Here is a 57,671-nt window from a genome sequence, read left to right as displayed (position 1 = left end):
CCTTCTTATCCCAACCAGGAATTATCCCAACCAGGAAAAGAAGGCTTTTGTAATACGTCGTCAAATTTATTTAGAACTATTGCGAGCTGTATACAGCAAATTTGCGGATGATAGGGTTAGCCACAGATTCCGTAAGCCGCAACCGGATTTTATCTGCATTTACGGGTGTCAAGACATCGATTTTCTTGTGGCCGATTGCGCTGCCATGAACGAGCTCCTTCCATTCTCCATCCGCATGGACTTCAAGAACATATTGGCGCACTCGTTCCCCGTACGCTATATCTTCCATCAGCACCACGTGATCAATCAACGCGGCTTCGACCAACTCCAGTTCCAGCAGTTCACCGCTGCCCCCCGTCTCAGCCAGAGGATGGCTGAATCTACGTCTGATCTCCTCTCCGAGCTCCAGCAGACGCTTCGCATCTATCTCGGGGAGCAGCCCGCGATCGTCCGGAGAGACGTTAAGCAGAAGGGTCGCGCCATGCCCCACTGAACGGTAATAAATATCCATCAATTGCTCTAAGGTCAATAAAGAGCTCTCATCATTCGGATGCCAGAACCAGTGATCCTTGCGGATCGGCACATCGCATTCCGCCGGCACCCAATCCGGAGTCTCCGGCAGCCACTGCAAGGAAGCTTCACTGAACATGCTTCCTTTCGCTGTTTTTGCCGTATTCCAGCACGGGTAAGGGGCCAGTCCATCCTCATTACCAACCCAGCGTATCGTCGGAGCGCCCATATTGAAGATCATCGCCTCTGGCTGGTGCTGCTTGACAAGGCCGATAATCCGCCGCCAGTCATATTCACGGCCTTCGGAGCCAGCGCCATCGAACCAGATTTCCACCAGGGGCCCGTAACCCGTTAGCAATTCCTCTAATTGACGACAATAGAAGTCGTCGTATTTCTGTGGATCTGAATAACATGGCTCATGTCTGTCCCAAGGAGAGACATAGATGCCAAAGCCGACACCTTCCTCACGGCAGGCGTTCGCACATTCTCTTACAACGTCGCCTTGTCCATTTTTCCGCGGGCTGGAAGCGACGGAATAATCGGTTGTCGAGGTTGGCCAGAGGCAGAACCCGTCATGATGCTTCGCCGTCAATACAAAATAGCGAAATCCCGCCTCTTTTGCCGTTCTAACCCACTGCCGTGCATCCAGTTCCGTTGGATTGAACAGAGCAGGTGAATCATTGCCTTCTCCCCATTCTTGATCGCAGAACGTATTCATTCCAAAATGACAAAACAAGCCCAGCTCCTTATCCTGCCAGGCCAGCTGCTCCGGAGTTGGCAGAGCCATAACATAATCCGTTGGCTGCTTCTTCAATTCATTATTCATAGTTATTTACTCCTTTATAAAATTACTGTTTATTAAGTACGATCAGGTAGGTATGTCCAGGCTCCGCAGCAAATGTATATCGATAACCCTGCTCAAAGTGTAAGCTTGCCATCGTTACAGGAACATGCTTAGCATCGTATATGGCGAGCCGCTCTTTACTATACAAAGTACAGTCCCTTGTGCTTGTTGAATAAATCTCTGCGGCTTCCAGTTCCCCGGCCTGCCAGCGGATATTAATGACAAAGCCGCCTCTGGCCCGCAAGCCTGCAACTGACCCGCTTGACCAGGCCGCAGGAAGTGCCGGCAGCAGTCGGATCTCACCGCCATGGGATTGCAGCAGCATCTCTTGAATAGCTGCAGCCCCACCAAAGTTAGCATCGATCTGGAACGGAGGATGATCGCCAAACAGATTCGGGTGCACTGCCTTGACCAACAGCTCGCGCAGGCTGCCATGCGCTTTGTCCCCATCGCCAAGCCTGGCCCAGAAGTTAGCGATCCACGCCTGGCTCCAGCCCGTGTGTCCCCCTCCATGCTGCAGCCGCCGTTCCAGCGTCCTTCTGGCGGCGGCCCCCAGCTCAGGCATTTTATAGGGAACAATCTGTTCCCCCGGATGCAGAGCAAATAAATGAGAAATATGACGATGGCCCGGTTCATGTTCTTCATAGTCGACGGCCCATTCCATAATCTGACCATGACGTCCCACTTTAGGCTTTGGCAGCTTTGCCCGGGCTCCTGTCCATCGCTCAATCCATTCCTCATCCAGCCCCAAAATTTCCGCCGCTTCAATACAAGCAGTAAATACCGCATAAATGATCTGCGAGTCCATAGATGGGCCGGAGCATAGCGCACCTGCCTGTCCCGTCTCGTTCACATAGCTATTCTCTGGTGAGAGCGAGGGGGATGTAACCAAATAGCCATTCTCATCAAAAACCAGAAAATCAAGAAAGAACAGCGACGCTTCCTTCAACACCGGATAAGCCCGTTCACGCAAAAAGGCTTCTGTCAAATTATACCGATAATGCTCCCATAAATGCAGCGCCAGCCAGGCCCCGCCCGTCGGCCAAAAGATCGCGGGCGTCCAGGCGCCAAACAAGCCGCTTTCCGCCCAGATATTCGAGCTGGAGTGAGCTGTGAAGCCCCTTGCCCCATATAAGGTTGCCGCTGTCTTTCGTCCATTAATGACCAGTCGATCGATAAAATCGAATAACGGCTCATGACATTCTGGCAGATTACCTGTCTCGGCGATCCAATAATTCATTTGCAGGTTAATGTTCAGATGATAATCGCTCTCCCACGGCGGAGTGAAGCTATCATTCCAGATCCCTTGCAAATTCGCAGGCAAGCTGCCCGGTCTGGAGCTTGATATGAGCAAATAGCGGCCATATTGGTAGAATAGCGCTTCAAGCTGTGGGTCCTCGCCTCCTTGCCGATAAAACTGCAGCCGTTCAGAAGTGGAACGATAAGTTTCTGCATCATCACGGCTCGTACCTAACGGTTCTACAATCACTTCGGCTTCTCCTGCTGGATCCTCCGAATAAACTTCAAGGCTAACACGCTCAAACAACATACGGTAATCGGCCCTGTGCGAATCAAGTAATGTTCTGTACGTGAATGCCCTTGCTGCTTCCAGCTGACAGAGCGCTTCCTGGCGCGGATTCTCACAGCGGAACGTGGTCTGAGCCGTGAGTAAGAGCGTTACTTCATCAGCGGACCGGATGTCCAGGTAATTACCGATTACCCGGCACTCCCCGCCTGTGGTTTGAGCGCTTAATACCGCTGCGTACTTAACCCCATCAGACCCACAAATTCCCTCCATAATTAAGGTATTCTCATTCTCCCGCAGCAAGTCTCCATCAAAAGGACGCCGACTTAAGCGTGCGGTTAAGCTTACAGCACCTGGCTCTGATGCCGTGATGCGAACGACGATTACCTGATGAACGGCACTGGCAAAGACTTCCCGATGATAGCGGACTCCATCCGCTGCATAATTAATCGAAGCGACCCCTGTACTCAGATCCAATCTCCTGCAGTAATCCTCCGCTTCCGACTTGACGTTAGTGAACTGAAGCAGCAAATCTCCCAGCGGCTGATAAGGACCAAAATATTGCGGAACATTCGTGAAATGAAGAAGCATCTCCTTCTCAGCCTGTTGAACCTCGCCTCTGCGCAACAGATCTCGAATCTCATCCAGCTTCATTTTGCCCTGTGGATGGTCGCATTGCTTGGGTCCCCCGTACCAGACAGAATCTTCATTCAGACCGATCCGCTCGGAGGACACTCCGCCAAATATCATCGCTCCCAGCCTGCCGTTACCGACTGGAAATGACTCCGTCCAGATCCGGGCAGGCTGCTTCTCTATAAGCTCGTTCATCAAATTCGTCATCGTTCTACCCCTATCTACTCCCAAATAATCTGCATATTCCCGTTTAAATAGATAACAAGGGCCGTCTCTCATGTTCAAAAGATCATTGAGACGGCCCTTGCAAGTCAAATGTTAATCATCAAACCTTCACTATCTAACCAAACTCGTATTATTCAACGTAGCCTTTTTCGTTAATGTACTTGGTAGCTTCATCTACCATCCACTTCAGTACATCATCCAATGACTCATTGCTAAGCATAAACTTGCTGAAGCCATCATCGATAACTTTAGTAATTTCCGCATTAGCTTTGGTCATTTTCGCACCAGCGTCAAGGAACTTGATGTCATCGCTGAACAAAGAATATTTCAGGGAATCCATATCATACATGTCTTCATGACCAGCAACCAGCTTGGTCAGCAGCTCTTCGTTGTTCGCTTTCTTGTAGCCGGAGAATTCTTGTCTGCTTGGTGAATCTGCTGTGGTCATGAATCTCATCAGCTTATAAGATTCTTCTTTATGCTTGGAAGTAGCACCCATTACAATTTGCGAACCACTTGTGAAGTATTTGCCTTCATAACCTTTAGGCTCAGCTCCTGCAGGAGGTACTGGTACCGGTGCAAACGCCGTCTTGAAGTTATGTGGATATTGCTCTGTGTTGCCTGGATCAGCAATCGTAAAGTTACCAGTCAGGATCATAGCCGCTTCTTCGTTGAAGAACTCGGTGCGATAGTTCAGCTTCGCTGCGAGAATGTCAGAATAAGGCTTAGCTGTCTTATCTACCGTCTCCATGTCTTTACGCAATTGGAAGAAATATTTATACGATGGGTCAGACAGGATCGTCGTACCGTCATCATATACGAATGGGTCCTTCATCATCGTCTGAGCAGGAGCATTCATGTAGAGCTCCCAAGTATGGAAGTAAGTACCGTAACGTTTATCAACGCCTTCGCCTTTGGTCAGTTTCTTCGCGTATTCACGGAAGTCATCCCAAGTCCAGCCGTATTTAGGAACTTCAAGACCCGCTTCGTCCAAGGCATCCTTGTTCATCATGATGTAGTTGATGCTCTTGGTGTATTGCATGCCATAGTACTTGCCGTCAACCTTGGCATTAACCCAGTATTCATCTTCAGGTTTAACGCCTTCTTTTTCATAGAACTCATTCAAAGGTGCGAACGCTCCGCGGCCTGCCCGTTCAATAGCAGAACCCAAGCTTGCCAATTGTACAACGTCAATCGATTCTCCAGAGGAGATCAGGAAGTCGAGCTTCTTCTCCATCTCTACAGAATCACCAGGTACAAGAACGACATGCTCAACCTTGATATCCGGATTCTGTTCCATGAATTCTTTCAGCATTGCATCAGTTCCGGCTGCTTGTGCATCGTTATCCCAGTTGTAATACTTGATCGTCACCTGTTTGTCGGATTTAGTACTACCGGAATTATTTGCGCCCGATGCTGCATTTCCGTTGCCAGATTTTCCGCATCCGCTTAACATCAAGCTGATGGCAAGAACTGTACCGAGAATGATTGAAAAACTTTTTTTACTCTTGTGTTTCATCTTGTTCCCCCCGCACTGAAGATTTTTTAGTGTAGTGCTTGTACAAGTCCCATTATAGGCGGTTGCCTCAAAGGCCAAGTGCAAAATTTTGATGTTATAGGATTACATTTTTGACTTTTCGACAGCGCTTTCTTTATGGATAAGGCTGATCTCTGATCAGCCTTTAACGCCACCCAGCGCAATCCCGTTAATAACCTGTTTCTGCAGAGCGATGAACACGATCAGCAGTGGAATAATTGCCGATACAGCTGCTGTCATCATAATCGCGTAGTTATTGGTGAAGTCATCACGGAACAGGGTCATTCCGAGTGGAATGGTATATAGATCCTTGTCCAGCAAGAAGATGAGCGGATTCTGATAGTCATTCCAGGTCCAGATGAACTTGATAATCGCTACCGTTGCCAACACCGGCTTACAGAGCGGCACCATAATAGAGGTGAAGATTTTTACATGGCCAGCGCCATCGATTCTTGCTGCTTCAATAAACTCATCACTGACGCCAATCATAAATTGCCGCAACAGGAATGTAAAGTAGATCGAGAACATGCTCATAAATATAATCGCTGCATGTGTGTTATAGAGCCCGAACCAGCGAATCAGCAAGAAGCGCGGAATCAATGTCGCTTGATCAGGAATGATCATGAAGGACAAAAGTCCCAGGAATACAATATTCCGTCCTTTAAAATTGATCTTCGTCAACGCGTAAGCCGACATCGACGAGATAATTAACGTAATAAGAGTGGTAATAATAGCGATCTTGAATGAGTTGAAATAAAATTCATAGAAGGGAACCTTCCCCATCCAGACGGTCTTGAAGTTATACGCTACATTGATCTTCTCGGGAATCCATTGAATCGGAAAGCGCATGACATCTTTCTCATACTTAAATGCTGCCGATACCATCCAGACGAGAGGTATTAGAAATACGACGGACAGAGCACCCATGAAGAGGGTGATTATCGCTTTTGACAAGTTTTTTCGAATTAGCTGCATTTGATACTCCCCCTAGTCTTCATTTCTCATTTTCCAGGTCAGTGCTGTAATGATGCCGATAATGGCGAACAGCAGCCAGGAAATGGTGGAAGCGTAGCCCATGTTATGATATTTGAAGCCTTCCTCGTAAATGCGGTATACCAGCACCATGGAAGAGTTGTTTGGACCCCCTTCGGTCAGATACGCGATGACGTCGAACACTTTGAACGAGCCGATCAGCATCGTAATCAATAGGAAGAAGGTTGTTGGACGCAGCATCGGTACCGTGATGGCGAAAAATTTCTTCAAAGGCCCTGCTCCGTCGATATCCGCGGCTTCATATATTTCATTGGAGATGTTCGTTAGACCCGCCATGTAGATAATAATGGTGTAACCGAGACTCGCCCAAGAACTGATAATAGCGATCGACAATAAGGATGTCTTCGGATCAACCAGCCATTTAGGCGGATTGGAAATGCCGATATCCATCAGGAACTGGTTAATCGGACCCAAAGATGGATGGAACAATGCACTCCATACCGCCGCTACCGCGATAATCGACGATATGTAAGGAATAAAGAATGCTACCTTGAAATAATCCTTGAAGAAAACGCTGTTATGAATGAGCACTGCCAGCACCAAAGCGATTGCGATCGGTATAGGCACGGTCAGTATCATGTAGATAAGATTGTTCTTAACAGCCTGGATAATCGTCGGATCATGGAACATTTTTACATAGTTATCGAACCCGGTAAATTCAATGCCCTTCACCCCGGATAATAGATCCCATTTCGATAGGCTCAAATATAGGGAAAATCCAAGTGCGAATACATTAAGGAACAGCATGCCTACAATTTCAGGCGTTAGGAAAAGCCAACCGATCAATGCTTCCTTGCGCTGCGGAGTCCAAAATTTCTTGCGTGGTTCTCTCTGGATGTCCGGCACGGGTTGTTTGACTGCCTCCACGTTGTATCACCTCAACAATTAATAAGTTATCCTTATAGTAATATATTCGTAGGCAACTAGAAGGAGTGATTATGACCAGGAGTGTGCACGATTTTGACTTCTAGCGAACGCCGAACTTATGGCAATACAAGTCTTTTTAAAATGCAAAAAAGCGCAGCAAATTGTTGAACAATTTACCACGCTTATTCTGCTCCCTATGATTATTTGCGCGCCGTATGCTTGGCTTTATATTCGCTTGGCGTTGTGCCTACGTATTTCTTAAATACTTTGGAGAAATAGGTTCTGTCCGAATACCCCAGGCCGATCGCCATCGATTCCAGGTTTTGATTGGACATCTTCAGCATCTTAGTCGCCAGCTTCATCTTGTACTGATGCACATAATCGGTAAAAGTCAGCCCCGTCATCCGTTTGAAATAACGGGAGAAGTAGCTCGGATTCAAGTATAGATAACGCGCCATGTCGATCGAAGTGATATTATCCGCCAGATGCTGCTCAATATATTGCTGAATGACCTGCAGCTTCGGCTCCTGAGTCGTATTGCTCCCCTGCTTGTCCCTGCTCTCCGTAATCTGGACGAGCTTGCGCTCAATCAGCTCCATGGAATCGCTTAGTGTGCGAGATAAGGCTAAATATTTGAACAGATCCTCTTCAAACTTCAAGTTAGAGAACATCAGTTCAATCCCCCGCAGCATAAAAGAAAGCTCCTTCGCAAAATCACCCGGTTCGATCATCGATTCCCGGGCATTTCTGGCGATCTCCAGCAGAATGCTGTGGATACCGTCCAGATCTTGCTTGATGACCGCCTGCTCCAGCTGCGATACACAGCTATTCAGGAAACCTTGCGGGGCCTGCTGGAAGATCGGGACAGCGCTCTGGGAAAGATCAGCAATCGTGTAATCGGCCGTTTCATAAAATTCCAATTTACCTTGCAATATTTGCTGATAGGCTGGCCCGACGGAATCCAGCTCCATTTTATCTGTTACCGATACAATGCTGGGCTGAATTTTAAGATAGTTTACACACTTGGAACGCAGCTGCTGCAGGAAATTGCTAAAATGCTGTGTCGCATTCTGAGCCAGATTTATGCGGAAATTGTACAAAATCGCGATGTGGTCTTTTTCCAGAATCGGTGTAATTCCTTCAAAGGATTCGGACAGCTCCAGCGCAATATTGTATATCGCGTACAAAATGAGCTGATATTCATTCTGCTTGTATCGTTTATCAAAGCTGGAAAATTGTACATTCACGACACCCAGCATGAACCACGGATAATTCCAGGAGACTCCGATTTGCGAAGCATACGCCATCGTCATCTCGGACGGTGCCCGGTCAATGACCCTCTTCAGTAAATCCTGACGGAATAGCTGGCTGTTGTAATTAGAAGTCTTCCAGCGAACCAGACCGCTTCTGGACTTCAGAATCGTGACGGATTTCTCCAAGCTCTTCTGCAGCTGCTCCGCAGTCAGTTGATCCTTGATCAGATAGTCATCCGCTTTCAGCTTGATTGCCTGCTGGGCATAGTTGAAATCTTCATGACAGGTCAGGAAGATCACCCGCACATCCGGCTTGATCGAGGTAAAGCTGTCGGCCAGCTCAATTCCGTTCTTCTGCGGCAGCCCTATATCTGTAATTACGATATCCGGCTGAACCTCTTCAAACATATGCATGGCCTTCACGCTTGAATAGGTCGTCCCGACAATTTGCAGATTGTTCGCTTCCCAGTCGATCATCTGCTGCAGCACTTTAAGCATGGGAACATCATCATCGATAAGCATGACTCTATACATTATTCATTCCCCCCAGATAGAAAAACATGGTGTATCCCCAGAGGCAAATACAGAGAAACCGAAGTACCTCCCTGCTGGAGGTTGCTGATCGTCATTGCAGCTTCTTCTCCAAAGGTCAATCTCAATCTCTGAACGACATTGATCAATCCGACTCTCTGATAAGAACCGTCCTCTTCGTCATTGAACATGAGTCTGCGGTTAAGCCTTCCTAACGTCTCTTCTTCTATACCGCTTCCATTATCCTCAATCTCAATCCTAATTCCGCCTGCGACTTGCCTCGAGATAACTCGAATCGTTGGCGACGGATGATCCACAAATCCATGCACGATCGCATTCTCGACCAGCGGCTGTAGAATAAGCTTGGGTACGATCAGTTCTTTCGTCTTCGGCTCCAGATCAATCTCAAGCTTCAACGGGATCTCACTGCGTATCTTCATAATGTCTACATAGTGAGCGAGCAGCTTGCATTCTTCCTCCAGAGTCGTCGGTTCGTTCACTTTCAGATAAGCGCGCAGAAGGCTCATAAGGGAATCAATAATTCCGCTATGCAGCTTGTCCTGCTGTAGGATGAGACTGCATTTGATTGAATTCAGCGTATTGATCAGAAAATGAGGGCGAATCTGCATAAACAGCGCTTCCAATTCCATGACCCGCTTCTGCTCCTGCTCCTGCTCGATATCGTGAATCAGCTGCTGCAGTTGATCCAGCATGGTGTTCAGCGTACGGCCCAGTTCGGCGATATCATCCCTGCCTTTAATATCCAGCCGCACATCCAGATTGCCAAGACCAAATTGACGAACAACCCGCTGCAGCTTGTGGATCGGACTATGCAGCCGCTTGGCGATCACCATGGAGGTCATCAGGAAGACAAGGAACAGCAGAATAACGACGATCAATCCTGTGTAGAACGTACGTGAAATTTGACCGGACCATTCTTTCTCCGATGCCTCATAGACAAGCTTCCAGCTTGACTTAGAGATGTCGCGGAACGTTCGTACATTGTGGCCGGATTCCGTATTCTCTTCTAGAGACAATTCCGGATTTCCGGAAATCAATTCGCCCGAAGAATCAAATACAGCGACCTTGCCAAACTCCACAGGACTTAATAACTTGCTAAAATAGGATTCCGCAATCGAGACGAGCAGAACGGATACATACTGCTTCTCCCGACTGTCGTAGATAACCCTGGCAATATAGTAGCTTCTGTTGCCAAGACCACTGTCAGCCATACCAAGCCACTGCAGCTTCTCAGGTTCATTCAGATCCACTCGCTTCATCAACTGGGTCACACTGGCATTCATCCCCGTCAAGTTCTCCGTTCCGGAAGAAATAACAAAATGCTGACGGTTCACAAGATACATGCGAATATTGTTGTTCAGCGGCTTTGTGTTGATTAGATTGAACAAATCCTGAATTTGTGTAAACAGTACATAATCATTGTAATTATTGATTCGCTTCGTATCGGCAAAAGACTTTAAATTGGCTCGTACATTGGCATCGTTTACAATAAAATGGGATGCGAACGTGACATCATCAACTGTCTTGTTCATCTCGTCGGTCATTACATTCAGAAAATTCTCATTGCTGAGCTGAAGCTTCTCGACCATCGAACCGCGAATTAACAGAAATGAGACGGTCGAGACGACAATCAATGGGATGAAGATAAGTACCAGGAATGACAGCTGAATTCGTCTATAGTATGTTAATTTGAACATGCACTCCCGCGCCTCTCTCTGTAGGTAGTTCAATTGAACTCTCATCTCTATTTTATCAGTTCGTCATCCCTTAGGCATTCATTAATTTATAACCGTAATTTGCCTTTTGTCCGTTGAGCCCGCAATAAGCACGATCTCTCCAAAAATCTGTACGCCATCCACTACATAGGAATCGTAATGACCTGTTGGCACCTTATGACTGATCACCAGGATATGCTCAGTTCCTAATTCAGGATGGACAATCCGACATGCCTCAGCCTGGGCATCCTCGACCTGTTCACCAGTATGACGGAATACCGGGATCTTATTCACTTGCGGGGCTGCCAACTCACCAGGACGCAGCGGGTAGAGCAATTGCATCATGGTGGTCAATCCGCTACCACTCCGTGAATAAGTCAGCTGAGGGCTAGACTCCAGCAAATTATACTCACGAGAAATAACGCTCTCGGAGACTTCGGCATGTAATCCTTCACTCTGGATCGGGATGATGAGCAGGTTCGCTTCTCCGTCATTTTGCGTACGACAGATTCGTGAGTTCTCCTCTAATCCGATTGCACCCGACCCGAAATGGAAATGCTGCTTGTACTGATGTTCTCCCTTACTTTGGAAGCGGTCAACGAGCAGCCAGTAATGCGGCTTGATAAAAATAATTCTCCGATTCACGAGCACCGGATCGTCCAAGCGCAAATATCCATCATGGCTGCCTTCTACATAGTCGTAATCAGGACGACTGATCCATTTGCTGCCCAACGGGCTGGCAATGCGATCAAACATCCAGGTGTCAGCAATTTCTGTAAATCCGCTGTCATCCACCGTTGTCGTGTTATGGGCTGCGCTTTCTTTTAATGCCTGCCGGACCGGTGTATGGTCACTGTAATTGTATCTGCCGAGATCCGTTAGAAATTCCTTCCCGTAAGCGTGCAGGTCAATATGCAGCATATCCGCATGTCCGTGTCCGCCGCCTTGTGGCCCGCAGTGGAAGTACATATACAAATCCTGCTCGTTCCAGCCTGAACGCATTACATAATGCCCGGAGTGGATAAAAGCATGAGATCTTTCCGCAGGCTCCACAGAACTCAAGCTCTCATAGTTTCTAATGGCTTCCATTCCCAGCAGCCACGCACTATCATAGTCCATCTGCTGATCAGCGCCGAAACGTAAAGTTCCATCCTTGAATAGCGCCGCCGCGTACGTCAATAAGGAACGAACATCATTATCATCGCTGTCGCCGAACATAGGCTGCCTATGACCGGGATTAGCCCAATACAAGGAAGCCATAGCCATCTCGTGTACTTTGCCGCGGAAATCCTCGTCCAGCTTAATCCCATGCTGCTCGGCTAAATATAGACAATCGAGATAGCAGCACATCACCTCATGATGATAGGTTGGCGATTGCTCCCAATGAATTCCGTCTGCCATCACCTGAATGCGTGCCGTCTCTCCAAGGCGCTCTTCGGCCAGGCTGCGCCACTGCTCGGAACCTTTCAGCTCCGGGAAGGTTAAGGCAATCGGGAACAATCCGTTCGTCTCCAGCACCCCCCAGTTGCTGATTCGCTTCCAGCCTGTAAAGGCCTCCGCCAAATACCGGGCATGCTCGGATAAGGAGATCAGCACTTTCGCCAGCAAGACCGGCGTGAACAGCGGGGAATCCCACACATAACGCAGCGTCTTAATCCAGTTGCTGCCGCGCAGACCTGCTTCAATCGTACGCCAGTTGAGCGTATCGCGGGTAGGCTCGCTCGGCACCGGATTGCGATCGATCCAATCCTCAAGCAGGCGGCATAATGCCGCCGCATATTTATCCTCTCCGGTCATGGCGTAGGCCTGACCGAGAGCGATCCAGTAGCGATGCCGATTCAGCATATATGCCCATTCCGGATCGACATCCGGAATGCAGTTCCAATCCATGGCTCCATCAAACGTAACCGGAACCTGCGTCCGTTCCATATCCCACGGGAATTGGAATAGAAATGTCTGGTTGACGACTTCATCGGCCGTCTTCATCACCATCGCCACTTCATCCGCCCAGTTCTCTTTGACATAATCGGTAATCTGAGCAGTCTCCTCACAGGACCTTCGGTTTCCTGGCAGATGACGCTCCAGATAATAACGATGCAAGGCTTGCAGCGCCTCTTCATAGTGATCCTGCTTAACCGCTGCAGCTACATCCGCTAATTCAGGCTTCTCCAGCTGCAGCAGCGAAAAGACCGAATAAACTTTGTCCTGATGACTGGCTTCCGTACCGTTAACGTTCATACCAATACCCCTTTATTCCTTTTTCCAGACGCATTAAGGCTTCAAGATAGTAGTAATCGCCCCAGATCATATAATCATCCGGCGACAGTCCGCCACGTACATAATAAGAACCGCGCTTCAGCAGTCCTTCCGCTTCCTCCCCTATCGTGGAGTAATTCTCTACCAGGGAGGTCAAGGAATCGGTCAAGGCTTGCTTGAAGTACTCCCGATCCGGATCCTGCTCATCCAGATGCTCCAACAGCTCCTGCAGACCCGCCGCTACGATAGCGGAAGCTGAGCTGTCACGGTAGGTGTCTTTGTCTATCGGCGCATTAAAGTCCCAATAAGCTACATGATCCTCAGGCAAATGGGAGAGGAAATAGCGCGCCATTCTTCTTGAAGTCTCCAGGAATATAGGATCGCCTGTGTAACGATAAGCTAGGGCAAATCCGTATACCCCCCATGCCTGGCCGCGTGTCCAGGTTGAACCGTTTGTATAGCCTTGATGCGTAGCTCCGCCGATCGGTTCGCCCGTGCTAGGATCGAAGAAGAAAGTATGATAGGAGCTATCGTCTCCACGCACAATATAACGTCTCGTCTTCTCAGCCTGCGTAATCGCGACCTCGCGATACTTCGGATCGCCGGTCTGCTGCTCTGCCCAGAACAGCAGCGGCAGGTTCAACAGGCAATCAATGATAATCCTTCCGGCCTCTTTGGGATCGCCCTCGCGTCCCCACGCCTGGATGTAGCCGCCTCCGGCTGGCCGCCAACGCTTCAAGAGGTGATCCGCTGCCTCCAGGGTCAATTGGCGAGCGCTTTCATCCTTTTCAATAATCCATTGCGCCTTCGAGGATAGGGAATACAAAAAGCCGATGTCATGATGATCCAGCACGATCTTCGCATCAAAGCGGCGGCGGAAATCTTTTACCGTCTCGATCGCCTTCTCGCGGAAGGCCTCATCTCCCGTATACTCATAGCACAGCCACAGCATCCCGCTCCAGAATCCGTTCGTCCAATCCTCATTGTCATTCAGCTGATAGACGCCGTCCGTACTAATATGCGGGAATCTCGTTCCGAACCGCTCCATATTTGCCCTAACCTTACTTACCGCATCTTCAATCGCCTTGTTCCACATCGTACTTGCTCCTTTCGAGTCATGTTGTCTTAAGCCTATAATAAGAAGTCCAGTGCCTTCCTAGTAGGGGCTATTTTTGACCTTATGTGAACAATTTTGACTTTTGATCGAAAACAGACCATTGATAACTGAAAAAAGGAGCCCCATACCGTGAAATCCCCCGTTATTCTTCGAATCTATCATATAACACGGTCCGTGCCGGGCCTTGCTTTTTATGTACGAGATGGTGTTAATCTTTTTACTTTTTCTGTTTTAAAAAAAGTATTTAAACAAGTTATAAAGATGGGCAAAGTTAAATGGGATGATCCAGAGGACAACGCTACGGGAATACAAAATTGCGTAATCGTACTTATCAAGTGGTCAAAAGGTAAAAAGGAGCGTCTCCAAGTCGGGAAATCGACATTAGAAATGGCCCCTTTAATAGATACAATTATAAAAAAACTGCCGACAAAGACTTTGCCGACAGTCTGAGCTGCTAATATTTATGTTGGCAAATTGTCGCCAGTAATTATCAATTCCGCCGAGACTGTATTCCGGGAGCTGCCGCCAATTTGAATGACAACCCGGCAAGGCTCTGCCGCGAACCTCATCTCCCGATTCCAGATTCCCAGTTCCTCCAGGCCTATGCTGAAGGTGACCGTCCGCTGCTCATCTGGAGGTAATTCGATCTTGCGAAAAGCTTTCAGCTCGGCTATTCGCCGGGTAATCCCCGATTCGCGGGCCTGAATATACAACTGAACTGTTTCGGCTCCGTCTCGTTCTCCTGCATTTTTAACTGTTGCCGTCGCCGTAATCCGCCTGCCTGCTTCCAAGGCAGCTGTGGAAACTTCATTCTCTGACAAGATGACCTGCCCATATTCAAAAGTCGTATAGCTTAATCCGTAACCAAAAGGGTACAGCGCAGCGGAAGGCATGTCAACATAAACACGCGGTCGGCCCGGATCCTTCTGGTTATAGTAAACCGGAAGCTGCGCAGCGGAACGTGGCAGCGAAACCGGCAGCTTGCCGCTAGGGTTCACCTGCCCGAACAGAATTTCAGCGATCGCCTGGCCGCCCTCCATGCCGGGATACCACCCGCAAAGCACTGCATTGCTGATTTGGACGATGTCGGTCAGAGCATGCGGCCGCCCCTGGATGATCACCGTAACTACAGGCGTTCCGGTTGCAGCGACCGCCTCAGCCAGCTGCAGCTGAATGCCGCCAAGCGAAAGGTCCGCCAGATCCACGCCTTCCCCGCAGTCCATTTCGGATGGGCTGCCTTCCGAGACGATCGCCGCACCATTGCTGTCGAAATTGCCGCCGAATTGGCGTGCGCTGCTGCCACCAATTACGAGCACCGCAACATCCGCCCCTTTGGCAGCTTCCACCGCTTCATTCAGCCCTGCCATCGATTCATCGCGAATGCCGCAGCCCCAGGCGTGAACGACCTCTACGCCTTCCGGGGCGCACATGCGGATGCCCTGCAGCACCGTGGTCCCGGTTCCATTACGTTGAACGCTGGTATAATCGCCTAGCTGGTTATACAAGCGGTCCGCATTAGGGCCGATTATCGCGATCCGCCGCAGCTCTCCTGCTTTGCCGAAGGGCAGCAAATTCCCTTCATTCTTCAGCAATACCGCCGATTCGCGCGCGACCTGTAAATTAATCTGCTGGAACTCCGGCCGGCCGACAACGGAAATCGCACGCAGCTTCTCAGTATAGGGATGATCAAAAAGGCCAAGTCGGAACTTAAGCAGCAGTACGCGGCTAACCGCTTGGTCTATCTGGACTTCCGACACCAGCCCCTGCTTTACTGCCCTTTCTAACATTGAGAACGAGTTATCCCAGAGGCTTAAATCCACTCCGGAGGATAAAGCCAGTGCAGCGGCCGATTCATGACTTCCAGTTAGCGCCAGCAACCGGTCGATTGCGCAGCCGTCGGCCATCACGATCCCATCGAACTTCCATTCCTCGCGAAGAATACCAGTGAGCAGCGCCTGATTGGCGTGACAAGGAATCCCGTCAATTTCGTTATACGCTGCCATAAATCCGGCTGCCCCGGCTTCCATTCCTGCTTTGGCTGCCGGCAGATGAATTTCGCGCAGCTCACGCTGCCCGATCGCAGCCGGCCCCGCATTTCGCCCTCCCTGCCCCGCACCCTGGGCACATAAATGCTTCAGTACTACAGCAACCTTATTCGGAGAAGCCAGCTCACCCGGCTCGGCTCCTTGCATCCCGCGAACAGCTGCTTCCGCGAAGCGTGCAGCCAAATGGGGGTCTTCACTGAAGCATTCCTCGGAACGTCCCCAACGGGGGTCCTGTAAAATGTCCAGTGCTGACACGAGGCCGATATGGGCTCCTCGACTTCTTATTTCCGCAGCCACATACGCGTAAGCCTGCTGCATCAGCGCCGGGTTCCAGGTCGAGCCTACGGCTAAGTTAACCGACAGAAGCGTCCCATCCAGCGCCTGATGTCCGTGCGGACATTCCTCTGATAATAAGACCGGAATGCCCAATCGCGTATTTTCTATTACGTAACGCTGCACCATGTTCGCGGCTTCAGCGCTTTCTGCCACTGTGATTCCGTTTTCATAATTGACGCCCGACCAAGGATCGCTGCGGAACAATCCATACAATGCCCCCATCCCGGCTCCAAAGGCAACCTCCTGCTTAAAAGCTTCCGTCAGCGAAATTCCATCGCCGTTTCGAACATAGGCATTCCATCCGTACATCCGTTGATTCAGCTGTCCAACCTTCTCCTGAAGATTCATCCGGGAGAGCAAGTCCTGCACCCGCTCCTCTATTGGAACGGAGGACATCTTGTACTTTTCCATTACCTGATTCCCCCTGCCATACACTGATATTGCCTCATTCGTCCTCATGTGTAGTCATAACCAGCTTACTTGCCTGCATCCTTGCTGGCACTAAGCCCGCGATATTCTTTCGGCGTCATGCCCGTATACGATTTGAACACAGACACGAAATACTTATATTCCTTGTAGCCTACCTTATCCGCAATTTCGAATACCTTATCGTGGGTTGTGGCCAGCAGCTCTTTGGCTTGATCAATCTTGGCCTCATTCATGTATTCTGTAAAACCTTTTCCTGTGCTTTGCTTAAAAATATAACTGAAATAGCTCGGCGTGATCTTCAGCCAGGAAGCCACCTCGGAAGCCTTCAAATCCGATTGATAATGATCGTTCATATACTTCTTCGCCTTCTCGATGATCCAGTAGGATTTATCGATTCCCTGCTTGTCGATCAGCAGTAATAATTGCTGAATCTCTTTTAGCACCAAAGCCTCTAGCCCAGTATAAGAGTTGTAAACGTTCAAATTCGGAGTCTCGTTATGCCCGTAGTCCAAATCGGTCATTCCGCTTTTGCGAAGCCGTTGGCGCAGCAGAGCAAAGAGCTCTTCGTAAATTTTGACGATATCCGGCAGCAGGAATCCTTCTTTTCGAAAAAATTGAAACATCGATGCCACCAGTTCCTTCACTTCATCCTGATCCTGCTTAAACAGCGCCGATACCAGTTGCTGTACCCTCTCCGCAATATCAAAATCCGGCAGTATCCGATTCATCCCGATACTATCCCGATACTCCGGAAGCAGAACAGGAAGTCCTTCCGAAACATGATATGACAGGAGTTCGGTAGCTTCAGCACAATAAGCCGAAGTGTCAGCCAGATCATCATAGGGAAGAGAAGCCCCGCCATATAGGACGATATCCTTCTCTGCAGACAGGATTGCTGAGGCCAGTAATTCATCCCAGGTCTTGCGATCCAGCCTGATATTCGACACAGCTAACGTGATTAACAAGTTTTCGTGATAAAAAACAGATACCGAACGCAGCCCGGAGTGATGCAGGTAGCCTTGAATCATGCTCATCCATCTATCCTGAATCTCTTTATATTGAACAGGCGGTATTGTACTATATCGTTCGTAGAAGTTGTCCAGCTGAGTGGCGAGAATACGGAACTGCACGCCATGCAGCGACGTCGGCACTTCTTTACTGTACGAAATCCCGTGACGGGCCATATCGAGCAGCCACAGCTTGGCCTCCTGAGGGACTCCTTCCTGTTCCCGCTTACGAATACTGGTTACAACCTTGCTTACTACCGCAGTCAACTCTTCGATTTCGACCGGCTTAAGCAAATAATCGCTGACGCCAAGCCTGATTGCCTGACGAGCATATTCAAAATCCTCATAGCCGCTGATCATAATGACTTGCACCCTCGGAAATTGCTGTTTCAACTGCTCTGCTAAATGCAAGCCGTCCATATCTTCCATCCGAATATCAGAAAGGAGGAAATCAACATCATGCTCCTGAACCATCTGAAGCGCTTCTTTCCCGTCATATGCCTCGCCTACGACCTCTACGCCAAGCTCGTCCCAATTGATTGTGCAGCGAAGACCCTCGCAAATGACAGGCTCGTCGTCCACAATCAGCATCCTTATCCGTCTGTCGCTAGACACCATATTATTGCTCATACTGCTCACCGCCAAGTTTGTCGGCCGTTTCGCGGGGAAGCCTGACCCGTACCCACATGCCTTCGGCCGAATTATTTACAATTTCCAAACCGTAGTCTGATCCGAAGAATATTGATATTCTCTCGTGTATGTTATTCATGGCTCCCTCCCTGCCTCCAGGTTTTCCTCCATTTTGCAGCGAGCTTCGAATCTCATTTTCCCTTGCAGGCTCCATTCCTTTGCCATTATCGATCACATCGATCCAAATTTCATCCTCAGCCGAGTAGCATCTTACCTTAATATCGCCAAATTCTTTATTACGATCAAAGCCATGCTTAATAAAATTCTCTACCAATGGCTGTATCGTAGCCTTTAGCGTTACTGCGTCCTCAATATCCGCCTCTGAATAAAGACAATATTTCAGCTTGTTTCCGAGACGACGCTGCTGCAAATACAAATAGGATTGTGCAAATTCCAGCTCCTTGCGCAGTGTTGTCTGATAGCTGCCATTGTTCACGCTAGAGCGGAAAAACTTCGAGAGCATCTCAATCAACTGGCTTGATTTTGACGCCTTCTCCAGGCGCGCTGTCCAGCGGATCATATCCAAGGTGTTATATAGAAAGTGGGGATCCATCTGGTTCTGCATCAGCTTCAACTCGGATTCCCGCTCCCGGAGCTCTAGCTTATATTTATGATCGATCAATTGCTTGATCGTGAAGACCATTTCGTTAAACTTGTGATTCAGCTCAGAAATTTCATCTCGTGAATTCACCGGTACCCGGGCATTGAAATCCCCGTGCATCACGCGATTAGTTTCCTTCTTCAAGCGAAGGATCGGCAGGATAATCGTGTAATGGAACCCGATAAGCGCTGTCAACCCAAGCAGTAAAATTGCGGCCAATATAACTACCATGATTACTTTAACGGAACGGAATTCCTCCGCCACAGTTGCCTCCGGAATCATAGCGATGACTTTCCAGCCTGTGTTCTCAATTCCCTTGTACAACGTCAAATAGCGCTCGTCCTCTATGGAACACGTGATGAAACCGCCCCTGCTGTTAACCAGCTTGTCCAGCAAAGCCGCATTCGGAATAAAGCTATCCTTCATTTGATCCTTGGAGCCGAGAATAAACTGCCCTTTCTCCCCAACGATGAATACAGTTCCTACCCCTTCCTTAAATATCCCTTGTTCCAGCAAATGGACTATGCCCGCTTCATCCATCCGGATCGTTAACCTGCCTAGCGGTTGAGTGATCTGGCTGTAGGAATTCAAAATTCGGAACAAGGACATAATCCGGACATCGCCATACCAATCACTGTTCAGATTGTAACCTTCAGTCCAGACGATTCCTCCTCTACGAGCATCAGCCTCCTGCTCCCACTTCGTCTCATCCCCACTGAACGGTTCGCCCATCTCGATTAAGCTGCCGTTAAATCCTGTTATTTCAATGGATCGGATATAGCTTCTCGACATGAGCTGGAACGTAAGAAAATCCTCAATATTGCGCTTGAGATTCGTTCTTTGTTCACTGTTCAAAGGCGGAGAGGGGCGCAGAAATAGACGCATGTCCGGGCTTAAAATGAGATAGTTGGCGATATCCTCGACCATTTTGGTCTGCTCTCCCAGCTGATTGGTTACGTTATCCAAATTGCGTTTCGTAGAATTGATGAATTGTTCTCTTAATATCTCATTAAATTTATACTGCACGACTACACCGACGCCGAAGGTAGGCAGAATGACAAAGATCAGAAAAATGACAAGCGCCTTTCGTTTTAAACCGAAGCTGCCGAGAAATCTCCCCTTGCTTGTCCCCATAAGCTGTTCTCCTTCCTACGCTACCCTACGGACCTCGGCTTAGCCCTTCACGGCTCCCGCCGTCATACCGGCAACAAGCTGCTTCTGCAGCAGCAGGTAGAAGATAATGATCGGGATCAGGGCGATCGTCAGCGCAGCCATTTGCAAAGTCAGGCTTGCCGTTTCAATGCCGACAAAGTTGGCAAGTCCGAGCGGTAGCGTCTTCAACTCTGATGAGGTAATCAATACGAGCGCGAATAAATATTCATTCCAATTGTAGATAAAGTTCAAAATAATGACCGTAGCGAGTGCCGGTCTTGTAATCGGCAGAATAATTGACCAGAAGATGCGGTAAATTCCCGCTCCATCCACTACGCCCGACTCTTCCAGGTCTTTAGGAAACCCTTTCATAAAGCCTTCCAGAATAAAGACAGTCAGAGACAAGTGAAATGCCGTATACGGCAAAATTAACGAGAAATAGGTATCGATTAAATGCAGCTTCTGCATAATCAGAAATATCGGAATCAATGTGGCATGAATCGGAACGAGCATTCCCAACAGGAATAAGCTGTAAGTCAGTCCGCGAAGCTTGAATTGAAACCGTGACAGAAAATAAGCTGCCAATGCCCCTAACAGTACCGTTACGATGAGAGAGACAAGGGTAACGAGAATACTGTTGAAAAAATACACATCCATATTGGCAACCTTCCACGCCTCGACATAGTTGGAAAATTGAAAATGGGTCGGGAGCGAAAATGGATTTGCTGCGTATTCCTGCTCCCTCTTAAAGGAGTTTACCACCATCCAAAAAAGAGGAACTATATTCATAATAGCGAACAGACTTAAAAATGTGTATGCGAATAACTGGAACAGACCAGACTTCTTCTTCATGGCTTATTCCTCCTTTCCTTAGGCATCTTTCTCACCGGCCAACCGATTAATCAATGTAATTACAACGAGACTGAACAGCAGGATTAGAATAGAAACCGCGCTGCCATAACCGTAGCGCATGTTCATGAAGGCACTGTTGTACATATAAATCGTCATAACCTCGGTTTGATGCGCGGGACCGCCGCCCGTCAATATTTGAATAAGATCAAACACGCGGAAGGAATTACTAATGCTATAGACAACGCATACCATAATAGTGCCTCTGATCATCGGAATAGTGATCCGCATCGTCCGCTTGAAGCCGGTTGCCCCGTCCAGTTCGGCTGCCTCATTGACTTCATCAGGAATATTTTGCAGAGCAGCCAGAAAAATAACCATATAAAGACCGCAGTTTTGCCAAATATAAGCGATACTGATCGACAGCATCGACCATTTTACATCGCCAAGCCAGTTCTGCTGCCAGCCCTCAAGGCCTATAAACCCGAGCAGATTGTTCAGCATCCCATACTCTGTGTTATAAATCATCCCCCAGATCAGCGATACCATGACCGAAGAAATGACAACAGGCATAAAGCCGATCGTCCGGAAAAATCCGGAGCCTTTAAGCCCGCGGTTTAGCAAAATCGCTAGCAGCAAACCAATTGGAAGCTGACCGATCAGACCGGTAACCATAATGATGACGTTATTTTTCACAGACAGCCAAAAGGTGCTATTGCTTAAGATTTGTACGTAATTATCGAAGCCGACAAACGTCATTGAGCCGATACCATTCCAGTTCATTACGGAGTAATATAAGGACAACCCGATCGGAACGATGGCTATTCCCAAATAAATCAGCAATGCAGGAAATAAACCGAAAAATATCGCCAGCTTCGTTCCTTTAAGTGTTTGCATCAAGGGATTCCTCCTTTGTTGTCATCGTGCTTTCAATCCCGATGAATGAAGAAAACCCGGATTTCGGGTTTCCTCCGGGCATCGGATTTGAACGACAGGATGATATAGAATCAGCTTCTAATTCATCGTGTCAAAGGCATCTTGAACTTCCTTAGCCAGCTCTTCAGGCGTTCCTCTACCTACGGTAAGGGCTTGCAAGCCGTTTTGCAGAACATCGACCACCTGTGTCGGAACGACGCTGTCAAATACCGGAGCCGTTCCGTTGCCGGTCAATTCCAGCATCTCCTTCAAATATTTGCTCGCGTCCTCCGGCACATCCACTTTCGCTGGAACTACAATTCCGTTGCGGATCAATTCCTTATATAAATCCTCATTCACGAAAAACTTCATGAACTCTTCAGCTGCCTTCTGCTTCTTCTCATCCAGTCCGCTCTTGATAGCAATGCCGTATTGCACGACGCCGGCACTCTTAACCGGATCACCCTTGCCGCCTTCTACGCTCGGGAACAGCGCAATGCCGAACTTGTCCCCTTCCTCATTATTAATTCGAATCCTTCCGTCAACAGTCGAGGATGAGATGTGCATCGCTGCTTTTCCTTGAATGAAATAATCCTGACCCTGAACGGAATCCATATTGTTAGCATCCGTATTGAAGGCTCCAAGCTTGGTCAACTCATCAATGACTGATAGCGCCTTTACGAATTCAGGGTCTGTAAACTTCGCTTGTTTATCTAACACGGACGGTAGGAAATCACTACCCGTATAACGGTCCCCGATGATCGAGATATAAGAAGACTGGAGCGGCCATTGTTCCTTATTTCCTAAAGAAATCGGCGTAATTCCCGCTTCTTTCAACTTCTTCACCGCATCGATGAACTTGTCGTAGGTATCGGGAAATTGATCATATCCTACCTGCGCAAACATCTCTTTGTTGTAATAAATAATATCCACGAACGATTGCTTCGTTGGAATGGCATACTGCTTGCCATCTACGTTAAATCCCGCTAATGCGCTTTCCGGCATAATCGAAGTCCAATTATCCATCATGTCATTGATCGGCTGCAGCAAATCGCCTGCTACGAGCGGATCCAGATCCGCTCCAGGCCATACCACGTTAATATCCGCCAAATTGTTAGCCGCAGCTAACGTCCGCAGCTTGGTTTTGTACTGTGCTGCCGGTACGCCGTCCTGCTTAATCACGATATTCGGATGCTGCTCCTCGAACTCGGCGATCCGAGCCTTGTAGACTTCATTGTCCACGTTAGGAGAAGTCCAGGGGTGCATCATGTTCAAAGTGATAGTCTCTGATTTTGAACCTCCGTTGTTATTGCCCTCTGCTGCTTTGTCCTTGCCGCAAGCTGCCATGACCATAACCAGCATGGCAACCAGACCGAGAAGTACGGCTTTTTTACCTTTGTTTGTTTTCCCCATAATCAACCCTCTTTTCTTATAATTGAAAGACAAGCTGTCTGCCTAAAAAGATGGGAGTTAATTGATGTCCATCTTCTATATATTTAGTATAAAAGCGTTTTCATCCGGACTATATCCCACAAACTTTCGATTATATCCGAATTATTCATCTGATTTTTGTAAATAGAGACGATTAGCTCGACTACAAAATATTATTGCGGTTCATTTAGAATATAATCCACCAAATCATCCAGCGGCACTGTAGCCAGCGCAATCGCTGTGTCTGTAACTCCATAGTAAATATAGAGCAATCCATCCTTGACTACATTGCCAGTCGGGAAAATAACATTCGGAATTTGATAACCAAATTTTTCATAATACGTTTCAGGCTCCATTATGAAGTTTTTCGTTCTGGCGATGATTTTCTCCGGATTGTCCAGATCCAGCAGCATGGCTCCTACCCGGTAAACAACATTATCATCCACTCCATGATAGAGCACCAGCCAACCGCGGTCGGTTTTTACTGGAGGCGTGGAACCGCCGATTTTTCTCGATTCCCAGGTCATATTCTCAGCCTTGGCGAGCAGCTTTGGCTCCTCCCAATGAATGAGATCCTCCGAATAGGTAATCCACATTGCCGCTTTCTCTGTACCATAGGCCCCGCCTACATATTCCTCCGGACGGCGCAGCAGCACATATTTGCCATTAATTTGTTCAGGGAAAAGAATATTGTCCCGATCATTAATGTCCAGCGGCGTCGTATCCGTAAGAAACTCCCAATCAACCAGGTTCTTCGAGGTTACGATCGAAGAGCGGGTCAGCCAATGCCCCTCCTGCTGCCCCCATCCGTCAGGATACGTCGGAATCGAACGTTCCGGAATGCCCGCGCCTGTTGGGTAATAGTTCATCGCGCAAGGCCGGAGCGCATAGTTCATATAGAAGGTGTCATCTATTTTTACAATCCGGGGATCCTGTACGCTTCCGTAAGGAAAGCCCAGCATATCCGGAGTAAGGATAGGCTCGTCCTTCACATGGGTAAAGTTCACACCGTCCTCGCTTTCCAGAAGTCCTAGATAATTTTTGCAAGGGGTAAGCGAGCCTGCGGTACGCTCAATCATATAAAATTTCCCGTTATCGATGATAACCGCCGGATTGAATACTGTAACCTTCCTCCATTCGTATCCTCCCGGAACCACAATGGGATTGTCCGGATGTCTAGTAATTTTCATCGGGTCTGCCTCCTTTTGAAAGCCCTTTATATTTGTTTATAGTGCTATTATAGACTGGGGCTTCAGCACAAAATATCCTACAAACTTTCGAAATCATCTGAATAATCCGGGTATTATTTTATAAAAAAACGTTTGCTAAAAGCGATTTCAAAGACATGAAAAAAGGCCGTCCAAAAGCGGTAAACCGCATTAGGGAGCAGCCTGTCCAAAAGTTCTAATCAATCTCAAGCTCAAATCCGATTTCAAACATCCGTACCCAAGGAAAATGCAGATTTTCGATCCTAATTTGCCCTTCCTTAATGTTACCCAAATACTGAACCACTGCGCTTTTCATTTTGGCAGCAAGGATCGCATGCACTTCGTCCAGACAATGTCCAATCAGGTAATAGCTGGCGTTCAGTCTGGGCAGATCATTCTCCAGCATATCCTGGCGAACCAAGGATTGATAAATAAAGTCCTCAACAAGCCGATGATAGTAAAATTTGCGGCTTTCATGAATGATATTGTTCTCAGCCTGTCCCATATAGTAAGAAATGATGATAAAGTGAGAAATCACCGTACCGAGGGTATTTCCCGAAGTGTTCCAACCGGCATATGCCGTCAATTGATCCAGCAAACCCTTTTGCTTCAGCAGCTTCATCAACACTGGATCCCCGCCGTTGCAGATTGCGACATCCCCGAGGGCAACCAGTTTCCCTTTGCACAAATAATTTTGCATCGCCTCAACCGTCTCTTTGTAGTGAATCTCGGAAAAGTAAGAACGATGCCTGTCTTTGAATGGGATTTGCTCTGCCATCCCTGCCTGATCGATAGCTGGTGAATGCACGACAAGAACCAGCGGCGTTTCAAAGGAATGATCCGTCATCAAGGCACCTGAAGCGGTGACATGAGACTTGATACTCTCGTTCAGGCTCCGGTCTTCATATTTCGGCTTAATTGTCGGGCCCTGGGTGGACGAATAACGTACAAATATTTCAGGCTTATAGTTTTTGAGCTGGCAAAAAATATGCGAGAACATCGTACACCCGATTTCATCGGCACCCGGATAAATCATGGCGCGATCCATAATGCCCAACTCCTCAACCCGGCAAATCATCCTTCGCTGCTCTCTGGAAGAAAAGCCATACTGGGAGTTATCATCAAGCGGGATAATCAAATGATCGATTATGCCATCCTTCGCTAGCTGTAATGCGTAATGATTGATCCCCTGATTGATCACTCTGCGTTCGATAAAATCATGCAAATATGGCTTCGGGATCATCTCCTGCAAATTTTCAAGCTCCCGACGCTCCGCTTCGAATAGACCGTCACGCTCCGACTTGTCCGTCAAATAGCTATATTTGAAAATTTGCCCTCCATGGAATTTGTAATAATCAGGCTCTTCCTCATCTTTGTTGTTGTTCGGAACCCTCATGATGAGATTGAAGGCATGTATCTTAATGGACGGACAGGATCGTTTGATATCACCCAGCACGGAAATCCTGCGTATGCATTCCTCCAGGGACAAATGATGCAGCCGGGAAGGAACGATCCCGCCATACACCAGCATATCAATCGATACGAGCAGCACATCGGTATCCTGCGCCGCCTCCAGCAGCCATTGTCTCACCGCTGCCGTATCGGCTGGCTTCTTCTTACTGCCGAGGATCCCTAATTCAGGCACCGCCATCTGCAGATCGGTCATTTTAGCAAGCTGCTGGGGAAACAGATAGTTACATGGACGCTCGTCTAATGGAAGGTATACCACTTTTGACATGATGTTTGCTCATCTCCTTTTTCAAAAATAAAAATGACTTCTAATTGTTATATTACCTTCCAATAGGCTCAGGAAATATCCCAGTAAATTACGATATTATCCGAAATTTCACATCCTTGTCCCCTAAGCCGTGAATGACGCGCTTAAAGAAAGCACTTCTGGATCAAGGAAAGTAGAAGTTCCAACCAACTATTGAAGGCATTTCCATGTCCATTTCCTTTTCCTTTTACATTGAAGCTCTATTTGAACAGCAGCTTATTCTAATAATCGCCGCGATACTATTCACGAGAAAAAAAGAAGGGGCTGTCTCAAAAGTCGATTTTCCGACTTGGAGTTGCCCCGTTTGCATTGGACCTGATCACTTGGACGGACATTTTTGACCGCTTGATAGTCTGATCACACTACTTTTTTAGGATTCCTGCGCCTCATGTAGGGGAGAATTCTGACCATTTTGCATTACGGTTTGCGGGCTATCCCTCAATTCATAGATTTTTTGCAGCGCGTTTACGCCATAACTCTTTTCTGTGGAATCTTCCGAAAACATATACTCCTGCAGCATGCGGTATCCGAACTTGATGAGGGTCATTGTCAAAATACACACTTCATCCATCGGCGGTATATCTATATATTCCAAAATGCCTTTCAGGTATGCCGGAACAAGCCGGCGATAGTTCTCCTCAAATCTTGCAACGTCCATGCCGTCTACAATTAGGCTCGCGATGTCCTCTCCGAGAAAGCCCCAACCGGCAGTGTCCCAGTCTATCATCCTTATTTTCCCGTCGGTAAAGAATATGTTTTCATTCCAGAAATCCCGATGGCACAATACGACAGGGAGGTTTTGCAGCTTATCGAATATTTCATCTTTACGGCTATCAATGTCCATAAGCATCTGTTTTAGGTGTTCCTGTATATTGCAGCCTCTTGAACGTAGGTAGCTATATTCAAACGATTTTCCCTCAACCAACTGAATGTCGCCGTCTTTGAGCATTTGCTTCAAAAATCCCGGCATGCGGCACGGCTCCGACACAAGAAAATCGTATGTGAATGACTGCGTATGCCATTGATTGAACTCTCTCATTAAAAAGCCTTTATCCCCAAGACATGGGATTCCCCTTAAGTCATCGTGCTGTGTTGCAATACTGCCTTGAAACCGTCCCAACTCCAACGCCGCTTGTTCAAGCATTTCAAGGGTGAGGTCGCTACCTGATAGGCCGTCTATATACTCGATCCACAGTCCTATGTCCCCATCCCGAAACTCCGAATGGTAGCATTCTGGCCAGCGGAGAGCATGCGTGAACGCTGCGCCGAGATTGCTTTGATACAAATCATACTCTCTGCGCCATGAGTTTGGATCACCGGAGCGTTCCCACTTTTTCTGTATTTTCCAAACCACCTTATACGGCAAATTCTGACCGTCGGAAGCTTCAGCCATGCCCATTACAAGCCGCACATCGCCTACTGTCCCGCCTTGCAGTTGTTTGGTTTGATAAGCCGCCCGGCTTATGGTCTTGCCGAGTATTTTACTCAAAACGATTCTCAGCTTTTCGAATTCAATCTGAGTCTGCTCAACTTGTGAAAAATCATTATGGTTCATTTTTTAAATCCTCCGTTTTTCTTCATCTAAGATAACCTCCCTACGCTCACGGGTATTAAACCGATCGTCGGCGTTTTGGCTTCGATATAGCCGTATTGTTTCAAATCAATCATTGTCCCTATTTTCTCCTGAAAATTAAAGTTGTTTTTGGGCATAAAAATACCGCGAGCAAGCAGCCTCCTAAGAAGCTGCTGTTTCGCGGCGAAAAGCCAAAAAGTGGCTTGTAATCAAAAAGAGATACGACCTTCATCGTATCCCGCACTAACAGCAGTATTCACGAAAGGTTACTGTTTACGGCATAGCAAAAACACGGGGGATATTCCCGTTTTCTTTCATTCCAAGCTATAATCAAAGATTGGAATTTACCATGCCAGATATTCGGTTAAGTTAAAACCACCAATACCTTAGAAGCAGTCATTAAAAAACATCTCCTTTCGCAATAAAAAGTTGAAATACAATTTACCCCTATAGTGAAACATAACCTTTTGTAAGAGATCAATAGAAAATTTGATTATAAGCAAATTATACCGGTCAGCCACATATCCAACTCAATCCCCCAACCGTTGCATATAAGATGAGATAACCCACCTTCGTTCTCCATTTTGAAGTAGGCCGCTCATGCCGATTTAATTTGAGATGAAAATGATCATAGGTTAATGATTATTCTCCGTACAAAAAATCAGCCCCACATAAACGATACGATCGTCTACAAGGGGCCAATTCTTTTATAACTTCACTTCTCTTTATTTAATCTCAAGAATTTCGTATTTGATGATACCTACTGGAGCTTCGACGTTGATGACGGTTCCTATTTTCTTGCCAAGAATCTCCTTACCGAGGGGACTCTCATAAGAAATTTTGTTGTCGAACGCATCTGATTCGGTAGGTCCAACGATTTGGTACTCCACCTTCTCTTTGAATTCCAAGTCGTTCAGTATCACCGTCGAGCCGATGCCAACTGTTCCTTCTTCCACGCTGTCAGAATCAACAACTTTGGCGTTCTTCAGCATTTTCTCTAAGGTGAGAATACGTGTCTCCATAAATGCCTGGTCTTCCTTGGCGGAGTGATATTCGCTGTTCTCCTTCAAGTCGCCATAGCTGATGGCTAATTTGAGCCGTGCAGCCAATTCACTGCGCCGTGGGCCTTTCAGTTCCTTTAGCTCAGCTTCCAGCTTCTCGAGCCCTTCTTGTGTCAGTATTACTTCTTCTTCATTAGCCATTATCTACATCTCCTATTTGTCCTGCATACCCTTATTTTAAACTATTTCCGTAAAGAACGGAGCATAAACTTAAGAAAATTTTTCAGAAAATTTTGAGGCTTGCAATCTTTTAACCAAAAGTCTTGCGCACCCCCCATAAAATTTGTTATAATCCTGAACGAACGTTCAGTATAAAATAATTATACCATGAAGTTAAGGGAGCCGATTGCCATGGAATCGAAGGGCGCTGCATTGAACAAGAAGCAATTGCAAAGTGAACAGACAAAGCGAAAAGTTGCTGATGCTGCACGAGCTTTATTTGTCAATAAAGGCTATAAAGCAACTTCGATTGAGGACATTTCGGAGGCGACCGGAAGCAGTAAAGGGAATATTTATTATCATTTCAAGAGCAAAGAAGGTCTATTCCTCTATTTACTGGATGAGTGGGAACAGGAGTGGGAAGCGAAATGGCAAGAGAATGTGTCTCAATATAAGACAGTCACCGATAAGCTGTACGGCTTCGCCAAACAGATGGTGCTTGATGATCTTAATCATCCCCTCTCCAAAGCAGCTGGCGAGTTCTTCAATCATGATGAGAAGCCAGGTGATGTTGAGGAACGTATTATTGAAATGGTGCAGGGGCACCTTAAGTTTAATCGGGATCTGATTCAGCAGGGTATCGATAACGGGGAGTTCAAAGCAGAAAATATTGAATGTCTCGCTATTATTCTAGAGAGTCTCGTGATCGGTCTGAGTCATATATCGCGGCAGTTGAAATTACAAAATGCGATTCAATTGTATCAGCAAGCCATTAAAATTTATTTATATGGTATCGCTAAACCCCCTCTTTAATTCTAAGGTATTTAGCGCTTTAATTTTTTATAAAACGAACGGTCAGTATAGTTCCAGGAATCGGAAGTATCCACCGACAGCCTCAACTATTCTACACCATGCGGAGGATATCATTATGAGATTATTATTTAAAAACCGAGGAGCTTTACTGCTTCTCATGCTTAATATTTTTATCGTATTTACCGGAATCGGCCTTGTTGTTCCGATCATGCCGACTTATATGACAGAGCTGCATATTAGCGGCAGCACCGTGGGCTTGTTGGTCGCATCCTTCTCGCTAACACAGCTAATATTCTCTCCTTATGCCGGGAGATTATCCGATATGTTCGGACGCAAGAAAATTATCGTAATCGGGATGATCGTATTTGCAGTATCAGAGTTTCTCTTCGGGATCGCTAACGCGCCAGCTCTACTGTTCATAAGCAGAATGATCGGTGGACTGGGTGCCGCATTGATCTTCCCGGCGGTAATGGCCTATACGGCAGATACTACTACGGATGAAGAACGGGCTACCGGGATGGGCTTCATCAATGCGGCCATTACGACCGGTTTTATTATCGGTCCTGGGATTGGCGGATTTATCGCCGAATTCGGGATTCGCGTTCCATTCTTCGCGGCCGCAGTTGCCGGTGGCGTCGCTGCCACGATTACCTTGTTAGCACTACCGGAATCCAACAAACGAGCGCAAGTGGCTAAGGATACAGCCAACGAAGCTCCAAGACAGTCATTAGTTAAGCAATTGCTCAATTCCTATAAAGAACCTTATTTTATCGCTCTTATCATCGTATTTGTTGCTTCATTTGGTCTGGCGAACTATGAGACCGTATTTGGACTTTTTGTTGATCATAAGTTTGGCTTTACAGCTAAAGATATCGCCTTCATTATTACCTTTGGTTCCATCGCCGGGGCGGTCGTTCAATTAACGATCTTCGGCTGGATCTTGAACAAGTTCGGAGAACGTAATGTCATTTCATTCTGTCTGATTATAGCTGCCGTATTCGTTCTGCTTACGCTTTTGGTTCACACGTATTGGCTAATTCTTGCCGTAACGTTCATTTTATTCTTGTCGATCGACATTTTAAGGCCAGCCATCGGTACACAAATGTCCAAGATGGCCGAGGAAAAACAGGGATATGTGGCTGGTTTGAACTCGGCATACACAAGCCTTGGCAACATTGCCGGTCCGATTGTGGCCGGATTCTTGTTCGATTTTAACATCAACTATCCTTATATTTCGGCTGCAATAGTTCTCGTATTGTGCTTCCTGCTCTCGCTCAGAGCGAAACGAAGCAGCCAGCAAAAGTCTGTCCAAGCTGCTAAATAATAAAACAAACGAACTATCCAACAAAGGAATCATAGGAACAACTCGCAAACTGGAAATTTTGAAAATACCCACAAATATCCATTATCATCATTCCCTCAAAGCCAATGGTGATATCAAGTCAACCCAAACAGGGCATCTCCAAGTTCGAATATCGACTTTGGAGATGCCCTTTTAGTTGCTCTTACAACTGAATGGCCTTACGATTCATAAAGCCGATCACAGCCGTGATCAAACTTAACAAGGCAGCCAGCAAATACATATTTACAATCCCGAACCACTCCGCAATCCCGCTTAACATCAGAAGGGACAGCCCATACAGTGTGCTAAGCAGCGTCGATTGCGCCGAGAAGACTTTGGGCAGCATCTCTTTATTCACACTGCGTTGAATGAGCGTGCGCCTGGTCACTCCAGCAAGCTCGGTAAAAGGCCCGGTGAAGAGAACAATGACAAGTGCCAGCCACGCTGAATGATTTAGCGCAAAGCAGGCGGTTAACAGGCCATAACCTAACGTTCCTACGATCATGGAGAGAAACATTTTCTTCTCGAACTTTTTGACCAGAGCGACGACGATAAGCCCGCCAATCACTGCCCCGGCAAAATAACTCGCATTAATATATCCCCACCACTTCTCATCCTGATGCAGCACATCCTGGACAAATACAAGGATGAACGCGCCGACCCAGACCATTCCCCCCAGCGCATCGCATATATCCATCAACGTTAGAGCCCGAAGCCTGGGAACCCGCCACAGGGCAACCCAGCCTTCCTTCAGAACCTCCCAGCGAGATAAAGCCTTCTCATCCGGCAAGGCTCCATCCCCCGGCGTCACCTTCGCCTTCATCACCGTGGTTTGCACATCGAATAAGCTTTTTCGCTTGGCCTCTGTTGGATCCTCGATCAGAACCGTAACCGCAGCGGCTACACAGTAACATACTGCAACTACCACTAATACCGGAAAAGAACCCATGGCTGCGACTAACACTCCGCTGATCGCCCAACCGGCGAACTGCACGATCTGATCTGTCGTTCCGATAATCCCATTCGCCTTCATCAAGCTCGAATCATCCACTAATCGTGGAATCAGTGCATTCCGCGCCGGACTCGTCCACCCATCCAGGAAGGACAGACCAGCGATAAGGGAATAAATAACTACGGTATTCGTACCGCCAATCCAAGGTGACAGATATAAGGCAAGCACAGTAAACAGCATAAACTGTCCACTTTGCGCCAGCGTCAGCAGGAACGATAAGCGATATCGGTTAATCAGCAGCGGCGCCAACAACCCGCTGAGCATTTGAGCGACAACGCGAAAAAAAGGCACCAGTGTGGCAAAAATAATCGATCCGGTCTGATTCAGCACATAAGTGGTCAAGGCCACCAGGTAGAGCACATCTACCGTATTCGATAACGTCTGCGAACCCCATAAATAGTAAAAAGACGATCTGAATTTCACCATGTTCACTCCTATTCAGTTGTATATAAATATTAAGTTGGAAGCACATGGCTTAACTCAAATCGGTCTCATAACATTCTCCTTATATAAAAATAAGCCTACGGCTCATATATCATCTTCCGGGTCATCCCCCCATCAACAACGATATGCGCTCCTGTAACAAAGGTATTATTCGGATCTGTCAAATACAGACATGCCCGGGCAATGTCCTCTGGAGTTCCAACCCTGCCGGCCGGATGCTGTTGATGATCAATATCCCGCAGTGCTCCATAATCCCCGGTCTCAATCCAGCCGGGACTAATGCAGTTAACGCGAATCTGATTGCTTCCAAGGGTCACCGCAAGGGCATGGCTGAGAGAAGCAATGGCTCCCTTGGAAGCGGCATAGGCTTCCGAGTTCGGTTCCGACATCAAATACCGCGTCGATGAGATATTGACGATCGCCCCACCGCGTCCACCTGCCTTCATATATTTGGCCGCTTCGCGCGAGGCAAGGAAGCAGCTGCGCACATTGGTGTTCAGCACATCGTCCCAATCTTCTACGGTTAAGTCAAACAGATCTTTAAATCGGGATACCCCCGCATTGTTGATCAGTACATCGATCCGGCCAAAGCGCTCATGAGCAGCGGCCATCAAGCGGATAATATCCGCCTCCTGCCTGACATCACACGGAACAAACAGGCCCGTTCCCCCGCTGGAGTTGATCTCCTCTATGACCTTGCTTCCTGCCGTCTCATTCATCTCAGCTGCGACAACCGAGGCTCCAAGCTCGGCATAGGCCTTGGCAACCCCACGCCCGATTCCCTGCCCCGCTCCGGTTACGATAACAACCCGACCTTGCAACGACACTTGAATCCGCTCCTCTCACACGAATATAGCATTCCTTTTCATTGTCCGGATACGATATCGCGGATGAGCTCCGGCAGCCATTCCTGAACGGATTGGAAAGTGTAACCCGCTGCCTGGGCTTTGGCCGTATCCATCGTCCATGAGACGGGGATGCCAAACGGAGACATATGCTCCTCCCTAGTCTCTGGCGCGATATGCGCCTCTTTGCCGGTAGCTTGTTCAATCATCCTGATTATTTGGCCGATCGTTACCGCCCCATTCGAGCTTCCATTCACAGGTCCTGTAATCGAAGCCGTGCCTAGCCATTTCATGAAGGATGCGACTTCACCGGAAGTGATAAATGAGATCGCCGCCTCAGGATTAGGAACCCCAATCGTTCGTCCCTGCTGTACATGCTCTATATGGAAATGCAGCCTGCGTGTATAGTCATCCAGTCCAAGGACGATGGGAATGCGCATCGCACATACTGGAAACTTGGCCTTTTGCATAAAGACCGTCTCGACAAGCCGCTTCCCCTCAGCATAACCCAATGTATCACGATCGCCCATCTTCAGCTCATAATGATAGGGATCAAAGTCCGCCTCTGCTAACGTATGATCAAGGTAGTCGTACACCGAGGCTGAAGAAGTTACAATATACCGACCGGCATAACCTTCGAAAGCTTGTACCGCAGCCAGCGCCTCATTTGGAGAGTAGCAGATATTGTCATAGACGATATCCCAAGGCCCCGACTGTGCTACGTCCCGCAAGGAAGCTGCGTCTGTGCGATCCAGAACAACTTGCTGAACCTCGCCTGCGAAATCCACCTTCGAGAGCCCGCGTGTAGCAACCGTCACTGGCTCCTGACCTTCACTGGCCAGCAGCTGAACGAGCCTTTTCCCGAAATATCGCGATCCTCCCAGGATCAATACTTTATTTCCCATTGCGCACCTCTCCTTATATGTGATTCAAAAATCCCTTTTTCTCATGCTCTATTCATGATTTTCTATCGACTGCCAAAGAGACTTTTCATCAAAGTTAACCCGCAGAGCATCCCAAAGAAGAAATGGCCCTCCTGTCTGGCTACATCCAAATACAAAGCATAATAAGGCATCTTGAAGAAAATATCCAGTACCGGATAGATCATAAGAATCAAGCTAGGCAAAAATACGAAAAAGAACAATGGCCTGTAAAACTTCCTGCGTGTCGGCAAACCATTCAGGAGGCTCAAATAGATCCCGAGCGCGAGCGCATAGATGATATTGCCCAGCAGGCTATAATCGATGCGAAGGAACTCCCCTTTCTTCGATTCCATCATGCCAACAAATTGGTTGCCATAATACACGACGATCAGCATTCCGATGGTCCATAGCAAGTAGTAAAAATAACCCTTCGACTTATTCATCACTGACCACCTCCGTTCTTATCTTAACTGACAGTTTCCTCATTCCCATCCCTTTTACGTCCGGTTAGACCCGTTTTGACATGCTTCAATTGCGCCACGATAATAATGCTGATCACAACCAGCAGGAACCATGAACTGATCTTGCCGATATGAACGAGCTGCCACTTATGCTCCTGATCCGGGTATCTCCAGGCCCCCAGAAAGGTTGATATATTTTCCGCGATCCAGATGAAGAAGCCAATCAAGATAAAAGACAGCATCAATGGCATTCGAAACGTCTGGGAATGAAGCGTGTAATGCACTTTCGTCCGGAAGAATATAAGGAAGAGCAGCGCGGTGAGCCACCAGCGATAATCGCCAATAAAATGATGCGTAAAAAAGTTCAGATAAATCGCCGCACAAATAAGCACGGTAAGCCACCCTCTGGGCCAGTCCACCATCTCCAGCTGAAGTCTGCGCCAGGCCTGACAAATATAACTGGCTACACTGGCATACATAAACCCGCTATAGAGCGGAACTCCGTAAATTTTCGTCCATGCCTGTTCAGGATAAGCCCATGAACCCATATGTACCTTGTACAGTTCCAGACAGAGACCTATGATATGAAACAGGCAGATGACCTTCAGTTCATCCATCGTCTCCAGCTTGAAGACAATCATCCCGAGCTGCGCCAGCACGCAGATGATCAGAATCAGATCATACCTCGGCAAGCCGGGGATATGCACAACCTTGGTTAATCCCAGCGTACCAAAAATAATCAGCGGGAATATACAAGATAAGGCCTGCAGCCACCCGAATTGCAGCAAATTGCGTACAAAAGTCATAATTTCCTCCAGTCAGCGGATATAAAAGATTTTATCACAGACACCAGGAGAGAGGCAGAACAATTTTTCTTGCAGAAAAATAAGAAAGACAACAAGAGAGCTGCTTACACAGCTCCCTCGCTCTATCAACTATGCACTTCTATGGCTTAAAAATCGAAAGTATCCGGGTCCGGACCAAAGCGCTTATTCTCATTCAATGCATCGATTTGCGCAATATCTTCTGCGCTCAGCTCAAAATCAAATATATCCGCATTCTCAATAATCCGCTGTTCGTTCACTGATTTCGGAATCGTGATAATCCCGAGCTGCAAATCCCAACGCAGGATAACCTGAGCCGGTGTCTTGCCGTATTTGCTTCCGATCGCCTTCAGCATCTCGTGGTCAAGCAGGCGCCCTTGTCCAAGCGGAGCCCATGCTTCGAGATAAATTCCTTTGCTGGTCGCATACCTAAGCAGTTCCTTCTGACTCAGGTAAGGATGAAGCTCCACCTGATTCACGGCCGGTACGACCTTCGCCTCTCCCAGTAAATCCTCCAGGTGATGGATTTGGAAATTGCTTACACCGATGGCACGCACTTTACCTTCTTCATAGATCTTTTCCAAAGCACGCCAAGTATCCTTGTACTTGCCTTTTACTGGCCAATGGACGAGGTACAGATCGATATAATCAAGACCGAGCTTGTTCAAGCTTGTCTCAAAAGCCTGCAGCGTCTTCTCGTAGCCTTGCTCAGAGTTCCATACCTTGGAGGTGATGAACAGCTGGTCGCGGGTCAGACCATTCTCCGCCATCGCCTCGCGAACAGCTTGTCCCACACCTTCTTCATTATTATAAAGCGCCGCAGTATCGATGCTTCCATATCCCGCACGAAGCGCAGCCTTGACCGCGTGAATCACTTCGTCCCCTTCTTGTACCTTATAGACACCCAGGCCAAATCTTGGCATCTTTACGTCATTATTCAGGGTCACTGTATCTTGCAGATGGAAAGCCATATCCCTATTCCTCCTTGCAATAAGTTAGTCTCCCCATCTATTATGAATGATTCATTCCAAAAATGGAAGCAAGCCTACTAAGCCGTCTGCCTGCTTTTACGCAGCTTCTGTCTGGCGCGGTACAGCAGTATTTTAAAATGAGATAATCCAATCCCCATCAGCTCGGCAGATTCCAAATAAGAAAATCCATGTACATCGAACAACAACACCGCATGCTGTTGATTCGGCGGAAGCAGGGACAGCTGATCGAATAGTTCATCGCGAACCTCCTGAGTAAGCACCTTCGTCTCTGGCGTCTCTTCATTGGAGAAGTTATAGAAGAATTCATTCTCATACACATTGGAACGGCTATCTTTACGAATCTTGTCAATGTAAGCGTTATGGGCCACCCGCAGCAGCCAGGCTTTAATTCGCTTGGGTTCCATCCCGTCAAGCCTCGTCAGGGCCCGGTAAAATGTCTCCTGCATCAGGTCCTCGGCATTGTGGTGATTCCGGCATAAATAATATAAATATTGATACACATCGCTTTTATACTCACGGTAAATTACATCCATCATTCGGCTATTCATCATAGGTTTCTCCCTTGGTTCTCTGTATTTCCTGCGGACATTGCCGCAGTCATCTTACCAATTTCTATTCTTGCAACAGAAAATAGTAATTGAGAGTTTTATCTGAGCGCTATCCAAGGCGCCCAGTAATGCTATTGTCCATTATGGATGACATAGCTTGCAGGACGGATAAGATTTTCTTAAGTTTATCTTAAGATTTCGCTGCTTAATCCTTAAAAAAACGCGACAAGCGCAAAAAAACCATCTGGAATAGTCTCCAAATGGTTAATTACCTGCAGCCTTAAGCTGTTACAAACATCAGATCAATACTTCGATCTCTCTTTATTCCGAGTCATCCTTCCTTAAGCGAACCCGGAATACGGTGCGGTGTTCATTACTTTCCGCCATAATCGTACCTTCATGCTGATCAACGATATGCTTGGCAATCGCCAGTCCAATTCCCGAGCCGCCCGTATGCGTTGCCCGCGATTTCTCCACCCGATAGAAACGATCAAACAGATGCGGCAGATCGGCTTTCGGGATCGGCTCGCCATAATTGATGACCTCTGTGATTACCTCATTTGCCGTAAGCTCACCGCGAATATCAATATATTTTCCGCCGCTGCCATAGCGGATGGCATTCGTGATCAGATTCTCGTACACCCTCCGCAGCTTGTCCCCGTCTGCAAGAATGAATAGCTGAGGCTTGAGATAAAGGCGGCATTCCATCCCGCTCTCCTGCAGCTGCCAGCCGAAATGAGCTGTAATCTGATATAACATCTCGGCCAGATTAATTCTCCGCTTCTCCAGCCTCATCTCCATATTTTGCAGCCGCGTGAATTCGAACAGATCCTGCAGAAGCTGTGTCAGACGCAGCGACTCTTCATATGCCATGTTGACATAATAGCGAAGCTCAACCTCATCGCGATAACGATCCTGGTCGATAAGCCCCAAATATCCGGTAATCGAAGTCAGCGGGGTGCGAAGGTCATGCGATACATTCGTAATCAGCTCGCTTTTGGTCTGCTCGGCACGGCGTTCCTCCTCAATCGAGGTTCTGAGCCGATCGATCATGCGGTTAATATCTGTAGCGAGCTGACCGAGCTGACCCACATTCTCGACCGGAATTCGTGATGCTGAGCCCTCTTCAATCTGGTGTACTTCCTCAATAAGCAGCTTCAAATATTTCTCCTCATGCCTCCGCACACTACGCCTGTAGAAATACAGGGCGAACAGCATCAGAATCGGCACACCGGACAAATAATACACTTCCGGGAAGCCAATATTCCGGTTGATCCAGATCAATGCTGATTGCAGGGTAAGATGGGGAAATAGGAAGAATGTCAGCTTGGCTAATTGAAAGAGCAGAAGCAAAGCAACTAGCGAGGTGACTACCGTCCATAACAACCAGGACAAAAAACGGAGACTAGCCTTCAATTTTATAGCCTACCCCCCATACGGTCTTGATCAGCGCTTCGCATTCCATTTCCTTCTCCAGCTTATCTCGCAAGCGGCTGATATGCACAGTAACGGAGTTGCTGCTCTCGAAATATTTATCCTTCCAGATGAGTTCAAAGATCTCCTCCGAGCTGAACACCCGTCCCGGATGGCTGGCGAGAAGATACAAAATGCTGAACTCGATCGGAGTCAGCTTGACTGCCTTGCCATCAACGCTGGCCGTGTGCGTCTCTTTATCTACCTGCAGAGAACCGATTTTGATAATGTGACCTATGCCGGACGATGTCGGCTGCGCTGAATAGGAAGATCTGCGCAATAGCGATTTGACCCTGGCCACCAGCTCCAGCGGGTTAAAGGGCTTCACCATATAATCGTCGGCACCGGTCATAAGCCCAGTAATTTTATCCATATCGCCATCTTTGGCGCTTAGCATTAATATTGGCGTTGTCAAAGTCTCGCGGATTTTCAGACATACCGAGATTCCATCGAGACCCGGCATCATTACGTCGAGTACGATCAGATCAATCTCCTGCTGTCCAATGATGTCCAGTGCTACCAAGCCGTTATCCGCCTTGATCACACGATATCCTTCATTTAATAAATAGATCTCTATCAGTTTGGCTATTTTCTCATCATCATCTACTATTAGTATTTGTTTACTCATTTGGTTCATCCTTTTATCGACTAAAGTCACACATATGATTCTATCATACCATGACAATTAAGATCGATTCCAAATAAACGGTTAAAAAAGGATTACAAGCTTTTCATTATTGCCACTGAATTGGAATAAAAACTGTAAATTGTGTTCCCTGTTCCGGCTGCGATTCCACAGATATCTGCCCGCGATGAATATCAACAATCTTCCTGACGATAGATAAACCGAGTCCGCTGCCGCCCGCATTGCGGTTCCTTGATTTATCCGCTTTATAGAAGCGATCGAAGATGTAAGGGAGATCTTCCTTGGAAATACCTACGCCGGAATCGGAAATGACGACCTTGGCCCCCTCTTCATCCGCAGTAAGATCGACCCATATCTTCCCTTTCATCGGTGTAAACTTAATACTATTATTCAGGAGATTGACCCACACCTGACTCAGCAATTCCTCTACGCCCTCAATATAAACTTCCTTAAGGTCCAGCTCGATCTCAATCTGCTTGGCCAGCCATTGCGGCTCGATAGCGAGCACAATTGATTGCAACATGCGATCCAGCCTGAATCGGCTATGCTCGAAGGAGGAACGGTCCGATTCAAGCGAGGACAGCTTGAGCATATTATCGCTCATCTGCGAGAGCCTGCGGCTCTCTCCTTCAATGATGTCCAGATAATGCCCGCGCTGTCCTTCATTCAACTGCGGATTTCTTAACGCTTCAGTAAAACCGCGAATCGAGGTAAGCGGAGATTGAATCTCATGCGACACATTCGAGATAAAGTCCTGGCGCATCATCTCCATCCGACCTAATTCCCCGGCCAGTTCATTGACACTCTCCACGATTTGTTTGAATTCCCTGTACTCCGCCTGTTCATCGAGCTTCACGGAGAAATCGCCTTTGGAGATCCGGCGAATCGCGTCCAGAATGTTCTTCATCTTGGCTAGCTCCTTCTTACGGAAGAAGAGTCCCCCCATAAGCATCATGGTACCAAAGAACAGATGAAATGCTACGATGATGTTGATAGCCTGCAGGATATAAGAAGAGGAAGGCACTCCCGTATATTGATAGATCCAGCCCATAATATAATAAGCACCAAACCAGCTGGCCACAAGCAATAAAAGCACAGCGGCATATTGAACGAGATGCAGCACGATATTCCATATTTTCTTCATGATCTTCATCGTTCTTCCTGGCACACCTCCAGACGGTAGCCCAGCCCGCGAATCGTGACTATGCGAAAGCGGAACCGCTGTTCCGGGAACCGCTCACGCAGCCGATTCACATGGACATCCACCGTCCTTTCGTTTCCCTCGAAGTCAAAGCCCCAGATATCCTCGATCAATTGCTCTCTGGAAATAGTCTTGCCCGGATAGCTGCCGAGCAGGAACAACAGCTCAAATTCCTTGGGCGGCAGCGTGAGGCTCTCATCCTCTGCCGTGACCTGGAAGGTCTTACGATCCACCTGGAGTGTACCGATCGCCACGCTCTGTGAAGCGATTACTTGATACCGCTTGAGCAGCGCCCTTACCCGCACGATAAGCTCGGCAGGCTCAAACGGCTTCACGAGATAATCGTCCGTGCCAAGATCGAAGCCCTTGACGATCTGTCTTGTATCCCCCTTCGCGGTCAGCATAAGAATCGGCATCTCATACATTTGTCGCAGCTCTCGTCAGAGCTCCCAGCCATCCATATTCGGCATCATGATATCCAGTATAACCATATCCGCCCGCTGCGCCTCCATCATTTCAAGCGCTTCAATCCCGTCGGCCGCTTCCAGCACCTCGCCGATCCCCGCCTCTTCAACCAGAACCTTGACCAGCTCGCGGATATGATGATCATCATCAACAACAAGTATTTTTGCCATAATCGACTATTCACCTACGATCTGTTTATAGTTGCTGAAGGGTGAGCTCCGGTGAAGCTTCGGCAATCTGCAGCTGCTGCGTCGCGAACTCCCGATACATCTCATGATGCTGCAGCAGCTGTTCGTGGGTACCCCGTCCGGTGACTTTTCCCTTCTCAATAAAAATAATCTGATCCGCCCCAACAACCGTGGATAACCGGTGAGCGATAACAATCGTTGTCCTTCCTGCCATCAGATTGTCGAGCGCTTGCTGCACTACGATTTCCGAGCGGCTATCCAGACTGGATGTGGCTTCATCCAGCATCAAAATCTTCGGATCACGGAGCAATGCACGGGCGATGGCAATTCTCTGCCGCTGTCCGCCAGACAGCTTCACTCCGCGTTCGCCTACATCCGTATCAAAGCCCTCCGGCAGCTCGGAGATAAACCCGTCGGCATAAGCCATTTTCGCGGCTTGCTCCAGCTCCTCCAGGCTGACTTCGCGTTCGATTCCGTAACACAGGTTATCGCGAATCGTCCCGGCAATCATCGGGCTCTCCTGGGACACATAGCCGATAATCCCCCGCCAGGAACGGAGTGAGAAGGAATCGATCGGCTCGCTGCCAAGCATGATCCGTCCCTGCTGCGGCAGATAATAGCGCTCTAGCACCTGGAATAGCGTGGTCTTCCCTCCGCCGCTTGGGCCAACTACCGCCGTGACCGTACCCGGCTCCATTTGGAAGCTTACCCCTTGAAGGATAGGTTCATCCGGTTTATAACCGAAGGACAGATTTTCAATTTTAACGGGAAGCTGCGCATTCGCCACTTCAAGACCCGCATGGAAGTCCTCCTCCTGCTCGTTCAGTGTCTGCATCATCCGCTCGGTCGCACCGTTGGCTTTTTGCAGTTGGGTGAAGAAGGTGCTAAGCTGCGTCACAGGAATGACGATCTGAATCAAATATAGAATAAAGGCTACAAGTTCCCCGGCGGTCAGTACGCCTGAAGACACCTGCATACCGCCATAACCGATGACTATTACGAGCAGCATCATTAAGACGAAGCTCATCAACGGACTGATCCAGGCCATGATCAGCCCTTCCTTGATCCCGAATTTCAGCAGATTCTGAATGCCTTTGTTTCCGTTCTCATACTCGATCTTTTCCGCATTGGAGGCTTTTACCAGCCGAATCTCAGACAGAACCTGGCTGATCATCGCTGTGAAGGAGGCGGTCTCATCCTGCATGCTGATCGAGACCTTATACATCTTGCGGCCGATCGGCACAAGCACAAGCGCCGCCAGCGGAATCACAAGGAACATAATCAATGTCATCTTCCAGTTCAGATAGATCAGTACGGCGACGGAGCCGATAATGGAGATGATCCCACTGAAGAAGCTGGCGACATGCTCGGAAATGAAGGTCTTAATGACCCCCGTGTCATTCGTCATCCGGCTGACCGATTCACCGGTCCGATTGTTATCGAAATAGGATACCGGCAAAGCAAGCAGCTTCTTCCACAATTTATCGCGAACGATGGCAACTACTTTCTGGCCGATGTAATTCAGCAGAAAGATGGACACGCCGGCCGCCAGCGTCTGCCCGATAAAGGCGGCGACCAGACCGACAATCTGCATTCGGCTAATGGATTCCAGAGAGAATCCGTCGACCAGGCTTTTGGTAAACATCGGGATGACCAGGCCGACCAGCGTAGAAACAACGCTAAGCAAAATCGAGACAATGATTAAAGCCACCGGCGGCTTCGTCTCTTTCATTAATCGATAGAATGATGAGAAATCAGGTTTGGATATATCTGTTTTCTTGGCAGTTTTCATGGCTCTTCTCCTTGAATGATCCGCTCTTAACCTCTAACGAAACAGAGTAACGTTATTTCCAGCAATTTGGGCCGGCTAAAATTCTAACGAAACTGGATAACGTTATTGGAGCGAATAAGGGGCTTATTGCTTCATTTTCTCGCAAATAACGATATGGTGTTTCGTTAGATTTTTTTTGCTCCTGTTTTTAAGCAAATAACGATCTGTAGTTTCGTTAGACGAAGACGGTTGTTTAAAATGGTTCTTATAGAGAAGAATACCCTACTAATTTAAACTGAATTTAAACAAACCTTCTTCTTGAGGTAAATCAGCTTGGGTCGGCCCAAGGTTGCTCTCGCTAATATTAGCTACTTCAAGCTAAATCAAGCAGTCCGAGCGAATCCACGGCAAATCAAGATAACTCAAGTAATCCAAGCTAGTCCACGACAGATAAGCAATCAGGCTAAATCAAGCAGTCCAAGCTAGTCCACGGCAAATCAAGATAACTCGAGCAGTCCAAGCTAATTCACAACAAATCAAACTAATCAAGCTAGCTTAAGCATTTCGAACGATTCACTACAAATCAAACTAATCACTACAAATCAAACTAGTCAAGCTAACTTGAGCATTCCAAGCTTGTCCACAACAAATCAAACTAATCAGCTACTTCACACGTCGACGAAACACGCCATAGGATCACGGAGCGATCATAGCATTGAACCAAGCGGGCCGGGTGGATGCTTGCGATGTCATGTTTTTCTATCGTCCCTATCCCCTCGTTGCCTTTACCACCCTTACACATGCATCACACTTATCGCACTGCACTTATCACACCTATTGCACTTATTGTACTTATCGCACTATCACGCTTATCACACTTATTGCACTATCACGCTTATCACACTTATTGCACCTACGCACCTAATCCACCTAATGCCCCAATCGCACAAAAGGAACGCTAACGGAAATGTGATCCGTTATATGGCCGAAATCAGCAGGTTACAAATTCTAACGGAAATGAGGGACGTTATTTGGGCTAAATCCAAGTAATTTCCCTCATTATTGATTCAATAACGCATCCCAGTTCCGTTAGAAATCCAAATGGCCTTATTTTACCGAAATAAGGGCTGTGATTTCCGTTAGCGCATAATGAAATGGCGTGATGATCTCCCTGTAACGACAATAACGTCCCTGCAATGGACATTATGTTGTACAAGGGGACACCGTACGGGGAAGCCGGCTAAACTAGCTCAGATTTCACGTAAAGTTACACCTAAGCCAGACTACGCTTCTTTCGCTCTTTCAGCTCCTTCCACCCCAGTTACATCCAAGCTTCTTGGTGCTGAAAGTCAACCTGTTAGAAAGGGTGCTGCCTGCTATAGGTTCTTTACCCGACCGCTACCTGCTATAGCTCCTCGACCTCGACCGCTGCCCACTATAGCTTCTCGACCTCGACTGCTGCCCACTATAGCTTCTCGACCTCGACCGCTGCCTGCTATAGCTCCTCGACCTCGACCGCTGCCCGCTATAGCTCCTCGACCTCGACCGCTGCCCGCTATAGCTTCTCGACCTCGACCGCTGCCTGCTATAAATTCTCGACCTCGACCGCTGCCTGCTATAGCTTCTCGACCTCGACCGCTGCCTGCTATAAATTCTCGACCTCGACACTGGTTACATGCTCGATATTTCGTACAAAGTTATAAATTTCTGTTGTATATTCCTTCTCCGACGCTGTAATTACCATGTCTACCCGGTGGCGTCCTTCATCCAGGTCTTTGATCTTAAGCCGGCGGATGCGATGCTGCAGAATATGCCTGTTGCCGCTCTTGTCATCCTTGCGTTCAATAATCCGAATCAGATCCGTGACATTCCCATGCTCCTCCATGACGACCTTCAGGGAGACATCGCGTTGATTCAGCTTATAAGGCCCGATCCACTTAATGAGATATGGGACGAAATTCACAGCGAGAATCAGCAAAATAACAGCTAACCCGGCTTCGATATAAAATCCCGTACCAATCGCAATCCCGATCCCGGAAGCCGCCCAGATCATCGCCGCGGACGTAAGTCCGGAGATTCCTTCATTACTGCGGCGCAGTATTGCCCCTGCCCCCAGGAAACCGATCCCGCTTACAATCTGAGCCGCCAAGCGCATCGGGTCCATATTGGGATGATCCGGCCCGGCAAATTTCTGAAAGGCTTCAATCGAGACGATAGTCACAAGACAGCTTGAGATGCAGATGACCATACAGGTTTTGATCCCAAGCGGCTTCTGCTTCAGCTGCCGGTCGATGCCAATGAACAAACCAAATAATAAAGCAATGCAAAGTTTAAACACCGTTTCCCAATCCGAAACCATAACATTTCTCCTTCAATTATATTGAGTATTATTCATTATTTCCTAAGGTTTACTCACTTCACTGCAACCAAATACTTGCGAAGCCGTTTTCTGCGGAAACGTGCAGTTCTTCTCCCCAACCTCTGGCTTCATCCAGCAGAAGCGTTTTGAAAAAACGCATATCGCAAAAAAACATGAGCTTCAATGCTGAAAGTCTGACTTAAACATGAACATACATAAAGTAAACTCCATTTTATAATGAAGCACCAATAAAAAAAAGACTCAAAATGAGTCCCACTGTGCGAACGGTAAAATAATAGCCAGTACAGCTAATGTCGTTCTGAAAATGATCTCCTGCATAGATCCTGTATCGATCGCGACCGGCTTCGGCAAAAAGCGGAATTTCCGGTTCAATGGCCAGAGTAGAGCAACCCCTTGATCATTCAGAAGATCAATGAGCGGATGCGAGGCATAAGCGGCGATGATCGTCCAATAATAGAAGTCAGGCAATGGAGTCAACAGATAGCCTAACAACACCAGGAACAGCAGGGAATGTGTCAAAGTGCGGTGCTTAACGCGCAAGATTTGCAGCAGCCATGACAGCGGCAGCAGAATCTTGGCCATCGTTGATCCTCTCTTATCAATATCCGCTAGCGGGCCTACCAGACATCCAATGAGCAGCGCTGCTCCCGATTCCCAGGATAGAAGCGGCTGATTGTAGTAGATGATGACGCATTCGGCCGCGACTAGCCCTGCTAAAGTATGTGTCTTCTGAAGCATTCTCTAATTCCTCCGTATCTCTAAGCTGTATTCGCTATTATAGCAAAAAAAGAACGAAATAGTTTCATATTTTGCCGTGATACGACTTTTACTTACATTTTTTATCTGTTAAGGAGGAGCTGCCCATTCGGATAGAGAAATGATTACTTACCACTTTACGCCTGGGGCGGAGCAGGCGAAAGTAGGGATTCCGCACGACGGTCGCCAGTGCACAGCGGACGTATAACATAGATATTCTAATTTCAGGGGTTGTTCGACGTTGGAGTTAATCCGCAGGATTGAAGAACTTCGGTTGGAATTAAATAAACTTTCTACACGCAAGCTGACCGACCGGAAAATCGTAATTCTGAGCCAAAAGCTTGATCAATTACTCAACGAGTATCACAAGAACAACAAGTAATGGATTCAGAGGAGCCGCTTATAATGCGGCTCCTTTATCACTTCACCGCTATACTTTCTATTAAACTCATAAAAAAAGCTACCCCGCTAATCATAGATTAGTCGGGATAGCCCATTTTATATTCGGTGAATTGAGCAATCAGATGCTAACTAAATAAAATTAGAAGCGAGCAGCAAGGTCGGCGGCACGTTGGATGCCGTCCTGAATAATCTCATCGGCGCGATCCGGGAATTGATTATGGCCTTCAACGATCACATTCTCCGTGTTCTTAATTCCCCAGAATGCCAGCGTATTAGCTACATAATTCAAGGACATTTCCAAAGAAGCCATTGGTCCTTCGGAGTATACACCGCCACGAGCGTGCAACAATGCTACTTTCTTGTCGCCAACCAGGCCTACAGCGCCTTCTGGAGTATATTTGAAAGTCTTGCCTGCTTGATTCAAATAGAACAGGTAAGTCAGAAGTTGTGCAGGAATGGTGAAGTTCCACAATGGGAACGCAAATACCACTTTGTCTGCGTTCAGGAATTGATCAAGGTATGAGTTCGCAAGTTCAACAGCCTTTACTTCTTCCGGAGTTGCTTCGAATCCGTTAGCCAGTTTGTATCCTCCGTTAATGATGTCGTTGTCATAATACGGAAGGTTCGCTTCAAATACGTTCACTTCGGAAATTTCATCCCCAGGATGATTTTCCTTATAGGATTGCAAGAAGCTTTCATACAATTTTACTGTTGCGGATTGCTCAACCGGACGGTTGTTAGCTTTAACAAATAATACTTTAGCCATTTTATGGTTCCTCCTGGTGAATTTACTAGTTTCCTATCTACTAACTTTTTCTCTAGAGATATCGTTAACATAGTAAATTACCCAAGGTGATTTGTCAATTGCAGTTTCTAGAAAATTTTCTGTAGCTTTTGTCACACCTTCATTATTTTCCATTTAAGAACGTGAAATTACTTTCTCTCTATAGGTTTCTGCCGCTGACACCATATGTGACAAAGCTGCGACAGTTTCCTCCTGTCCCCTTGTCTTCAGTCCACAATCGGGATTAATCCAAAATAATTGTGGATCTAATACCTCGAGTGCCCGTTCGATCAAGGACAACATCTCTTCCTTGGAAGGAACCCTTGGACTATGAATATCATAGACGCCAAGGCCGATGCCAAGCGGATAAGTATGTTCCTCGAAGCTGCTGATCAGTTCTCCATGGCTGCGTGATGTCTCGATCGGGATTACATCGGCATCCAGAGCCTGGATCGAATCGATGATGTCCTGGAATTCACAGTAGCACATATGGGTATGAATTTGCGTCGTATCCTGCACCGAGCTTGTAGAAATCCGGAAAGCATTGACCGACCAATCCAGATATTCCTGCCAGTCCTCCCGTTTTAGAGGCAACCCTTCCCGCAGGGCAGGCTCATCCACCTGAATCATCTCGATCCCGGCTCTTTCCAGAGCTTCTACTTCCTTACGCAAGGCAAGGGCGATTTGATACGCAACATGCTTCCGCGGGATATCCGTCCGTACAAAGGACCAGTTCAATATAGTGATCGGTCCGGTCAACATACCTTTAACCGGCTTCGGTGTCAGCGATTGCGCATATTGTGTCTCTTTTACAGTCATCGGCTGACCGAATTCCACATCCCCGTAAATAATCGGCGGCTTCACGCAGCGCGTCCCATAGGACTGAACCCATCCCCCACGCGTAAAAGCAAATCCAGGCAGCTTCTCGCCGAAAAATTCAACCATGTCCGTACGTTCGAACTCTCCGTGCACGAGTACATCCAAACCGATATCTTCCTGAATTTGGATCCATTTATCAATTTCAGATTGAATATATTGATCGTATTGCTCCGTGGTCCATTCGCCTTTGCGCCATTTCTGCCGTGCCGAGCGCACTTCCTTGGTCTGCGGGAAGCTGCCGATGGTCGTCGTAGGAAGCAACGGCAGCTGCCATTTCTGCTCCTGCTTCACTCTGCGTGTGGTGAATTCGTTCTTCCGCACCGCGGGCTGCTGCAACGCCTGCTCCACACTACTGCGAACATGATGACGATTACGGACCGGGGCAGCAGACAATGCCTGAATGGACTGCTCATTCTCCGCGAATAAGGCAGGGATGGACAAGCTGCTGAACGATTCCTTGAGACTGGCGACTTCATCCAGCTTCTCTTCCGCAAAGGCCAGTGCATCCTTCAACAGCGGTTCCAGCTCCGTCTCCCCCTGCAGACTGACCGGTACATGCAGCAGGCTGCTCGCGGGCTGTACGATCACCTTTTCTGCCTGTGGAGCCAGCTCTACAATCTCATCCAGCAGCTGCCTCGCCGCTTTCAGATCACCGCGCCAAATGTTGCGTCCATCGATAACCCCGGCTCCAAGCACCTTGCCTGCCGGATAGCCAAATTCACGCAGCGCGGCAAGATTGCCCTCCAGACCGTGAACAAAATCCAAGCCAATCCCCTGTACCGGCAGAGCAATCACTTGCTGATATCCGGATACTGCAGCGAAGTAGGTTTGCAGCATGATGGAGATTCCCGGTACTTCCTGAGCGATCGTCTTGTAAATCAAATGAAGCTGCTGGATATCCTCAGCGGCTAGCTCCGTTACGAGAGCTGGTTCATCGATTTGTACCCAGGCTGCGCCTTCTGCCGCAAGCTCGCGCAGCACCTGAATATAGAGCGGCAGCAGCTTGTCGACCCAAGCACTGAACTCACCCTCCGCATATCCTTTGGACAATTTCAGGAACGTATACAAACCAAGCAATACGGGTCTGCCTTCCATTTGCAGGGCTTGCTTCGCTTCCCGGTACGCCTCCAGCGGATAATTTACAGTCAGCTTCGGCTCTCTGTCACCCAGCTCAGGTACAATATAGTGGTAATTTGTATTAAACCACTTGGTCATCTCGCTGGCCGCTGCCTGTTTATTTCCTCTGGCGATAGCATAATAAGTGTCTAGCGGTACCGCCCCGTCGGCATATTCGAATCGTGCCGGAATTAATCCGAACATTACCGCCGTATCCAGCACATGATCATAATAAGTAAACTCACCGACCGGAATAACATCGATTCCTTTGCTTTGCTGCGTACGCAAATTGTCCAGGCGGATCGCGGTTAGTCGTTCCCGCAGTTCAGGCTCCGCGATTTGCCCTGCCCAATAAGCCTCAATTGCTTTTTTCCATTCCCGATTTCGTCCGATTCTGGGATACCCAAGATTACCGCTTACGATTTTACCCAATTCAATCAACCTCCATAAATAATGTTTGATGGAATACACGTTTATAAATCCAGTCCAGTTTAAATAAAAAGAGGCCCCCTTTAAGCAATGCTAAAGAGAAACCTCTGTATAGATATACAATGGCAGTAATCTTTAACACCTCCCTATCTCCCGTAGGTAATGCAGTGTTGTCAGAATAGGCAGGTCTCCTGGCTCCAGATTCAACGTCTTCCTGCTGCCTTCCCGATGGGGTTCATCAGTGGCAAGAATCGCAACGGACTCCTCTGTTACAGTGGCGGGACCGCGCCGGCCTTGCACCGGACTTCCCTTTTAAGCTCCCAACAGAAGCACCTATTCCCACAAATATTAAGTTGAGAGGGCGCTCAAAATTCGCCTTTTTTGAACTCGATTTATTCTTAAATATCATCATACATGGCTTCGCGACACGATACAATCAGTAGTCTTATCGGAATTAACTATAACTAGTTATAATTGTCCTGAACCGCCTTTTGCAGCATGCCAATACAGCGATCGAGGTCGGTCTTTACCTGCTTCTTGTAAAGCTTGGCCTTATCCCGTCCCTCTTCCGTAAAATGGTACAGCACGATTTCCTGAAAATCCACGCTCGGATCATTTCCCTTCAGCTGCTTGGTCCGATACAGAACTCCCTCCTGCACCAGCTCATGCAACGCCCGGTAAATCTCGCTTAGCGGAGGCACGTACCCAAACGGCTGGAATTCCTCCTTCATTTCCTCCAGCATCTGATACCCATACCCGCGACGCTGCTCCACCTTCGTAATCAGGTATAACTTAATGTAAGCCCGCTGGGCAATCATAAAAGCCATGGGCGGTCACCTCCCTTTTGTTTCCAGTATATCGAACATATGAATTTTTCACAATAATGGACCTAATGGTCCTTTTTAAGTGGAATTAACGTTGCTAGAGCGTTGTATGGAGAGCAGTTAAAGTAAAAGTAACTAAGCAGCATGAATTTGATCTTCCTATTATGAATTTTTCATATACTGAAATTATATTATAAGGAGGTTGTTATCCCGCCTTGATTCCCCACTCTGGGGCAAGATAACCGGTTGTGAAATAAAAAACTAGGAGTTTGGAAGCTTAAACTTTTGTAGGAAAAAGAGTAAAATCAATATAATTGTTTAAAGTTGACACATCGTCTTTAAACGAAAGGGAGCTGTGGAATTGTGAACCGCTGGAACTATAAAAGGCTTAAGGAAGGTCCTTATTCAAGCGCGGGCATTTTCGGAGAGCAATACGCCTTTGAAATCCTTACAGGGATCTGCGATGTTCCCGAGTATTACCCCATTACCAAGGAAGAATTTGATACTTATGACGAGTGGAAAGAAAACTACGATAAAGTGGTAAGCGAGATCAAAAACAGGAAACTCATCTATAGCTCATATCGCGATTGGAGTGATAATAATCATGACGTTTGAACCGGAGAATACGCTTGAGGATATTTTAGTGAAGGCCGCAACCACCCCCTCTGCCCGAAATGATTTTTACAAGGAACTGATGGGCTCCAATATTTACACCATTCAATACGGTAGTGAACATGAGACGTACGAAGGAGTTCTACAAGAAGGTTCATCGATCCAGTTGTTAAATATTGAAATCAACCAGAAGCAATATATACCGATCTTCACTTCATTACGCCGTTTACAGGAGACCATTGACCAGGAAGTTCAGTATTGTTCAATGAATGCTGTGGATTTCTTTCAATTAACGCGTGGTGCTGATGTATTTCTAAATCCAACTTCGAGCTATGGAAAAGAATTTACGGCAGCAGAAATAGCGTCCATTTTAGATGGATCTATTTTTGCCTCTTCCCAGCAATATGAAGTTCAGCAAGAGACTGAGGTTATGATCGGACAACCGGCCGTTAATCCCAAAGAGCTTCTTGAAGCGCTAGGCAAACTATTTGCGGATATGAAAGAAGTAAGGCTCGCGTATCATGCGCATTTCTTCAATCCACAGGTGGATGAGAAGCCACACACACTCATTGCTCTTGAAGCAAATGGCAACATAGATGAGATTGTAGCTAAAGCGGGTATGGTGGCAAATTCCGTACATGTTCCTGACCCACCCGTTACATTTATTCAGTTGGATGGATCCTCGGGATTGGAAGATTATTTTAAGTCCAATGTTAAGCCTTTTTACAAAAAAAGAGTTTTTGGGCTGTTCTAGTATTCCTTATGCGTGTAATACCCGTTTCGCTGAGGCTACAGGCCCGCTCTAGATCCACCCTTGCTCCATCGCGTAACGCGTCAACTGTACCCGATTCTCCAGATGCAGCTTGTGCATAATGTTCTTCAGATGATTTTTTACCGTCTGATCGGAAATGTCGAGTGCCTTGGCAATCTCCCGGTTCGTCATCCCTCGGGCAACCCAATCGAGTATCTCACGTTCACGATTCGTGAGGGGATGGTGACCGGTCTGGTCCGGCTTCTGCAACGAAAACTCCTGTAAAATACGTAAAGCCAGCTCACTTGTCATCGGCGCTTCTTCACTAGCCACTGCGCGAAGGTATTCGAGCCAAATGCCCGGCTCAAGATTTTTCAGCAAATAGCCCTGCGCGCCCTGCTTCAATGCCTCAAATAGATAAGCCACATTATCGGAAACGGTGACAAGCACAATTTTCACATACGGAAACTTCAGCTTGATCTCCCTCGTCGTTGCAAGTCCGTCCTGACCGGGGAGATGAATGTCTAGGAGAATAAGATCTGGCATCCACATTTCCGTCTGTAAGACTGCCTCCTCCCCGCTCTCCGCAAATCCGATGATTTCAAAGCTCTCATCCTCCGAAAGGATGTCACTAATCGCCTCGCGGGCGTGAGGATGATCATCAACGATCAATACGCGTGTTCTCATGGTTTCTATATCCTCCTTGGATCATAATACAGGTTTCTCCCGACATCGACTCTACGGTCAAGTTCCAACACATCTGCTCGGCTCGCTGCTTAATGATCCGCAGTCCATACCGCTCCGGCGATAGTTCTCCTACTGTAAAGCCATTCCCCCGGTCGATAATGCTCACTTGAAAAGCTGCTTCCAGTTCTCTTCCCTGCACAAAGATCTCCTGCACAGCGGCATGCTTGCTGGCGTTCACGATCGCCTCCCGGATACAAGCAAGCAGCTCCAGCTTCTCCTTGGCTGACCATCGCTCCTCGGTCAGCGTCCAATCCAGATGCAGCCCCAGTTGATACTCATCAGCAATCTGCTGAATTCGCTCCGGAAATAAGAGCTGATTCCCTTCCGCGTCAATATCTGGCGGCAGCTTCAAGTCGGATATCGCCTGCCTGACATAGCGGTTAACGTCTTGGATTGTCGTTCGGAGCTCGTTTAAATCCGCTGCCTCGCCGCTGGAATTCTGTCTTTTCTCCGCCCGATCCACTTTGACAGACAGCAGGAACAAAGATTGCGCGATGCCATCATGCAGCTCTCTGGCCAACTGCTCCCGCTCTTCCCAGCTCGCCTTATGGGCCCGCTCCTTCTGGAGTTCCTCCTGCATGCTCTCCAGCTTGCGGAACCATTTATACTGCAAAGTCACGCTAATCATAAACAGCAGCACAGGGGTCAAGTAATTGCCTGTATCCATCGATAAATACGGCATCAGAAATTGATGTCGGACATATTCCCAAATCCCGATCAGTAGCGTCGGGACAATCAAGATCATCCATTTTAGCTGTCGATACGACATGCTGCACCTCCGAGACTTCATTTATAGGGCTCGTCCGCCTGCCAACATATTATAAGCTATTATGCTATGTTGAGCATAAATCCAGGCAAAATAAAACCGCCCGGGTTTGGGCGGTATGGAATTTAGTAATTATAAACTCGCCGCAGAATGGTGATGCTCCTTCTTCTCCTCTTCTTCATACATCCGAATACTGATCGCCATCCCCATGCAAATCATATTAATGACTAGCGAGGTTCCGCCATAACTGATAAATGGCAGCGTAATTCCGGTCAGTGGCATCAGCCCGATAAACATCCCGATATTCTCAAAGATTTGATAGAGGAGCATGGACACAATCCCTACGATCAGATAGGGCCCGGCCCGTTCCTTGCATTCCAGTGATATCAATATCAAGCGATGGATGAGCACAAAATACAACAGCAGCACGACTGAGCTGCCGACAAAGCCGAATTCTTCAGCGATTACGACGAATATCGAATCTGAATAAGTAAAAGGGACCCGCTCGGACTGCACGTTCTCCCCCTGCATGTAACCCTCACCGCTCATACCGCCGGCAGCGATCGCCATCTTGGCATTTCTCGTATGATAAGCCGCGTCATCCGTAGCCACCTCTGGCATCAGCCAAGGGTCAATCCGATTGATCCAGTGCTGGCGGCCGATATCGACGAGAAATTGCTGAATCTCATCATGATGTTCCTTATACGCCCCGATTCCCCCGATGACCGCTCCAACTAATAGGACTGCAGCTAGAAAGGCATGGGTGTATTTAATATTTCCAATCCACAGCATACCACCAAGTATGACAAGATAACTTAATGCGTTCCCGAGATCATTCTGTACCATAACTACGGCAAAGGGAATGAAAGTAATGAGACACATCGGCAGGACATCTTGCCAGAATCCCAGCTTAGGCTTCTGCTTGCGAAATAGGAAATAACTTAGGAACAGCACTAGAGGCAGCTTGAAAAATTCAGCAGGCTGGAAGCTCATCCCAACCACCGGGATCGTCATCCATCCTGTGGCGTTATGATAGGTGTTCCCGATAAAATTGACGAGTACCAGCAGACCAAGTCCAAGTAAGTAAATATAAGGCGCCAATTTGAGCAGAATCCGATAGTTGACCAGGGAGATAACCGCCAGAACAAAAAAACCAAAAATATAATATTTCAGCATTTGCATATGGTATCCCTGATACGCCGTGTTCATGGTTGCACTATACAGAACGGTGATGCTGATGCCCATAAATAGCAGCAAAATGAACAGAATGACGAAGTCAAATCTTTTTAACCTGTCTAGTATAAACATGGCTTCACATCTTCACTTTGGATTTGGACAAGCTGCTCTTACCAAGCTGACAATTCGGCAAATTCTTTGCATTCATATTATCATAATTCATACATCGAAGGAATGATCTGGAATTGGAGATCAACAAAAAAACAGGACAGATCGCAAATGATCTGCCCTGTAAGTAAACGAAGGTTAACCCGAATTCATATTATAGCATCTTATTGATTTCGTCCTTAATCGCTTCGGATTTCGGACCGAATACAACCTGAACTGCGCCTTGACCGAGTCTCATCACACCGGAAGCGCCTAGCTTCTTAAGTGCTGAATCATTCACCTTCTTATCATCTCTGACGACTAGGCGAAGACGAGTGATACATGCATCTACAGACTGAATATTGCTTGGTCCACCGATCTGCTCCAAGATTTGGGCAGCGCGGCTATCAGATGAAGCTACAACCCGATCTCCATTGGACCCTTCATCTTCCTCATCTTCATCATCTTCCCGTCCAAGTGTTTTCAGGTTAAACTTCACGATGATAATGCGGAACAGGAAGTAGTACAGCAGGAAGAAACCAACACCTACCGGCAGTAAAATCCATGCGTTCGTCGACAGCTTCATGTTGACGAGATAGTCGATCAGACCAGCCGAGAAGGCGAATCCTAGCTTAACATCTAGCAAGTACATAATCAGTCCTGAAAGCCCAGTCAAAATCGCATGCACAACATACAGGACTGGTGCAATGAACATAAACGCAAATTCAAGCGGTTCAGTAATACCTGTCAAGAATGAAGCAACAGCGGAACCGATAACTAGAGAAGCTACCATTTTACGTTTGGATGGCTTAGCCGTATGGATAAAGGCCAGTGCCGCACCCGGCATTGCAAACATCATGATTGGGAAGAAGCCGGTCATGAACATCCCTGCCGATTTGTCTCCGGCGAAGAAACGCCACAAGTCACCATGTATAACCTCACCAGCTGCATTCGTGAAATCGCCGATTTGGAACCAGGCAATCGTGTTCAGAACGTGATGCAGACCAAGCGGGATCAACAGTCGGTTCGCAATACCAAATACCAGTGATCCGATACCGCCAAGTCCAACGACCCAGTTGCCAAAGACGCTGATTGCATCCTGAATTGGGCTCCAGATCATGCCTGCGAATACAGCGAAGACCATCGTACTTGCAGCCGTGACGATTGGAACGAACCGCTTCCCTGCAAAGAATCCAAGCCAATCTGGCAGCTTAATATTATGGAATTTATTGTATAAATAAGCTGCCCACAGACCTGTAAAGATACCGCCCAGAACCCCCATATCCAATTTGACATCATCCGCAATAAAGGAGAACACCCCTGGGATTTCTGCCAATACTTTGGTTAACACCATGTAAGAAATAAGTGCCGCCAATGCTGCTACCGCATCTCCGGCAAATCCGATTGCGACCCCAAGCGCAAAGATTAGGGCCAAATTACCGAAAATGGCCTGTGCACCTGCATTTAAGAAAGTAGCAACATATTGGTTCAAGAAACCGCCGACCGTAGAGCCAAAGAGCCAATGTAAATCCTCCGCGTAATTGATATTAGCGAAACCTTGTAGAATCCCTGCTGCAGGTAGCGTTGCAACCGGAAGCATGAGCGATTTGCCAAGCTTTTGGAGTTTTGCTAGCATTGAACAATCATCCTTTCAAATAGTGATTTTAAGACTTCATAACCGCCTTTAAAATGACGTCTTGGCCTGCTGTCACTTGTCCGCTGAGTCCTTCCAAGCTTTCGGTCACCTCATCAGCGTTTGTAACAATAATTGGCGTGATCGTTGGATAACCCGCACCGGCGATCTTCGCGGTATCAAATTCGATCAGCACTTGGCCAGCCTTCACTTTGTCACCAACATTGACATGTGAAGTGAACCCCTCACCTTTCAATGAAACTGTGTTAATCCCGATGTGGAACAGAAATTGCAGCCCTGAAGCATGCTCCAGCATGACGGCATGGTTCGATTTGATCACGTGTACGATGGTACCGTCGAAAGGTGAAATCAATTTCCCCTCTGATGGCTCAATCGCGATCCCCTTGCCCATATGCCCCGCTGCAAATGCCTCATCCGGAACCTCCGTTAACGGAACAGCCTTGCCTGTTACCGGCGCTAAAATTTCGACTTGCTTGCTCTCAGTTGATTTCTTTCTCCATTTCGAAAACATGAGTTTAACTCCTCCTAATCCTGTATGTTAGATGATCCATGGTTATACCGACCTAAGCGTCCTAATACGATCTATCTTCTATAATCTTACATTCGCATAAGAACTATTCTTGCCCGGCTCCCTCCCCACGTCATCATTATCTTGATACCGTTTACATAACGGGTGTCGTCCGATTCTTAGACATTCTTAGACATTCTTAGACATCGTCTAGACTAAGATTCATCTGCCTAAAAATTCGAACAAAAAAGAGCCAAGAAAAGAATCCTAATGAATTAGGACTACTCTTCCTGGCTCATGCCCACGAACTAAATGGTAACACGCCAAATGTAATCGGTATGTTGTTATGTGACTATAATAAATCAAGCTTCTGGCAACGTCAATAGGAAAATTGAAAGCGTCTCTATTTCTCGGGATGAAGTAACAAGCTATGGATGATTCTACCGCCATCTCGGAATAATAAGCAAAAAAA

Annotated in this window: 46 protein-coding genes, 1 pseudogene and 1 riboswitch; of the genes and pseudogenes, 6 read left to right on the top strand and 41 right to left on the bottom strand. The window is 47.5% G+C overall.

The window, feature by feature from the left end:
- Positions 1 to 76: 76 nt before the first annotated feature.
- From DMN77_RS03020 to DMN77_RS02980, 9 genes are all read right to left on the bottom strand, one after another.
- Complete coding sequence (locus DMN77_RS03020) at positions 77 to 1,336, bottom strand: alpha-L-fucosidase (RefSeq protein WP_179013443.1); 1,260 nt, start codon at positions 1,334 to 1,336, stop codon at positions 77 to 79.
- A gap of 22 nt (positions 1,337 to 1,358) precedes the next feature.
- A complete protein-coding gene (locus tag DMN77_RS03015; RefSeq protein WP_179013442.1) occupies positions 1,359 to 3,719 on the bottom strand; it encodes a glycoside hydrolase family 95 protein in 2,361 nt (786 codons plus the stop codon).
- 148 nt (positions 3,720 to 3,867) lie between these two features.
- Entirely contained in the window at positions 3,868 to 5,256 is a 1,389-nt protein-coding gene (locus tag DMN77_RS03010; protein ID WP_068780882.1) for an ABC transporter substrate-binding protein, read from the bottom strand.
- 156 nt (positions 5,257 to 5,412) lie between these two features.
- A complete protein-coding gene (locus tag DMN77_RS03005) occupies positions 5,413 to 6,249 on the bottom strand; it encodes a carbohydrate ABC transporter permease (protein WP_068780881.1) in 837 nt (278 codons plus the stop codon).
- A 12-nt stretch (positions 6,250 to 6,261) separates the two neighbouring features.
- The gene (locus DMN77_RS03000) at positions 6,262 to 7,194 is read right to left on the bottom strand and encodes a carbohydrate ABC transporter permease (protein ID WP_068780880.1); all 933 of its coding nucleotides are present in this window, start codon (positions 7,192 to 7,194) and stop codon (positions 6,262 to 6,264) included.
- A gap of 200 nt (positions 7,195 to 7,394) precedes the next feature.
- Positions 7,395 to 8,981 carry a response regulator transcription factor gene (locus tag DMN77_RS02995; protein WP_068780879.1) on the bottom strand — a complete coding sequence of 529 codons (1,587 nt, stop codon included), beginning with the start codon at positions 8,979 to 8,981 and terminating at the stop codon, positions 7,395 to 7,397.
- Positions 8,981 to 10,696, bottom strand: a complete 1,716-nt coding sequence (locus DMN77_RS02990) for a cache domain-containing sensor histidine kinase (protein ID WP_068780878.1) — start codon at positions 10,694 to 10,696, stop codon at positions 8,981 to 8,983. Before DMN77_RS02990 ends, DMN77_RS02995 begins: the two co-directional genes overlap by 1 nt.
- A gap of 81 nt (positions 10,697 to 10,777) precedes the next feature.
- Entirely contained in the window at positions 10,778 to 12,952 is a 2,175-nt protein-coding gene (locus DMN77_RS02985; protein WP_179013440.1) for an alginate lyase family protein, read from the bottom strand.
- Positions 12,942 to 14,066, bottom strand: coding sequence for a glycoside hydrolase family 88 protein (locus tag DMN77_RS02980; RefSeq protein ID WP_068780876.1), 1,125 nt, complete (start codon positions 14,064 to 14,066; stop codon positions 12,942 to 12,944). The genes DMN77_RS02985 and DMN77_RS02980 overlap by 11 nt, the downstream gene beginning before the upstream one ends.
- Before the next feature lie 150 nt (positions 14,067 to 14,216).
- Here DMN77_RS02980 and DMN77_RS02975 point away from each other — a divergent pair, with 150 nt between their 5' ends.
- Positions 14,217 to 14,537, top strand: a complete 321-nt coding sequence (locus DMN77_RS02975; protein ID WP_179013438.1) for a hypothetical protein — start codon at positions 14,217 to 14,219, stop codon at positions 14,535 to 14,537.
- Between the two features lie 11 nt (positions 14,538 to 14,548).
- On the opposite strand, the gene DMN77_RS02970 is transcribed toward DMN77_RS02975, so the two are convergent.
- The 10 genes from DMN77_RS02970 to greA form a co-directional block, all read right to left on the bottom strand.
- Positions 14,549 to 16,879, bottom strand: a complete 2,331-nt coding sequence (locus tag DMN77_RS02970) for a glycoside hydrolase family 3 N-terminal domain-containing protein (protein WP_179013437.1) — start codon at positions 16,877 to 16,879, stop codon at positions 14,549 to 14,551.
- 65 nt (positions 16,880 to 16,944) lie between these two features.
- Positions 16,945 to 18,534: a response regulator gene (locus DMN77_RS02965; protein ID WP_229521021.1), complete on the bottom strand. Its 1,590-nt coding sequence runs from the start codon at positions 18,532 to 18,534 to the stop codon at positions 16,945 to 16,947.
- Complete coding sequence (locus tag DMN77_RS02960) at positions 18,524 to 20,329, bottom strand: sensor histidine kinase (protein ID WP_179013435.1); 1,806 nt, start codon at positions 20,327 to 20,329, stop codon at positions 18,524 to 18,526. Before DMN77_RS02960 ends, DMN77_RS02965 begins: the two co-directional genes overlap by 11 nt.
- Positions 20,330 to 20,368: 39 nt before the next feature.
- Positions 20,369 to 21,199: a carbohydrate ABC transporter permease gene (locus tag DMN77_RS02955; protein ID WP_179013434.1), complete on the bottom strand. Its 831-nt coding sequence runs from the start codon at positions 21,197 to 21,199 to the stop codon at positions 20,369 to 20,371.
- An 18-nt stretch (positions 21,200 to 21,217) separates the two neighbouring features.
- The gene (locus DMN77_RS02950; RefSeq protein WP_179013432.1) at positions 21,218 to 22,093 is read right to left on the bottom strand and encodes a carbohydrate ABC transporter permease; all 876 of its coding nucleotides are present in this window, start codon (positions 22,091 to 22,093) and stop codon (positions 21,218 to 21,220) included.
- Positions 22,094 to 22,210: 117 nt separating this feature from the next.
- Positions 22,211 to 23,524 (bottom strand): extracellular solute-binding protein, encoded by a 1,314-nt coding sequence (locus DMN77_RS02945; RefSeq protein WP_179013431.1) that lies wholly within the window; start codon positions 23,522 to 23,524, stop codon positions 22,211 to 22,213.
- Positions 23,525 to 23,715: 191 nt separating this feature from the next.
- Complete coding sequence (locus DMN77_RS02940) at positions 23,716 to 24,732, bottom strand: glycoside hydrolase family 130 protein (protein ID WP_068780869.1); 1,017 nt, start codon at positions 24,730 to 24,732, stop codon at positions 23,716 to 23,718.
- 214 nt (positions 24,733 to 24,946) lie between these two features.
- A complete protein-coding gene (locus DMN77_RS02935) occupies positions 24,947 to 26,488 on the bottom strand; it encodes a DUF4127 family protein (protein ID WP_179013429.1) in 1,542 nt (513 codons plus the stop codon).
- A gap of 409 nt (positions 26,489 to 26,897) precedes the next feature.
- A complete protein-coding gene (locus tag DMN77_RS02930; protein WP_179013428.1) occupies positions 26,898 to 28,082 on the bottom strand; it encodes an aminoglycoside phosphotransferase family protein in 1,185 nt (394 codons plus the stop codon).
- A gap of 743 nt (positions 28,083 to 28,825) precedes the next feature.
- Positions 28,826 to 29,302: a transcription elongation factor GreA gene (greA, locus tag DMN77_RS02925; RefSeq protein ID WP_068780866.1), complete on the bottom strand. Its 477-nt coding sequence runs from the start codon at positions 29,300 to 29,302 to the stop codon at positions 28,826 to 28,828.
- A gap of 231 nt (positions 29,303 to 29,533) precedes the next feature.
- Between greA and DMN77_RS02920 the strand changes: the two genes are divergently transcribed.
- Together DMN77_RS02920 and DMN77_RS02915 are read left to right on the top strand one after the other, a co-directional pair.
- Entirely contained in the window at positions 29,534 to 30,133 is a 600-nt protein-coding gene (locus DMN77_RS02920; protein WP_068780960.1) for a TetR/AcrR family transcriptional regulator, read from the top strand.
- Entirely contained in the window at positions 30,066 to 31,457 is a 1,392-nt protein-coding gene (locus DMN77_RS02915; RefSeq protein ID WP_372775264.1) for an MFS transporter, read from the top strand. The genes DMN77_RS02920 and DMN77_RS02915 overlap by 68 nt, the downstream gene beginning before the upstream one ends.
- A gap of 181 nt (positions 31,458 to 31,638) precedes the next feature.
- Here DMN77_RS02915 and DMN77_RS02910 read toward each other — a convergent pair whose 3' ends face one another.
- The 14 genes and pseudogenes from DMN77_RS02910 to DMN77_RS02845 form a co-directional block, all read right to left on the bottom strand.
- Positions 31,639 to 32,913, bottom strand: coding sequence for an MFS transporter (locus tag DMN77_RS02910; protein ID WP_068780864.1), 1,275 nt, complete (start codon positions 32,911 to 32,913; stop codon positions 31,639 to 31,641).
- Between the two features lie 95 nt (positions 32,914 to 33,008).
- A complete protein-coding gene (locus tag DMN77_RS02905) occupies positions 33,009 to 33,758 on the bottom strand; it encodes an SDR family NAD(P)-dependent oxidoreductase (protein ID WP_179013424.1) in 750 nt (249 codons plus the stop codon).
- A gap of 38 nt (positions 33,759 to 33,796) precedes the next feature.
- Positions 33,797 to 34,681, bottom strand: a complete 885-nt coding sequence (locus DMN77_RS02900) for an NAD-dependent epimerase/dehydratase family protein (protein ID WP_179013423.1) — start codon at positions 34,679 to 34,681, stop codon at positions 33,797 to 33,799.
- A 62-nt stretch (positions 34,682 to 34,743) separates the two neighbouring features.
- Positions 34,744 to 35,142 (bottom strand): hypothetical protein, encoded by a 399-nt coding sequence (locus DMN77_RS02895; RefSeq protein WP_068780862.1) that lies wholly within the window; start codon positions 35,140 to 35,142, stop codon positions 34,744 to 34,746.
- Positions 35,143 to 35,165: 23 nt separating this feature from the next.
- The gene (locus DMN77_RS02890; protein WP_068780861.1) at positions 35,166 to 35,966 is read right to left on the bottom strand and encodes a DUF817 domain-containing protein; all 801 of its coding nucleotides are present in this window, start codon (positions 35,964 to 35,966) and stop codon (positions 35,166 to 35,168) included.
- 146 nt (positions 35,967 to 36,112) lie between these two features.
- Positions 36,113 to 36,955, bottom strand: a complete 843-nt coding sequence (locus DMN77_RS02885) for an aldo/keto reductase (RefSeq protein ID WP_068780860.1) — start codon at positions 36,953 to 36,955, stop codon at positions 36,113 to 36,115.
- Between the two features lie 77 nt (positions 36,956 to 37,032).
- Positions 37,033 to 37,527: an RNA polymerase sigma factor gene (locus tag DMN77_RS02880; protein WP_229521020.1), complete on the bottom strand. Its 495-nt coding sequence runs from the start codon at positions 37,525 to 37,527 to the stop codon at positions 37,033 to 37,035.
- Positions 37,528 to 37,845: 318 nt separating this feature from the next.
- Entirely contained in the window at positions 37,846 to 38,940 is a 1,095-nt protein-coding gene (locus DMN77_RS02875; protein WP_068780858.1) for a sensor histidine kinase, read from the bottom strand.
- Entirely contained in the window at positions 38,930 to 39,625 is a 696-nt protein-coding gene (locus tag DMN77_RS02870) for a response regulator transcription factor (protein ID WP_068780857.1), read from the bottom strand. Before DMN77_RS02870 ends, DMN77_RS02875 begins: the two co-directional genes overlap by 11 nt.
- A gap of 106 nt (positions 39,626 to 39,731) precedes the next feature.
- On the bottom strand, positions 39,732 to 40,787 hold the full coding sequence (locus DMN77_RS02865) for a sensor histidine kinase (protein WP_179013421.1): 1,056 nt from the start codon (positions 40,785 to 40,787) through the stop codon (positions 39,732 to 39,734).
- 5 nt (positions 40,788 to 40,792) lie between these two features.
- Positions 40,793 to 41,479: pseudogene (locus DMN77_RS02860) on the bottom strand (response regulator transcription factor).
- 25 nt (positions 41,480 to 41,504) lie between these two features.
- Positions 41,505 to 43,289 (bottom strand): ABC transporter ATP-binding protein, encoded by a 1,785-nt coding sequence (locus DMN77_RS02855; RefSeq protein ID WP_068780854.1) that lies wholly within the window; start codon positions 43,287 to 43,289, stop codon positions 41,505 to 41,507.
- A gap of 1,624 nt (positions 43,290 to 44,913) precedes the next feature.
- Positions 44,914 to 45,627, bottom strand: a complete 714-nt coding sequence (locus DMN77_RS02850) for an MgtC/SapB family protein (protein WP_179013420.1) — start codon at positions 45,625 to 45,627, stop codon at positions 44,914 to 44,916.
- A gap of 261 nt (positions 45,628 to 45,888) precedes the next feature.
- Positions 45,889 to 46,386 carry a metal-dependent hydrolase gene (locus tag DMN77_RS02845; RefSeq protein ID WP_068780852.1) on the bottom strand — a complete coding sequence of 166 codons (498 nt, stop codon included), beginning with the start codon at positions 46,384 to 46,386 and terminating at the stop codon, positions 45,889 to 45,891.
- Between the two features lie 259 nt (positions 46,387 to 46,645).
- Here DMN77_RS02845 and DMN77_RS02840 point away from each other — a divergent pair, with 259 nt between their 5' ends.
- Positions 46,646 to 46,786 (top strand): aspartyl-phosphate phosphatase Spo0E family protein, encoded by a 141-nt coding sequence (locus DMN77_RS02840; protein ID WP_068780851.1) that lies wholly within the window; start codon positions 46,646 to 46,648, stop codon positions 46,784 to 46,786.
- 159 nt (positions 46,787 to 46,945) lie between these two features.
- Here DMN77_RS02840 and DMN77_RS02835 read toward each other — a convergent pair whose 3' ends face one another.
- The 3 genes from DMN77_RS02835 to DMN77_RS02825 form a co-directional block, all read right to left on the bottom strand.
- On the bottom strand, positions 46,946 to 47,572 hold the full coding sequence (locus tag DMN77_RS02835; protein ID WP_179013418.1) for an FMN-dependent NADH-azoreductase: 627 nt from the start codon (positions 47,570 to 47,572) through the stop codon (positions 46,946 to 46,948).
- A gap of 153 nt (positions 47,573 to 47,725) precedes the next feature.
- Complete coding sequence (metE, locus tag DMN77_RS02830; protein WP_179013417.1) at positions 47,726 to 50,017, bottom strand: 5-methyltetrahydropteroyltriglutamate--homocysteine S-methyltransferase; 2,292 nt, start codon at positions 50,015 to 50,017, stop codon at positions 47,726 to 47,728.
- A 161-nt stretch (positions 50,018 to 50,178) separates the two neighbouring features.
- Positions 50,179 to 50,366: riboswitch (cobalamin riboswitch) on the bottom strand.
- A gap of 112 nt (positions 50,367 to 50,478) precedes the next feature.
- Positions 50,479 to 50,841 carry a replication termination protein gene (locus DMN77_RS02825; protein ID WP_068780848.1) on the bottom strand — a complete coding sequence of 121 codons (363 nt, stop codon included), beginning with the start codon at positions 50,839 to 50,841 and terminating at the stop codon, positions 50,479 to 50,481.
- A 360-nt stretch (positions 50,842 to 51,201) separates the two neighbouring features.
- Between DMN77_RS02825 and DMN77_RS02820 the strand changes: the two genes are divergently transcribed.
- Both DMN77_RS02820 and DMN77_RS02815 read left to right on the top strand, forming a co-directional pair.
- The gene (locus DMN77_RS02820; RefSeq protein ID WP_179013415.1) at positions 51,202 to 51,453 is read left to right on the top strand and encodes a hypothetical protein; all 252 of its coding nucleotides are present in this window, start codon (positions 51,202 to 51,204) and stop codon (positions 51,451 to 51,453) included.
- Positions 51,443 to 52,204 carry an enhanced serine sensitivity protein SseB C-terminal domain-containing protein gene (locus DMN77_RS02815; RefSeq protein ID WP_179013414.1) on the top strand — a complete coding sequence of 254 codons (762 nt, stop codon included), beginning with the start codon at positions 51,443 to 51,445 and terminating at the stop codon, positions 52,202 to 52,204. Before DMN77_RS02820 ends, DMN77_RS02815 begins: the two co-directional genes overlap by 11 nt.
- A gap of 48 nt (positions 52,205 to 52,252) precedes the next feature.
- Here the strand turns inward: DMN77_RS02815 and DMN77_RS02810 are convergent, their stop codons facing one another.
- The 5 genes from DMN77_RS02810 to DMN77_RS02790 all read right to left on the bottom strand — a co-directional run bounded on the left by DMN77_RS02810 (position 52,253) and on the right by DMN77_RS02790 (position 57,202).
- On the bottom strand, positions 52,253 to 52,888 hold the full coding sequence (locus tag DMN77_RS02810; protein ID WP_068780845.1) for a response regulator: 636 nt from the start codon (positions 52,886 to 52,888) through the stop codon (positions 52,253 to 52,255).
- The gene (locus DMN77_RS02805; protein ID WP_068780844.1) at positions 52,863 to 53,717 is read right to left on the bottom strand and encodes a sensor histidine kinase; all 855 of its coding nucleotides are present in this window, start codon (positions 53,715 to 53,717) and stop codon (positions 52,863 to 52,865) included. Before DMN77_RS02805 ends, DMN77_RS02810 begins: the two co-directional genes overlap by 26 nt.
- Before the next feature lie 129 nt (positions 53,718 to 53,846).
- Positions 53,847 to 55,016: an FtsW/RodA/SpoVE family cell cycle protein gene (locus DMN77_RS02800; RefSeq protein WP_179013660.1), complete on the bottom strand. Its 1,170-nt coding sequence runs from the start codon at positions 55,014 to 55,016 to the stop codon at positions 53,847 to 53,849.
- Between the two features lie 196 nt (positions 55,017 to 55,212).
- Complete coding sequence (locus DMN77_RS02795) at positions 55,213 to 56,673, bottom strand: PTS transporter subunit EIIC (RefSeq protein WP_179013412.1); 1,461 nt, start codon at positions 56,671 to 56,673, stop codon at positions 55,213 to 55,215.
- Between the two features lie 28 nt (positions 56,674 to 56,701).
- The gene (locus DMN77_RS02790; RefSeq protein WP_068780842.1) at positions 56,702 to 57,202 is read right to left on the bottom strand and encodes a PTS sugar transporter subunit IIA; all 501 of its coding nucleotides are present in this window, start codon (positions 57,200 to 57,202) and stop codon (positions 56,702 to 56,704) included.
- Positions 57,203 to 57,671 lie beyond the last annotated feature (469 nt).

The organism is Paenibacillus sp. 79R4, from assembly GCF_013393165.1.
Classification (GTDB): Bacteria; Bacillota; Bacilli; order Paenibacillales; family Paenibacillaceae; genus Fontibacillus.
The sequence above is the reverse complement of the archived record's forward strand: the minus strand, read 5'-3'. Positions and strand labels throughout refer to the sequence as shown.

Coding starts and splice junctions, on each gene's coding strand:
- DMN77_RS03020 (WP_179013443.1), bottom strand. CDS start 1,336: ATGAATAATGAATTGAAGAAGCAGCCAACGGATTATGTTATGGCTCTG.
- DMN77_RS03015 (WP_179013442.1), bottom strand. CDS start 3,719: ATGACGAATTTGATGAACGAGCTTATAGAGAAGCAGCCTGCCCGGATC.
- DMN77_RS03010 (WP_068780882.1), bottom strand. CDS start 5,256: ATGAAACACAAGAGTAAAAAAAGTTTTTCAATCATTCTCGGTACAGTT.
- DMN77_RS03005 (WP_068780881.1), bottom strand. CDS start 6,249: ATGCAGCTAATTCGAAAAAACTTGTCAAAAGCGATAATCACCCTCTTC.
- DMN77_RS02995 (WP_068780879.1), bottom strand. CDS start 8,981: ATGTATAGAGTCATGCTTATCGATGATGATGTTCCCATGCTTAAAGTG.
- DMN77_RS02990 (WP_068780878.1), bottom strand. CDS start 10,696: ATGTTCAAATTAACATACTATAGACGAATTCAGCTGTCATTCCTGGTA.
- DMN77_RS02985 (WP_179013440.1), bottom strand. CDS start 12,952: ATGAACGTTAACGGTACGGAAGCCAGTCATCAGGACAAAGTTTATTCG.
- DMN77_RS02980 (WP_068780876.1), bottom strand. CDS start 14,066: ATGTGGAACAAGGCGATTGAAGATGCGGTAAGTAAGGTTAGGGCAAAT.
- DMN77_RS02970 (WP_179013437.1), bottom strand. CDS start 16,879: ATGGAAAAGTACAAGATGTCCTCCGTTCCAATAGAGGAGCGGGTGCAG.
- DMN77_RS02965 (WP_229521021.1), bottom strand. CDS start 18,534: ATGAGCAATAATATGGTGTCTAGCGACAGACGGATAAGGATGCTGATT.
- DMN77_RS02960 (WP_179013435.1), bottom strand. CDS start 20,329: ATGGGGACAAGCAAGGGGAGATTTCTCGGCAGCTTCGGTTTAAAACGA.
- DMN77_RS02955 (WP_179013434.1), bottom strand. CDS start 21,199: ATGAAGAAGAAGTCTGGTCTGTTCCAGTTATTCGCATACACATTTTTA.
- DMN77_RS02950 (WP_179013432.1), bottom strand. CDS start 22,093: ATGCAAACACTTAAAGGAACGAAGCTGGCGATATTTTTCGGTTTATTT.
- DMN77_RS02945 (WP_179013431.1), bottom strand. CDS start 23,524: ATGGGGAAAACAAACAAAGGTAAAAAAGCCGTACTTCTCGGTCTGGTT.
- DMN77_RS02940 (WP_068780869.1), bottom strand. CDS start 24,732: ATGAAAATTACTAGACATCCGGACAATCCCATTGTGGTTCCGGGAGGA.
- DMN77_RS02935 (WP_179013429.1), bottom strand. CDS start 26,488: ATGTCAAAAGTGGTATACCTTCCATTAGACGAGCGTCCATGTAACTAT.
- DMN77_RS02930 (WP_179013428.1), bottom strand. CDS start 28,082: ATGAACCATAATGATTTTTCACAAGTTGAGCAGACTCAGATTGAATTC.
- greA (WP_068780866.1), bottom strand. CDS start 29,302: ATGGCTAATGAAGAAGAAGTAATACTGACACAAGAAGGGCTCGAGAAG.
- DMN77_RS02915 (WP_372775264.1), top strand. CDS start 30,066: ATGCGATTCAATTGTATCAGCAAGCCATTAAAATTTATTTATATGGTA.
- DMN77_RS02910 (WP_068780864.1), bottom strand. CDS start 32,913: ATGGTGAAATTCAGATCGTCTTTTTACTATTTATGGGGTTCGCAGACG.
- DMN77_RS02900 (WP_179013423.1), bottom strand. CDS start 34,681: ATGGGAAATAAAGTATTGATCCTGGGAGGATCGCGATATTTCGGGAAA.
- DMN77_RS02895 (WP_068780862.1), bottom strand. CDS start 35,142: ATGAATAAGTCGAAGGGTTATTTTTACTACTTGCTATGGACCATCGGA.
- DMN77_RS02890 (WP_068780861.1), bottom strand. CDS start 35,966: ATGACTTTTGTACGCAATTTGCTGCAATTCGGGTGGCTGCAGGCCTTA.
- DMN77_RS02885 (WP_068780860.1), bottom strand. CDS start 36,955: ATGGCTTTCCATCTGCAAGATACAGTGACCCTGAATAATGACGTAAAG.
- DMN77_RS02880 (WP_229521020.1), bottom strand. CDS start 37,527: ATGATGAATAGCCGAATGATGGATGTAATTTACCGTGAGTATAAAAGC.
- DMN77_RS02870 (WP_068780857.1), bottom strand. CDS start 39,625: ATGAGTAAACAAATACTAATAGTAGATGATGATGAGAAAATAGCCAAA.
- DMN77_RS02865 (WP_179013421.1), bottom strand. CDS start 40,787: ATGAAGAAAATATGGAATATCGTGCTGCATCTCGTTCAATATGCCGCT.
- DMN77_RS02855 (WP_068780854.1), bottom strand. CDS start 43,289: ATGAAAACTGCCAAGAAAACAGATATATCCAAACCTGATTTCTCATCA.
- DMN77_RS02850 (WP_179013420.1), bottom strand. CDS start 45,627: ATGGTTTCGGATTGGGAAACGGTGTTTAAACTTTGCATTGCTTTATTA.
- DMN77_RS02845 (WP_068780852.1), bottom strand. CDS start 46,386: ATGCTTCAGAAGACACATACTTTAGCAGGGCTAGTCGCGGCCGAATGC.
- DMN77_RS02835 (WP_179013418.1), bottom strand. CDS start 47,572: ATGGCTAAAGTATTATTTGTTAAAGCTAACAACCGTCCGGTTGAGCAA.
- DMN77_RS02825 (WP_068780848.1), bottom strand. CDS start 50,841: ATGGCTTTTATGATTGCCCAGCGGGCTTACATTAAGTTATACCTGATT.
- DMN77_RS02815 (WP_179013414.1), top strand. CDS start 51,443: ATGACGTTTGAACCGGAGAATACGCTTGAGGATATTTTAGTGAAGGCC.
- DMN77_RS02810 (WP_068780845.1), bottom strand. CDS start 52,888: ATGAGAACACGCGTATTGATCGTTGATGATCATCCTCACGCCCGCGAG.
- DMN77_RS02805 (WP_068780844.1), bottom strand. CDS start 53,717: ATGTCGTATCGACAGCTAAAATGGATGATCTTGATTGTCCCGACGCTA.
- DMN77_RS02795 (WP_179013412.1), bottom strand. CDS start 56,673: ATGCTAGCAAAACTCCAAAAGCTTGGCAAATCGCTCATGCTTCCGGTT.
- DMN77_RS02790 (WP_068780842.1), bottom strand. CDS start 57,202: ATGTTTTCGAAATGGAGAAAGAAATCAACTGAGAGCAAGCAAGTCGAA.